Source organism: Halopseudomonas pachastrellae (assembly GCF_900114765.1).
Classification (GTDB): Bacteria; Pseudomonadota; Gammaproteobacteria; order Pseudomonadales; family Pseudomonadaceae; genus Halopseudomonas; species Halopseudomonas pachastrellae.
Genome location: NZ_FOUD01000009.1, coordinates 1 through 56,037 on the forward strand (window position 1 = coordinate 1; position 56,037 = coordinate 56,037).

The 56,037-nt window shown below is 63.3% G+C and carries 52 protein-coding genes and 1 tRNA gene (1 of these 53 only partly in view); 26 read left to right on the forward strand and 27 right to left on the reverse strand.

Annotation, left to right across the window (positions count from 1 at the left end; translation table 11 throughout):
- The coding region (locus BM116_RS08345) for a transposase (RefSeq protein WP_139222358.1) at window positions 1-264 on the reverse strand (264 nt) is incomplete at its 3' end.
- A 207-nt stretch (window positions 265-471) separates the two neighbouring features.
- Here BM116_RS08345 and BM116_RS08350 point away from each other — a divergent pair.
- On the forward strand, window positions 472-1,482 hold the full coding sequence (locus BM116_RS08350; RefSeq protein ID WP_083725851.1) for a class 1 fructose-bisphosphatase: 1,011 nt from the start codon (window positions 472-474) through the stop codon (window positions 1,480-1,482).
- 281 nt (window positions 1,483-1,763) lie between these two features.
- On the opposite strand, the gene BM116_RS08355 is transcribed toward BM116_RS08350, so the two are convergent.
- The gene (locus BM116_RS08355; protein ID WP_083725849.1) at window positions 1,764-2,537 is read right to left on the reverse strand and encodes a 2-keto-4-pentenoate hydratase; all 774 of its coding nucleotides are present in this window, start codon (window positions 2,535-2,537) and stop codon (window positions 1,764-1,766) included.
- Window positions 2,534-3,442 carry a TauD/TfdA dioxygenase family protein gene (locus BM116_RS08360; protein WP_083725847.1) on the reverse strand — a complete coding sequence of 303 codons (909 nt, stop codon included), beginning with the start codon at window positions 3,440-3,442 and terminating at the stop codon, window positions 2,534-2,536. Before BM116_RS08360 ends, BM116_RS08355 begins: the two co-directional genes overlap by 4 nt.
- A 125-nt stretch (window positions 3,443-3,567) precedes the next feature.
- Here BM116_RS08360 and BM116_RS08365 point away from each other — a divergent pair, with 125 nt between their 5' ends.
- Window positions 3,568-4,638 carry an AraC family transcriptional regulator gene (locus BM116_RS08365; RefSeq protein WP_083725845.1) on the forward strand — a complete coding sequence of 357 codons (1,071 nt, stop codon included), beginning with the start codon at window positions 3,568-3,570 and terminating at the stop codon, window positions 4,636-4,638.
- Window positions 4,639-4,746: 108 nt separating this feature from the next.
- A complete protein-coding gene (locus BM116_RS08370; protein ID WP_083725843.1) occupies window positions 4,747-5,085 on the forward strand; it encodes a YegP family protein in 339 nt (112 codons plus the stop codon).
- A gap of 3 nt (window positions 5,086-5,088) precedes the next feature.
- Here the strand turns inward: BM116_RS08370 and BM116_RS08375 are convergent, their stop codons facing one another.
- Together BM116_RS08375 and BM116_RS08380 are read right to left on the reverse strand one after the other, a co-directional pair.
- Entirely contained in the window at window positions 5,089-6,000 is a 912-nt protein-coding gene (locus BM116_RS08375) for an alpha/beta hydrolase (RefSeq protein WP_083725841.1), read from the reverse strand.
- A 13-nt stretch (window positions 6,001-6,013) separates the two neighbouring features.
- On the reverse strand, window positions 6,014-8,233 hold the full coding sequence (locus BM116_RS08380) for a TonB-dependent siderophore receptor (protein WP_083725839.1): 2,220 nt from the start codon (window positions 8,231-8,233) through the stop codon (window positions 6,014-6,016).
- Between the two features lie 193 nt (window positions 8,234-8,426).
- Here BM116_RS08380 and BM116_RS08385 point away from each other — a divergent pair, with 193 nt between their 5' ends.
- The 10 genes from BM116_RS08385 (at window position 8,427) to BM116_RS08430 (ending at window position 17,688) form a co-directional block, all read left to right on the forward strand.
- Complete coding sequence (locus tag BM116_RS08385; protein WP_083725837.1) at window positions 8,427-9,392, forward strand: helix-turn-helix transcriptional regulator; 966 nt, start codon at window positions 8,427-8,429, stop codon at window positions 9,390-9,392.
- Window positions 9,393-9,600: 208 nt separating this feature from the next.
- Window positions 9,601-11,595 carry a TonB-dependent receptor gene (locus BM116_RS08390; protein WP_083725835.1) on the forward strand — a complete coding sequence of 665 codons (1,995 nt, stop codon included), beginning with the start codon at window positions 9,601-9,603 and terminating at the stop codon, window positions 11,593-11,595.
- 24 nt (window positions 11,596-11,619) lie between these two features.
- Window positions 11,620-12,330 carry a DUF4198 domain-containing protein gene (locus BM116_RS08395; RefSeq protein ID WP_083725833.1) on the forward strand — a complete coding sequence of 237 codons (711 nt, stop codon included), beginning with the start codon at window positions 11,620-11,622 and terminating at the stop codon, window positions 12,328-12,330.
- On the forward strand, window positions 12,317-12,802 hold the full coding sequence (locus tag BM116_RS08400; protein WP_083725831.1) for an HI_1622 family ECF transport-associated protein: 486 nt from the start codon (window positions 12,317-12,319) through the stop codon (window positions 12,800-12,802). Before BM116_RS08395 ends, BM116_RS08400 begins: the two co-directional genes overlap by 14 nt.
- Complete coding sequence (cbiM, locus tag BM116_RS08405; RefSeq protein ID WP_083725829.1) at window positions 12,802-13,416, forward strand: cobalt transporter CbiM; 615 nt, start codon at window positions 12,802-12,804, stop codon at window positions 13,414-13,416. The genes BM116_RS08400 and cbiM overlap by 1 nt, the downstream gene beginning before the upstream one ends.
- Window positions 13,413-14,072, forward strand: a complete 660-nt coding sequence (locus tag BM116_RS08410) for an energy-coupling factor transporter transmembrane component T family protein (RefSeq protein ID WP_169847244.1) — start codon at window positions 13,413-13,415, stop codon at window positions 14,070-14,072. The genes cbiM and BM116_RS08410 overlap by 4 nt, the downstream gene beginning before the upstream one ends.
- Window positions 14,069-14,701, forward strand: coding sequence for an energy-coupling factor ABC transporter ATP-binding protein (locus tag BM116_RS08415; protein ID WP_083725825.1), 633 nt, complete (start codon window positions 14,069-14,071; stop codon window positions 14,699-14,701). Before BM116_RS08410 ends, BM116_RS08415 begins: the two co-directional genes overlap by 4 nt.
- Window positions 14,702-14,708: 7 nt before the next feature.
- The gene (gene nikR / locus BM116_RS08420) at window positions 14,709-15,182 is read left to right on the forward strand and encodes a nickel-responsive transcriptional regulator NikR (protein ID WP_083725823.1); all 474 of its coding nucleotides are present in this window, start codon (window positions 14,709-14,711) and stop codon (window positions 15,180-15,182) included.
- Between the two features lie 45 nt (window positions 15,183-15,227).
- Window positions 15,228-16,703, forward strand: coding sequence for an AMP nucleosidase (amn, locus tag BM116_RS08425; protein ID WP_083725821.1), 1,476 nt, complete (start codon window positions 15,228-15,230; stop codon window positions 16,701-16,703).
- 70 nt (window positions 16,704-16,773) lie between these two features.
- Window positions 16,774-17,688 (forward strand): SdiA-regulated domain-containing protein, encoded by a 915-nt coding sequence (locus BM116_RS08430; protein ID WP_083725819.1) that lies wholly within the window; start codon window positions 16,774-16,776, stop codon window positions 17,686-17,688.
- Here the strand turns inward: BM116_RS08430 and BM116_RS08435 are convergent.
- A complete protein-coding gene (locus BM116_RS08435; protein WP_083725817.1) occupies window positions 17,685-18,995 on the reverse strand; it encodes a serine hydrolase domain-containing protein in 1,311 nt (436 codons plus the stop codon). The two genes, BM116_RS08430 and BM116_RS08435, sit on opposite strands and share 4 nt — an antisense overlap.
- Window positions 18,996-19,532: 537 nt before the next feature.
- Here BM116_RS08435 and BM116_RS08445 point away from each other — a divergent pair.
- Genes BM116_RS08445 through BM116_RS08475 form a run of 7 tightly spaced genes read left to right on the forward strand, consistent with a single transcriptional unit; the run spans window position 19,533 to window position 25,962 of the window.
- Window positions 19,533-19,994 (forward strand): (2Fe-2S)-binding protein, encoded by a 462-nt coding sequence (locus BM116_RS08445; protein WP_083725813.1) that lies wholly within the window; start codon window positions 19,533-19,535, stop codon window positions 19,992-19,994.
- The gene (locus tag BM116_RS08450; protein WP_083725811.1) at window positions 19,991-22,183 is read left to right on the forward strand and encodes a xanthine dehydrogenase family protein molybdopterin-binding subunit; all 2,193 of its coding nucleotides are present in this window, start codon (window positions 19,991-19,993) and stop codon (window positions 22,181-22,183) included. Before BM116_RS08445 ends, BM116_RS08450 begins: the two co-directional genes overlap by 4 nt.
- 3 nt (window positions 22,184-22,186) lie before the next feature.
- On the forward strand, window positions 22,187-23,413 hold the full coding sequence (locus BM116_RS08455; protein WP_083725809.1) for a cytochrome c: 1,227 nt from the start codon (window positions 22,187-22,189) through the stop codon (window positions 23,411-23,413).
- Window positions 23,414-23,432: 19 nt separating this feature from the next.
- Window positions 23,433-24,581 (forward strand): XdhC family protein, encoded by a 1,149-nt coding sequence (locus BM116_RS08460; RefSeq protein WP_083725807.1) that lies wholly within the window; start codon window positions 23,433-23,435, stop codon window positions 24,579-24,581.
- Window positions 24,582-24,875, forward strand: a complete 294-nt coding sequence (locus BM116_RS08465; RefSeq protein WP_083725805.1) for a putative quinol monooxygenase — start codon at window positions 24,582-24,584, stop codon at window positions 24,873-24,875.
- Between the two features lie 20 nt (window positions 24,876-24,895).
- On the forward strand, window positions 24,896-25,459 hold the full coding sequence (locus tag BM116_RS08470; RefSeq protein WP_083725803.1) for a nucleotidyltransferase family protein: 564 nt from the start codon (window positions 24,896-24,898) through the stop codon (window positions 25,457-25,459).
- A 17-nt stretch (window positions 25,460-25,476) separates the two neighbouring features.
- On the forward strand, window positions 25,477-25,962 hold the full coding sequence (locus BM116_RS08475) for a nucleoside 2-deoxyribosyltransferase (protein ID WP_083725801.1): 486 nt from the start codon (window positions 25,477-25,479) through the stop codon (window positions 25,960-25,962).
- Window positions 25,963-25,973: 11 nt separating this feature from the next.
- Here the strand turns inward: BM116_RS08475 and BM116_RS08480 are convergent, their stop codons facing one another.
- The 8 genes from BM116_RS08480 to rpsU all read right to left on the reverse strand — a co-directional run bounded on the left by BM116_RS08480 (window position 25,974) and on the right by rpsU (window position 35,347).
- Window positions 25,974-26,735: a substrate-binding periplasmic protein gene (locus BM116_RS08480; RefSeq protein ID WP_083725799.1), complete on the reverse strand. Its 762-nt coding sequence runs from the start codon at window positions 26,733-26,735 to the stop codon at window positions 25,974-25,976.
- A gap of 87 nt (window positions 26,736-26,822) precedes the next feature.
- Window positions 26,823-26,899 (reverse strand) — tRNA-Ile (locus BM116_RS08485).
- Between the two features lie 21 nt (window positions 26,900-26,920).
- Window positions 26,921-29,947, reverse strand: a complete 3,027-nt coding sequence (locus BM116_RS08490) for an EAL domain-containing protein (protein WP_169847243.1) — start codon at window positions 29,945-29,947, stop codon at window positions 26,921-26,923.
- A gap of 173 nt (window positions 29,948-30,120) precedes the next feature.
- Entirely contained in the window at window positions 30,121-30,588 is a 468-nt protein-coding gene (locus BM116_RS18965) for a helix-turn-helix transcriptional regulator (RefSeq protein ID WP_211276259.1), read from the reverse strand.
- A 144-nt stretch (window positions 30,589-30,732) separates the two neighbouring features.
- Window positions 30,733-30,894 (reverse strand): hypothetical protein, encoded by a 162-nt coding sequence (locus tag BM116_RS18970; RefSeq protein WP_211276258.1) that lies wholly within the window; start codon window positions 30,892-30,894, stop codon window positions 30,733-30,735.
- A gap of 110 nt (window positions 30,895-31,004) precedes the next feature.
- Window positions 31,005-32,864 (reverse strand): RNA polymerase sigma factor RpoD, encoded by a 1,860-nt coding sequence (gene rpoD / locus BM116_RS08500; RefSeq protein ID WP_083725795.1) that lies wholly within the window; start codon window positions 32,862-32,864, stop codon window positions 31,005-31,007.
- An 88-nt stretch (window positions 32,865-32,952) separates the two neighbouring features.
- Complete coding sequence (gene dnaG / locus BM116_RS08505; protein ID WP_083725793.1) at window positions 32,953-34,935, reverse strand: DNA primase; 1,983 nt, start codon at window positions 34,933-34,935, stop codon at window positions 32,953-32,955.
- Between the two features lie 196 nt (window positions 34,936-35,131).
- A complete protein-coding gene (rpsU, locus tag BM116_RS08510; protein WP_083725792.1) occupies window positions 35,132-35,347 on the reverse strand; it encodes a 30S ribosomal protein S21 in 216 nt (71 codons plus the stop codon).
- A gap of 207 nt (window positions 35,348-35,554) precedes the next feature.
- Here rpsU and tsaD point away from each other — a divergent pair, with 207 nt between their 5' ends.
- Window positions 35,555-36,592, forward strand: coding sequence for a tRNA (adenosine(37)-N6)-threonylcarbamoyltransferase complex transferase subunit TsaD (gene tsaD, locus BM116_RS08515; RefSeq protein WP_083725791.1), 1,038 nt, complete (start codon window positions 35,555-35,557; stop codon window positions 36,590-36,592).
- Here the strand turns inward: tsaD and plsY are convergent.
- Window positions 36,582-37,151 carry a glycerol-3-phosphate 1-O-acyltransferase PlsY gene (gene plsY, locus BM116_RS08520; RefSeq protein WP_083725859.1) on the reverse strand — a complete coding sequence of 190 codons (570 nt, stop codon included), beginning with the start codon at window positions 37,149-37,151 and terminating at the stop codon, window positions 36,582-36,584. The two genes, tsaD and plsY, sit on opposite strands and share 11 nt — an antisense overlap.
- 68 nt (window positions 37,152-37,219) lie before the next feature.
- Between plsY and folB the strand changes: the two genes are divergently transcribed.
- Together folB and folK are read left to right on the forward strand one after the other, a co-directional pair.
- Window positions 37,220-37,582: a dihydroneopterin aldolase gene (gene folB, locus BM116_RS08525; protein WP_083725790.1), complete on the forward strand. Its 363-nt coding sequence runs from the start codon at window positions 37,220-37,222 to the stop codon at window positions 37,580-37,582.
- Between the two features lie 2 nt (window positions 37,583-37,584).
- The gene (folK, locus tag BM116_RS08530) at window positions 37,585-38,121 is read left to right on the forward strand and encodes a 2-amino-4-hydroxy-6-hydroxymethyldihydropteridine diphosphokinase (protein WP_083725789.1); all 537 of its coding nucleotides are present in this window, start codon (window positions 37,585-37,587) and stop codon (window positions 38,119-38,121) included.
- Here folK and BM116_RS08535 read toward each other — a convergent pair.
- The 11 genes from BM116_RS08535 to BM116_RS08585 all read right to left on the reverse strand — a co-directional run bounded on the left by BM116_RS08535 (window position 38,100) and on the right by BM116_RS08585 (window position 52,626).
- Window positions 38,100-39,338, reverse strand: coding sequence for a multifunctional CCA addition/repair protein (locus BM116_RS08535; protein WP_083725788.1), 1,239 nt, complete (start codon window positions 39,336-39,338; stop codon window positions 38,100-38,102). The genes folK and BM116_RS08535 overlap by 22 nt on opposite strands.
- Window positions 39,339-39,674: 336 nt before the next feature.
- Window positions 39,675-41,228 carry a SpoVR family protein gene (locus BM116_RS08540; protein ID WP_083725787.1) on the reverse strand — a complete coding sequence of 518 codons (1,554 nt, stop codon included), beginning with the start codon at window positions 41,226-41,228 and terminating at the stop codon, window positions 39,675-39,677.
- Window positions 41,225-42,496 (reverse strand): YeaH/YhbH family protein, encoded by a 1,272-nt coding sequence (locus tag BM116_RS08545; RefSeq protein ID WP_083725786.1) that lies wholly within the window; start codon window positions 42,494-42,496, stop codon window positions 41,225-41,227. The genes BM116_RS08540 and BM116_RS08545 overlap by 4 nt, the downstream gene beginning before the upstream one ends.
- 150 nt (window positions 42,497-42,646) lie before the next feature.
- Complete coding sequence (locus BM116_RS08550; protein ID WP_083725785.1) at window positions 42,647-44,569, reverse strand: PrkA family serine protein kinase; 1,923 nt, start codon at window positions 44,567-44,569, stop codon at window positions 42,647-42,649.
- 766 nt (window positions 44,570-45,335) lie between these two features.
- Window positions 45,336-45,656: a thiosulfate sulfurtransferase GlpE gene (gene glpE / locus BM116_RS08555; protein ID WP_083725784.1), complete on the reverse strand. Its 321-nt coding sequence runs from the start codon at window positions 45,654-45,656 to the stop codon at window positions 45,336-45,338.
- Between the two features lie 15 nt (window positions 45,657-45,671).
- Window positions 45,672-46,484: a symmetrical bis(5'-nucleosyl)-tetraphosphatase gene (locus tag BM116_RS08560; RefSeq protein WP_083725783.1), complete on the reverse strand. Its 813-nt coding sequence runs from the start codon at window positions 46,482-46,484 to the stop codon at window positions 45,672-45,674.
- 9 nt (window positions 46,485-46,493) lie between these two features.
- Window positions 46,494-46,868: a Co2+/Mg2+ efflux protein ApaG gene (apaG, locus tag BM116_RS08565; protein WP_083725782.1), complete on the reverse strand. Its 375-nt coding sequence runs from the start codon at window positions 46,866-46,868 to the stop codon at window positions 46,494-46,496.
- Window positions 46,865-47,674, reverse strand: a complete 810-nt coding sequence (rsmA, locus tag BM116_RS08570) for a 16S rRNA (adenine(1518)-N(6)/adenine(1519)-N(6))-dimethyltransferase RsmA (protein ID WP_083725781.1) — start codon at window positions 47,672-47,674, stop codon at window positions 46,865-46,867. The genes apaG and rsmA overlap by 4 nt, the downstream gene beginning before the upstream one ends.
- Window positions 47,671-48,663: a 4-hydroxythreonine-4-phosphate dehydrogenase PdxA gene (pdxA, locus tag BM116_RS08575; RefSeq protein ID WP_083725780.1), complete on the reverse strand. Its 993-nt coding sequence runs from the start codon at window positions 48,661-48,663 to the stop codon at window positions 47,671-47,673. The genes rsmA and pdxA overlap by 4 nt, the downstream gene beginning before the upstream one ends.
- Window positions 48,660-49,949 carry a peptidylprolyl isomerase gene (locus BM116_RS08580; RefSeq protein WP_083725779.1) on the reverse strand — a complete coding sequence of 430 codons (1,290 nt, stop codon included), beginning with the start codon at window positions 49,947-49,949 and terminating at the stop codon, window positions 48,660-48,662. Before BM116_RS08580 ends, pdxA begins: the two co-directional genes overlap by 4 nt.
- Window positions 49,939-52,626, reverse strand: coding sequence for an LPS-assembly protein LptD (locus tag BM116_RS08585; protein WP_083725777.1), 2,688 nt, complete (start codon window positions 52,624-52,626; stop codon window positions 49,939-49,941). The genes BM116_RS08580 and BM116_RS08585 overlap by 11 nt, the downstream gene beginning before the upstream one ends.
- A 165-nt stretch (window positions 52,627-52,791) precedes the next feature.
- On the opposite strand from BM116_RS08585, the gene BM116_RS08590 reads away from it, so the two are divergent.
- The 3 genes from BM116_RS08590 to BM116_RS08600 are packed head-to-tail and all read left to right on the forward strand — an operon-like array spanning window position 52,792 to window position 55,264.
- Window positions 52,792-53,811, forward strand: coding sequence for an aminoglycoside phosphotransferase family protein (locus BM116_RS08590; RefSeq protein WP_083725775.1), 1,020 nt, complete (start codon window positions 52,792-52,794; stop codon window positions 53,809-53,811).
- Complete coding sequence (gene murU, locus BM116_RS08595) at window positions 53,808-54,473, forward strand: N-acetylmuramate alpha-1-phosphate uridylyltransferase MurU (RefSeq protein WP_083725773.1); 666 nt, start codon at window positions 53,808-53,810, stop codon at window positions 54,471-54,473. Before BM116_RS08590 ends, murU begins: the two co-directional genes overlap by 4 nt.
- A 2-nt stretch (window positions 54,474-54,475) precedes the next feature.
- Window positions 54,476-55,264: a DnaJ domain-containing protein gene (locus BM116_RS08600; protein WP_083725771.1), complete on the forward strand. Its 789-nt coding sequence runs from the start codon at window positions 54,476-54,478 to the stop codon at window positions 55,262-55,264.
- Between the two features lie 22 nt (window positions 55,265-55,286).
- Here BM116_RS08600 and BM116_RS08605 read toward each other — a convergent pair whose 3' ends face one another.
- Window positions 55,287-56,037, reverse strand: partial view of a DUF3530 family protein gene (locus BM116_RS08605; protein ID WP_083725769.1) — the 3' portion only. 221 nt of this gene lie beyond the right edge of the window; 751 of the gene's 972 nt are visible here — the last part of the coding sequence; its start codon lies off the right edge, out of view — the gene reads right to left on this strand; its stop codon occupies window positions 55,287-55,289.

The window sequence follows — 56,037 nt, forward strand, 5'->3', positions numbered from 1 at the left end:
GGCAACGTTAACCTGAATCTCGCGCATTAACTGTCGTTCGCTGCGCACGCCGAACAGGTAGCCAATAAACAGCATCTTGAACAGAGTGACCGGGTCAATCGCCGGGCGACCGTTGTCAGCACAATACAGGTGCTGGGTGGCAGGACGAATGAACTCGAAATCAATGTGCTGGGCGATCTTGCACAGCAGATGGTCAGCTGGCACCAGTTCTTCGAGGGTGACCATCTCCAGCGCGTGTTGTTTGGGTGAAGGGGGGTTGAGCATCGGGTTGGCCTGCGATAAACGACAACCCATTAAACAAAAGCCCCCGCCTTTCGGCTAGGGGCTTTGTCAGCAGTCTGAGCCCCGCTTCGGCGGGGCTTTTTCGTTGTCAGGTCGCATTGTTGGCATTGCCGGGGCTATTCGGGAGGCGAAGCGCTGCCGGAGCGGGTAAACTGTGCGCGATTTTACATTTCTCTCCGGAGCTTGCTCATGTCCCGTGTATCTCTTAGCCGCTACCTGATCGAACAGACGCGCAGTCACAATACCCCCGCCGATCTGCGTTTTCTTATCGAGGTGGTGGCGCGCGCCTGTAAGGAAATCAACCATGCCGTTTCCAAGGGCGCGCTTGGCGGCGTGCTGGGCAGCATGGGCACCGAGAACGTGCAGGGCGAAGTACAGAAAAAGCTGGACGTGATCTCCAACGAGATTCTGCTTGAAGCCAACGAGTGGGGCGGCCACCTGGCCGGCATGGCTTCTGAAGAGATGGACAACGCCTACCAGATTCCGGGCCAGTACCCCAAGGGCGCCTACCTGCTGGTATTCGACCCGCTGGATGGCTCCAGCAACATCGACGTCAACGTCTCGGTGGGTACCATCTTCTCGGTGCTGCGCTGCCCCGACAAGTATGTCGAGCAGACCGGTAGCCTGGATGAGAAAGCCTTCCTGCAGCCGGGTACCGAGCAGGTGGCAGCCGGTTACGCCATCTACGGCCCGCAGACCATGTTGATTCTGACCCTGGGCGACAGTGTCATGGGCTTTACCCTTGACCGTGAAATGGGCAGCTTTGTGCTGACCCACGAGAACATGAAAGTACCGACCAGCACCGCCGAGTTCGCCATCAACATGTCCAACCAGCGTCACTGGGAAGAGCCGGTCAAACGCTACGTGTCCGAACTGCTGGCTGGCGAAGAAGGCCCGCTGGAGAAGAACTACAACATGCGCTGGATTGCCTCGATGGTCGCCGATGTACACCGCATCCTGACCCGCGGCGGTCTGTTCATGTACCCGCGTGATGCCCGTGAGCCCGAGAAGCCGGGCAAGCTGCGCCTGATGTACGAGGCCAACCCTATGTCGATGCTGATCGAGCAGGCTGGCGGTGCCGCGACCAACGGCAGCCAGCGCATTCTCGATATCCAGCCCGAATCACTGCACCAGCGTGTTGCCGTGTTCCTGGGGTCGAAGGAAGAAGTCGAGCGTGTTACCGGCTATCACCAGGGCTGAGCAGGAGCAGGCCAGCGGCTGTGGCGCTGGCCTGATGTAAGCATTTGCTTACGCGTTGTGATGGCGTTGGCCTATGGGCAGGCCCTGCGATGCTGCGTAGTATCAACCGTGCTAGGAGCATCGCAGGAAGCGACCAAAACAACAGGGAACAGGAACAGTGCCTTGGAGGCACCACGCATTAGGGATGATCAGGACTATTCTGCAAAACCTCGCCTCGGCGAGGTTTTTTCTTGCCTGCGATTTATGCGGGGATACGGCGGTGCGCATCCCGGTTTTACTGCCTAGCCGCTGAAGCGGCAGCTCAGGCTGCCCAGCGAGCCCATGTCTACTTCTGCCAGATCGCCAGCGGCAACCGGCTGGATACCGGCCAGCGCGCCGGTCATGATCACATCACCAGCGCGCAGCGATTGCCCGGCCGCGACCATCTGATTGACCAGCCAGAGCGCTGCATCGAGCGGGTTGCCCATACTGCTGCCGGTATTGCCGTTGCCGACCTGCTCGCCGTTAAGCTTCAGCACCACCGGCAGGTCATCCAGCGACAGGCTGTCTGCTGCCACGCATTGGCCCAGCACGTGAGCGCCAGAGGAGAGGTTGTCAGCGACCGCATCAGCCAGAGACTTCGGCCAGCCGTCGTAGGCTGAATCACAGACCTCCAGTGCGGGCATCACGCCTTCGAGCGCGGCGATCAGTTCCGCGCGATCAGCGACAGGATCTTCGATGTCGCGCGCCAGTCGCATGGCCACCTCAATCTCCAGCCGCGGCGCGATGAAATCAGCGTGCTTCAGGGTACTGCCGGCCTGATATTCGTTGGCCGCCAGGAGTACGCCGCGCAGCGGCTCGGCCACGCCAAGCGCCTGGCGGGCGCGGGCATCGGTCAGCCCGAGTTTGTAGCCGGCCGGGCGCTCACCCTGAAGCTGTCGTGTGATCAACGCGTGCTGTACCGCGTAGGCGGATGCCAGGTCGGTCAGCGCATATTCGCTGGCGATAGGGCCGCGGGGCGTGCCGCTGGCTCGGGCATCCAGCAGCGCCTGCGCGGCCTGTTCGATAGTGCTCATGCAGTGTCTCCTCGACTCGGCTGTTCGCCGACAACAGTGGTGCGGAACATCTCGCGGCGCTTGCCAAAGTAGTCTGAAATGGGCTGGTGCCAGACGCAGCGGTTGTCCCAGATCGCCAGTGTGCCCGGCGTCCAGCGCATACGGCAAGTAAAGGCCGGGGCCGCCGCCACGCTGAACAGGTAGTCGAGTAGTGGGCGAGATTCTTCCGGCTTCATACCAGCGATGCCGAGGGTATAGGCGGGGTTGGCGAACAGCACTTCACGGCCGGTTTCCGGGTGGCGAGTGATCAGCGGGTGGGTGCGCACATCATCATCGACGGCTTTGCCGTAGTGGATGTTCATGTTCTCGATGCCGTCGTTGTGACGGGCGTTGGGGCCGTAGCCAAACTCGGGGCTGTGGATGCCGTCGAGCTGTCGCAATAGGGCTCGCAGGGTCGGAGACAGCCACTCGCAGGCCAGATACATGTTGTTGAACAGCGTGTCACCGCCGCTTTCCGGTACATCGTGCCCGTACAACAGGGTAAAGGCGGGCGGGCGCTCCTGAAAGGACCAGTCGCTGTGCCAAGCGCCACCGAACACGAATGGATTGCCTTCGCCAGCCTCCTTGAGCACATGTACCACATGGGGATGATCGGCCATGGGCTGAACGTAGGGCTCCTTGCCGAATTCACCGAAGCGCTGGGTGACAGCTTCGAGCTGCTCGACGGTCAGGTTCTGATCGCGAATGTAAAGTACGCCGTGGTCCATCAGCGCCTGGCGCAGGGCAGCCTGGCCGGCGTCGCTGAGGTTGTTGAGGTCGATGTCGTAGATGTCGGCCCCGAGGGAGCCGGCAACCGGCACGGTGCGGAAGTAGTCGCTGGGGCGGGCCTGATTGTTTTTTGCGGTGGTGTAGAAGAACTCGGGCATGGCAGTCACCTGCAATCGTCTGTCTTGTTGTTGTTTGTGTTCTGCCAGGCAAGATTGCCTCTGCCAGCGATCTGTATCCATGATAGTGTCTGCCATGACATGACAATAACTGCCACGAGGCCTGCATGAACTGGCGTGAGGTACGCGATGCCACCAATGTGCGCTATCTGCTGCGCACGGCCCGCAACCTGGGCCTCTCGGTGGAAGCCTGTCTGCAGGGCAGTGGGCTGGATGAGGCGATGCTCGGTGCCGGGGGGCGAGTGCGGATTCAGCGCTGGCAGGAGCTGGCGGTCATCCGCAATCTGGTGGCGCTGCACCCAAAACCGGGGTTGGGTATTCGGGTCGGCGGGTGCTACCAGCTGACCAGCCTGGGGCTGCTGGGTTACACCATGCTGGCCTGTCGAAACCTGCACGAAGCCTTGCTGGTCAGCACGCAGTTTCGGGAGCTGACGCTGTCGATTTGCCCGGTTCAGGTGCTGCCGTTCGACGGCGGCGTACGCATGAGCCTGGATCACAGCGTGCTGCCGCTGGATGCGCAGGATATGGTTGCCGAGCGCGGCCTGGCGGTCTGGAAGCGTATTTTTGCTGAGTTGCTGCAGCGCCCCTTTGTGCCTGTGCGGGTTGAGCTGGCGTTGTCGCGCCCGGCGCCGGTTGAGTATTACCAGTCCTACTTCGAGTGCCCGGTGGTGATCGGTGCTGCCAGCAATGCTGTACTGATTGCCGACGCGGATCTTGCCAGCGAGCTGCCGCTTGCCAACGTGCTTACGCGCAACGCCTGCGCGGCCTTGTGTCGGCAGCTGTGCGACGGGCTGGAGGATGTGGTCTCGCCGCTGGCAAGGCAGGTGCTGCAGGTGTTGATCAGTCATTCGGGTAAGCTGCCGCTGGCGGCCGAGGTGGCGGCGACGCTGGGTATTTCCGAGCGCTCCCTGCATCGGCGGCTGGCGGCGGAAGGGCAGCCTTTTCGCCAACTGGACGAGCGGGTGCGCGGACGCTTGGCCGAGCGGCTGCTCGGTGATAGCGACCTTAGCCTGGATGCGATTGCTGTGCAGCTGGGGTACAGCGAAGCGGCCAGTTTCTCCCGTGCGTTCAAGCGTTGGACCGGGCTGGCACCCTCGCGCTGGCGAGCGGCCCAGCGCGAGGCTGGCCCAAGCCTGAATGCGCCTTCGATCACAGAACTTTCGTCTCCCTCCAGTTGATCGGCTCATTGGCGAGACAGCCGTCTGTTCCAGTCTATACTGGTCTGGTCGCCTGCATGCGCGCGGGCGCTTCAGGCAGTCCACCGACGTTGGATAAGGAGTTTTTCTATGGCTGGTTGGTATGAACTGAGCAAGAGTACGGACGGGCAGTTTCGCTTTGTCCTCAAGGCTGGCAACGCCGAAACCATTCTCACCAGTGAGCTGTACACCACGCGAGCCAGCGCCGAGAACGGTATCGCGTCAGTGCAGAAGAACTGCAGTGACGACGGGCGCTATGAGCGCAAGGAGGCGAAGGACGGGCGCCACTTCTTCAATCTCAAGGCGGCCAATCATCAGGTGATTGGCACCAGTCAGATGTATGCGGCAGCGGCCAATTGCGAGAAGGGCATCGAGTCGGTCAAGAACAACGGCACCAGCGATACCATCAAGGACAAGACGGATAGCTGAGTGTCACGGTGACGTTGGCTGCACGGCGAAGTCGAGAACGCGCAGACTGGTCACCAGGGCGCTGGCACCATGATCAGCGCCCGGAATCAGCAGCAGTTCGCTGTCCAGTTTCTTGCCGGTAAGCGGCTGCAGCTGAGTAAACAGCGCCTTGACGTTACTGACCATTCGCCGTTGGCGCAGCAGGGCAGTGCGTTGATCTCCTCCAGCATCGGCGGATGGCTCCTCTGCCAAGCCTACCGACAGCAGCAGTCGCAGTTTCCTTGGCTGGCCTTCGGTATTTCCCACAAATGACGGCACGGCTTCCAGCAGGCTGTGCTGGTCCCACCAGATCGATGGGCTGGCAGCGACATAGCCGCTGAAGCTGGCTGGTGAGTGCAGCAGCACATGCAGGGTGAATAGCCCGCCGTAGGAGTGACCGAACAGCGTCTGCCGTGACTGATCTACCGAGTACTGCGCGGCGATCAGTGGTTTGATCTCTTCCTCGATCACGCGGGCAAAGTCGTCGGCGTCACGCTGTCGGTCGGGTTCGACTTCAGTGTGGCGTGGGCTCGGGGTGTAGTCCTGCGCCCGGGCAGGCATGTCGTACAACCCCTCGACCGGATAGCCGATACCGACAACCAGCACGGGCTCGGCGCCGCTGCGTTCGGCGCGCAGGTCAGCGGCTCGCGCCTGCATCGCCAAGGCCGGGAACAGCGCGTTGCCATCAAGCACGTAGAGCACAGGCCAGCCTGCAGCTGGCGCAGGGGTGCTTGGTGCCGACACAAACAGACGATACCGGGTATCGGTGATACGCGATTGCAGATCACGCTGCACGCTCTGGCTCAGCTGCGCTGGCTGCCATTGCAGGGGGGCTGCGCTGGCAACTGGGGTGTTCAGAGCGGCGGCGGTCAGCAGTGTCATCAGCAGGCGTCTCATCGGCAGGCTCGGCTCAGAACGACGTGCTCAAGCTGGTGTAGAACGCCCGGCCCGGCTCGTTGTAGGTGTAGGCCCCGGCCACGTTGCTGTTACCCTCGCGATACAGTCGCTTGTCGAACAGGTTGCTGATGCCGGCGGTGACGCTCAGGTTGTCGCTGAAGGCGTAGCGGCCGCTAACACCCACCAGCGCATAGGGCGAGATCTCGCGGCGCGCGTCGCCGGTCAGCACATTGCCCTGGTAGTCGAGCTTGCCAGGGCTCTGCTTGCCGTACCAGGTCACGGTGGCCTGGGTCGAAAGTGGCTGAGTGACCTGCCAGTCGAGCGTCGAGTTGATGGTGTACTCGGGGATGATCGACAGCGGTTCGCCGGTCTCGCGGTTCTCTGAACGCAGCATCCAGGTGAAGTTGGTGTTCCAGCTGACCTGCTGGCTGACCGGCACGTTCAGGGTGCCTTCCAGGCCTTCGACGATGGCCTCGGGCACGTTGCTCCACTGGAACACATCCGCGTCGGCATAGCTCGGGTTGCTGCCGCCGGTTGCGCTGCTGACTACCGTGCGGCCGGACTCGATCTTGTCCTTGTAGTCGTTGCGGAACCAGGTCACGCCGGCCAGCCAGTCGCCGCGGCGAAATTCGATACCGATTTCCTTGTTGATGCTGCTCTCGGCGTCCAGGTCTTCGTTACCCATCAGATAGCATGAGCCACCGCCGCCCCAGCAGCCGTTGCCGCGGCTGTAAAGCAGGTAGTTGGGGTTGCTCTGGTACAGGTTGGGCGCCTTGTACGCGCGGGCAATGCCGGCTTTCAGGGTGAACTCGTCGTTGAGCGCCTGGGACAGGTTCAGCGAGGGGCTCCAGTTGCTGCCGGTCAGGCTGTGGTGGTCGAAACGCAGGCCCGGGGTAAGGGTGGTGCCGGGGCGCAGCTCGATGTTGCTTTCGACAAACAGCGAGGCAATCTGGGCGTCGGTCTTGGTGTCGCGGTCGGTACCGGAGAGGCCGGGCACCTCACCCGCTTCGGTGGTGGTCTGGGTGTTGGAGAAGGGGTCGTCCATGCGCTGATCAACCCACTCGGCACCCAGCGTCAGCATCTGGTCCAGCCAACCGTTGAGCGGCAGGTTGACCTCGCTGTGGGCGGTCAGGGTGTCCAGCTCGATAGTGCCGAAATCGGTGCTGGTGATGCTGCCTTCCGGACCGCCGGCCAGGCCTTCCTGTAGACGGCGGTTGCGGGTGTTTTCGTACTGCAGGTAGTTCAGCGTCGAGCCGAAGTCCCAGTCGCCATGGTGGGTGATGGCGTAGGTCTGGCGATAGATAATGTTGGTTTCGCGGCCAAGCCAGGGTGAGCGCCGAGCTTCCAGGGCGGCTGAGTCGACGTTGTTCATGCTGTCGCCTGCGTAGATGTTGCCCTGACGGCTGTAGCCGGCTTCCAGATCCAGCGTCTGGCGGTCGGTCAGCGCCCAGCTGAGCAGCCCGTTGATGTCCTTGTTGCGCACGCCCTCACGTCCCGCGGTGGCTTGATTGGGCACGGTGTGGCCGTCGTTGATGTCCGCGTCGTCCATCTCTGATTTGGCGACGTTGCCGTACACGCGGTAGGACAGGTTGTCTGTCAGCGGGCCGCTAAGGCCAAAGTTGGCGCGTTCGCTACCGCCTTCCTCGTCATGTTGGGCGAAACTCTTGTACAGCGTCAGGTTACCGTGATGCTCGGCCTGTGGGCCCTTGGTAATAATGTTGACCACGCCACCAGCCGCACCGTTGCCGTAGCGCGCCGCTGCCGGGCCGCGCAGCACTTCAATGCGTTCGATCTGCTCGGCAGGTACCCAGTTGCTGTCGCCGCGGGTGTCACGGTCGCCGCGCCAGCCGTAGCGCACCGAGTTGCGCGAGGTGACGGGTTTGCCGTCGACCAGAATCAGGGTGTTTTCCGGGCCCATGCCGCGGATGTCGATCTGGCGGTTGTTACCGCGTGCGCCGGAGCCACTGTTGCCGGTCAGGTTGACGCCAGGCTGTTTGCGCAGCAGCTCGGCGATGTCGTTCGCCGGGGGCTGGCGGGCGATGTCCTCGGCGTCAATGATAGAAACGCCGGGCGCCTGTTTCAGTTCTTCCTGGGCGGTGGCAATGACGTCCAGGGTCTCCAGCTCCAGAGCACCGCCGGTCTGCGCATGGGCAACGGGCAGGCCCGTGGCGAGTACCACGGCGGCGGCGAGCTGGCTTGGACGAAAGCGGAAAAGATAGCGTGCCTGACTCATCGGCAGATTCCTTTATGAAGACCCAGGGGAGGCGACTGTTTGGCTGGCAGAGTCACCGATTATATTAATGCGAACTATTTGCGTTTGATGTACGCGGCGGGTAGTCTGCCACAGCGCGGTGCTGGCGCGCTTTGCGCGGGCGTCAGCTTTCTTTGTCCGGCAGTCATCTTTGCGCGATGCCAGGGGGTAGCAGGTGGGTCAACGTCAGGACACGGTCGGCGCCAGCGAACTGGTGCGGCGTATTGGAGCACAGGTGCAGGTGTCGGCGCAGCAGGCAGGTAATCAGCTGTTTCGCGGGCGCCTGAGCTGGCAGCGGCTGCGCTCTGGGTTGTCGCTGCACTGCTCTGACTGTGTCGAGCTGGAGGACTTTTCAACCAGCGTCGAGGTGGACCCCAAGCTTATTCTGGTGCTGTTCCTGCAGGGCCGCAGTGATGTCAGCTATGACGACCGCGCACCGCACTTTGACCACGACGCTCGCCGCCCCGAGGGCATGGCGGTCACCCTGACCGAGCCAGCCACCTTCAGTCGCCGTGCACGTCGCGGCCAGCATATCCGTAAACTATCGATCAGCATGACGCCAGACTGGTTCGAAGGCGGCGGCTTTGACGCCCAGCGCAGCCTCAGGGCGCTGCTGGGCGGTGCCAACAGTCATCTGCGTGTTCAGCGCTGGCTACCTTCGCCGCGTGCGCTGGCGCTGGCTGAAGCCAGCATGCATCAGCAGGCCGACAACCCCTTGCTGGCGCATTTGCAGCAGGAGAGCCGCGCGCTGGAGCTGGCCCACGAGGTGATTGCCGGCCTGACCGGTGAAGGTGTCGCCGTGCCGGACAGCCTGCGTCCACACGAGCAGCGACTGATTGCCCGGGTACAGGATCTGCTGATCAGCGATACCGCCGATGGCTGGTCGCTGGAGCAGATCGCCCACGAGGTTGGCACCAGTGCCAGTACCCTGCAGCGGCAGTTCAAGGCTGCGCAGGGCATGTCCCTGTTTGCCTGGCAGCGCCAGCGCAAGTTACAGCAGGCGTTTGATGCTCTGGCTGCGCGCACCCTGTCTATCGAAGAGGCTGCTGCCCTGGCGGGGTATGGCAGTGCGGCCAACTTTGCGACGGCGTTTCGGCGCGCCTTCGGCAGCACGCCACAGCAGGTCCGGCGGTTTCTCTAATCTTTGCCCGCTTATGGGGCGCAAAGCGCTTCGGCGCTCTTTTTTGGTGCGAATCATGCGTGTCCACAGGCCTTTCGCGCGCCTGTAGCCCCCTGAAACCGATAATCTGGCACTTGGTGTGAACTTTGCTAATTTGTTCATACTGATGCTCGCTTGCCCCTGTATCTACGGCTGGGAGGTATCGCTACTGCCCGTTTAAGGATGTCTCATGCTGTTTCCCCGTCTCACGCCGCTAGCGGCTGCTCTGCTGATGCCCCTGCCGGCGCTGGCCACCTCTGAACCGGTCTCGTTGGCCAGTATTACCGTCAAGGGTCAGGCCATGGCCGATACGACTGACCAGGCCTATTCGGTTACCCATCTGCACGCTGATGACATCCGTGGCGAGCATGTTGATCAGGTGCAGAGCCTGTTGCGCAAGGTTCCGGGCATGAATGTCAGCACGCTGGGGCTGCCCGGAGTGGCCGACAATATCTCGCTGCGCGGCTTTGGCGCCGGCGGGCACGGTGGGGACATCGGCTTTGTTGTCGATGGCATTCCGCTCAACGAAGCCATGTCCCACGCCGATGGCTATGGCGACCTGAACGTGATCATTCCGCTGGAGCTGGAGCGTATCGATGTGCTGCGTGGCCCGGTATCGGCGCTGTACGGCAACTACAACCGGGCCGGCACGGTCACGCTGCAGAGCCGCCGGGGCGGTAACTACCGCGATCTGGACATCAGCGCGGCGGAGTTCGGCAAGCTGGACCTGCAGGCCGCCGGCGGCGTTGAGGCCGAGCGTCAGCGCGTTAACCTCGCAGTGCAGGCAGTCCATGATGACGGTTTTCGCGACCAGTCGCAGGCTGACCGGCAAACCCTGGCCGGGCGCTGGGCGCTGGATGTGAGCCCTGATCTGGAGGTGGCCCTGTCCACCCGGCTGCATCATGCCGAGGCGGATAACCCGTCCTACCTGCCCTACGCCGATTATCAGCGCGACCCCTATGGCGTTTATAGCGAGGTGCAGAACGACGGTAGCGAGAAAGAGTTCAGAACCCTGCGCCTGGATGCCAACTATCAGCTGAGCGATGAGCTGCGCCTGTTGAGTTTTGTCTACCACACCAGCCAGGACTTTAGCCGCTGGTTTACCCGGCCGGTCAGCGGTGTCTGGACTCAGCGTGAAGAAACCTACGACCGCGACGTGCTGGGCGGCGGCTTCAACCTCAATGGCGACAGCCTGCTGGCGGGCAGGGCGCTGACCTGGGTCAGCGGCATCGAGACTTATCGTGAACGCACCGATTATCTGAAGTACGAAGACACCCAATACCGCCAGCGGGTCGGGCTGCCGGAGCTGGATCGCCGCTTCAGCCTGAGTAACCTGGCGGCCTTCGGCGAGATGCAGTGGCAACTGCACCCGTTGTTCATGCCCAGCCTGGGTCTGCGCTGGGATCGGTTTACCGGCGACTGCGATCTGCAAGGCGCGCAAACCAGCACGGCGGACTGCGAGCGCATGTCGGCGGTCAGCCACACCAGCCCCAAACTGGGCATTCGCTCGCAGCCGCTGGATTGGCTGGAGCTGCGTGGCAGCTGGGCCGAAGGCTTTGCCATCGCGCCGGATACCGCCAAGTACGAGCTGGGTGCGGGCAGTGTGTCGCCCAACGTGTTCCGGCAGATTGAACTGGGTATGAGCCTGACATGGCGTGACCTGGGCCTTGATTTGGCGACGTACCGCATCGACTCCAGCGATGAGATTGGTCGCAACCCGGCCGGTGATTACGAGAACTTTGGCGAGACCCGCCGCCACGGCGTGGAAGTGGCTGGCTACTGGTATCTCACCGACAGCCTGGATGTATCGCTGGCCTGGGCCACGGCGCAGTCGGAGATTCGCAAGCACCGTGACGCCAGCCTGGAAGGCAACCGGGTGACCGGTGTGCCCAGCCACACCACCACCGCGCAGCTCAACTGGCGCCCGCTGACGCACTGGGAAACCAGCCTGACGCTGCGTGATATCGGTGATTACGCGGTCAACGCCAGCAATCAGCTGGTCGATGGCGGCTACCGCGTGACCGACCTCTCGCTGGCCTATCAGTTTCCGGGCACCCCGGACTATCGCGCCTACCTGGCGGTGGAGAACCTGACCGACAAGGTCTATGCCTCCACGGTCTCCACCATCGGGTATGCTACCGGCGCGCCCCGTCGCGTCAGTCTGGGCCTTCAGGCCAGTTTCTGACTTCAGCGCATAAGGAGTTTGATCATGTTTTACCCTCTGCGCCGCCTGCTTGCGGCAACCAGTCTGGCCCTGTTCAGCCCCTTGGTCAGCGCCCATACCGTCTGGCTGGAAGCGACTGACAGCGCGACCGACTATGCGGTGCGCTTTGGCGGCCATGCTGGCGTGTTGGAAGATTTTCCGCCGGCCAAACTGACCGAGATTCGCGCCATCGACGAGGCCGGTGAGCCGATCAACGTCGCTCGTCAGGATCTCGCCGCCGGTGTACGTCTAAAGACCGCTCAGCCAGCCTCCCTGTTGACCCTGACCTTCGACAACGGCATCTGGAGCCGCCTGCCCAGCGGCCGCAGCGAGAACCTGCCGATGGATCAGGTTGAGGGCGCCGAGTCGGCGGTCAATGCAGTCAAATACCACAAGTACATCGCACGCTGGGATGCTCAGGCCAGCCAGGCGCAGGGCCAGCCGTTCGAACTGGTACCGCTCAATCAGCAGGCACCCGCCGCCGGTGAGCCGCTGCGCCTGAAGGTACTGATCAACGGCCAGCCGGCGCAGGGTATTGCCCTGGCCTTTGGCGAGGAAGGTGACGATGCCGTCAGTGACGCCGAGGGTGTCGCGGTGCTGAACGCGCGCGCCGGCGTCAATCGTATCTGGTCTGGACAGCGACTTGAGGTGGCGAACAACCCCGCCTACACCCAGCTAAGCACCGAATACAGTCTGGTGTTCCATGCGCAGGATTGAGCTGCAGCTTGCTGCGCTGTTGGCGCTCTGGCTGTCGGCCTTTGCCGTGCAGGCCCACGGCCTGGATGTAATTGCCCAGCACAGTGATGGCCAGGTGTCTGGCCTGGCCCTGTACACCGACGGCACACCGGCGCAGGCGATTTACGTTGCGCTGGTCGCGGCCGAGGATGCTACGCAGGTACTGGACGAGAGCAAGACCGATGGCGAGGGCCGCTTTGTGTTTGCGGCGCGCGCCGGTGGCGGCATGCGGGTCATTGTTGAGGGCGAGGAGGGGCATCGCGCCCAGGCGCTGGTCAGCGACTTGCCGGCCAGCGGAGGCAGTAATGCGACCTTGTTGCTGCTGCGCGAGGATATCGCCCGCCTGCAGCAGCATATGTGGTGGCGTGATCTGATTGGCGCTATCGGCTACCTGGTCGGCATTGTCGGTCTGTGGGCGTTGTGGCGCAGTCGTCAGAGCGGGCGGGTGCGCTGATGCATATCGCTGAAGGTGTGCTCAGTCTGCCGGTGCTGGCCGGTTGCGCCGCCTTGTCGGCGGGCTGTGTCGCCATGGGTGTGCGCCGCCTGGACGAGACTCGGATGCCGCTGGCGGCGCTGCTGGGCGCAGCCTTTATGGTCGCCAGTACGCTGCACATGCCGGTTGGCGTGGGCAGTGTGCATCTGATCCTCAACGGCCTGGCCGGTCTGCTGCTTGGCTGGGCGGTGTTTCCGCTGTTCTTTGTTGCTCTGTTGCTGCAGGCGGCGTTGTTCTCCTTTGGCGGCTTTACCGTGCTGGGCGCCAATCTGCTGATCATGGCCGCGCCTGCGTTGCTCTGCCATCTGCTGCTGGCGCCGGCGCTGCGGGGCGAGCCCAGCCGGCGTCGGTTGCTGCTGGTGGGTGCCGGCTGCGGTGTAATCGGCGTGGGTGGAGCCACGGTGCTGGCGGCCCTGTTGCTGAACCTGAGTGGTGGCAGTCTGTTTGATCATCTGGTTGGCATGCTGGTGCTGTCCCATGCGCCGGTGTTTGTGGTCGATGCCCTGATCAGCGCGCTGGCGCTGAACCTGTTGTGGCGCATGCTGCCGGATATGACGCGGGAGCTGTGTCCGTGAGTGCGTCGCAGCGGTTACTGCTGGCCGTGGCCGGGGCGCTGGTCGGGGCCCTGTTGCAGCAGACCTGGCAACTGCTTGCGTTGCTGGTGGTGGCCGTGGCTGCGCTGCTGTGCGTGGCGGCGCTGCGCCTGGCCTCGCCTGGCTGGCTGCTGCGCCGGGTGGCGCTGTTGAATGTCTTTGTGGCGCTGGTCTGGCTGACCTTGCCCTGGCAGTGGTCTACAGGCGCGCTGAGCTGGAGCGAGGCGGGTGTGCAGGCGGCGCTGCATATCAGTTTGCGCAGCAACATCGCCGGGCTGTTCTGCATCGCCTTGCTGGCCGGTATGAATGCCTTCGAGGTGGCCGCGGCCGCCGCGCGTCTGGGCATGCCGACGCGGCTGGCCCAGCTGTTATTGCTGACGGTGCGTTATCTCAGCGTGCTGCAGCAGACCCGCCAGCAGGTGCAGCGAGCAATGCAGGCGCGGGGTTTTCGGCCGCGCTGCAACTGGCGCACGGTGGAGGTGTTGTCATTGCAGGTGGCGCTGATCCTGGTGCATGCGCTGCTGCGCGCCGAGCGGGTGGCGCAGGCGATGCAGGCGCGGGGGCTGGCGCAGCGCCTGCGTGAGCCCACCCAGCCCGTTGAAGCGCCGGGCCTGCCGGCCAGGCAGGAGTGGCGATGAGTGTACTGATAGAGGCGAGCGGGCTGCGGCTGGCGCGCGGCCCGCAGCGCCAGCTCGCGTTACCCGACTTTGCCCTGCATGAGGGCGAGCGGCTGTGCCTGGTGGGGCCAAGTGGGCGTGGCAAGACCAGCCTGCTGCACGCGTTGCTGGGGTTTGTGCCGCTGCAATCAGGCAGTCTGCAGGTGTTTGGCCGCGCGCGCAGCCGCGAGGCGGACTTTGTGCCGCTGCGCGGGCCGCTGGGGTTGTTGTTTCAGGACCCGGTCGATCAACTCTTTGGCCCGACCGTGGCCGATGATGTGGCCTTTGGACCGCGCAACATGGGACAGGACAGCGCGCAGGCCGGCCAACTGGCGCTGCGTACCCTTGCCGCGCTGCAGCTCGAGCACTTGGCCGAACGGCCGGTGCAGCAGCTATCCGGCGGTGAGCAGCGGCTGGTGGCGCTGGCCGGGGTGCTGGCGATGAGCCCGCGGGTGTTGTTGCTGGATGAACCGAGCAACGGCCTGGATGAGGCCAGCTGCGAGCGACTGTTTGCCTGTTTGCTCGACACCGGCTTGCCGATGCTGATTGCCAGCCACGATCAGACACTGGTACAACGTCTGGGAACCCGGATTCTGACGTTGCCCGCATGAGGACCCCATGGAACGCATCACCATTTCTCTGGAAAGCGAACTGGCCGAGGCGTTTGACGCGCTGATCGCCGAGCGCGGTTACCGTAGCCGCTCCGAGGCGATGCGTGACCTGCTGCGCGCCGAGCTGGAAAGCGCCCGCCAGGCACAGGAACCGAGCGAGTACTGCGTGGCCGCCCTCAGCTATGTCTACCATCACCACCAGCGTGAACTGGCCGAGCGCCTGGCTCGCCATCACCACGAACACCATGATCTGAGCGTATCCACGCTGCTGTCCTATATTGACCATGATCACTGCCTGGCCAGCTCGATCCTGCGCGGCCCCACGCAGCAGGTACGCCAATTGGCTGAGCGCATCATGGCCGAGAGCGGCGTGCGGCACGGTCAGCTCAATCAGGTGTCTCTGACAGAAGATGACCACGAGCATCAGCACGTCGGTCACGACCACAGCACCCGACACAGGCACCTGCGCCCGTTGAGCTAGTACCGCCGTGTCGTTTGCCCCTGAACACCCGAACAGAGGTTTGCCGTGAACCCAGCTTGCCCCGATGATTTTGTAAAGGTTGACTCTGCCGAGGCCGCTGTCGACCGTCTGGCTGCCCTGCACCAGCAGGCCACCAGCGCGCTGCGCAGCGCACTGAAGCAATACCTCAAGGATCGCACCAGCCCCGGTGCCGACCGTTGCGCTTTCCGCTACCCGGAGCTGCGCCTGACCTATCACTGCCAGGGTGAGGTGCCCAGCAGCGTGCGCGCCTACGCCAAGGTGCAGGTGCCCGGCACCTACGCTATCACCGTGACCCAGCCGGAGGCGTTTCGCAATTACCTGCTGGATCAGCTGCGGCCGTTGATGTCCGACTTCACCGTGACCGTGGAGGTGGGTCCGAGCCAGGCCAATATCCCTTACCCCTACGTGGTCGAACAGGGCGACGAGCTGGGCGCCTCGGGCGTGACCGCCGCCGAGCTGGCGCGGGTCTTTCCGAGCACCGACCTGTCTGCCGCCAACGACAGCACCGCTGACGGCCTGTACGACTGGGAAGACCGCGACCCGCTGCCGCTGTCGCTATTCGACGCCGCGCGCACCGATTTCTCCCTGCGTCGACTGGTGCATTACACCGGCAGCGACTGGCGTCATGTGCAGCCGTGGATTCTTTTGACCAACTACCACCGCTACGTGGATCAGTTCATTCGCCACGGCCTGGACATGCTGCAGAGCGACTCGCGCTTTCAGCGCATGGTGCTGCCGGGCAACGTGGTGGTCGAGCGGGGTATGTCCGAGGGCGAGATGCAGGCGATCATCGAGTCAGTGGTATGGCACCGCTTCCAGATGCCGGCCTATCACCTGCAGGGCGCCAATCCGGCCGAGGGCATTACTCTGGTCAACATCGGCGTAGGGCCGTCCAACGCCAAGAACATCACCGATCATCTGGCGGTGCTGCGCCCGCACTGCTGGCTGATGATTGGTCACTGTGGTGGCCTGCGGCAGTCGCAGACCATTGGCGACTATGTGCTGGCGCATGCTTACATGCGCCGCGACGGTATCCTCGACCGGGTGCTGCCGCCGAACATTCCACTACCGGCGCTGGCGGAAGTGCAACAGGCGCTGCAGCAGGCGGCGGCCGAGGTCACCGGGGAGCAAGGTGATGATCTCAAGCGTCGCCTGCGTACCGGTACCGTGCTGACCTATGACGACCGCAACTGGGAGCTGCGCTGGGCCCAGGAACGCCCGCTGATCAACCAGGCGCGCGCCATCGCGGTGGATATGGAAAGCGGCACTATCGCCGCCCAGGGCTATCGCCTGCGGGTGCCCTACGGCACGCTGCTGTGTGTCTCGGACAAGCCGCTGCACAGCGAGATCAAGCTGCCGGGCGCGGCGGGTGTGTTTTATGAGCGCGCGGTAACCCAGCACCTGCATATCGGTATTCACGCGCTGGAGCTTATGCGCAGCCAGCTCGATTCGCTGCACTCGCGCAAACTGCGCAGCTTCGACGAGCCGCCGTTCCGCTAAGCTGCCCGCACGTTCACACGGCTGTCATGCCGGTGGCGCATCATGCCCGGTCTATAGACCGGGAGTGGATATGCACACTGGACATGACAGCCTTGTATCGTCCGCACCGCGCTGGCGGTTGCGCAGGCGCGCACTCACACTGCTGACCCTGTTGGCGGCCCTGCTGGCGCTGTCGGTGCTGCTGGTTGGCTGGTTGCGGCCCGCTGCGCCGCTGCCGCCCTCAGCGCTGTCACTGCAGGATTTTCGCGTGACGCTACCGGGCGTGGCAGTCGCTGGCATTGGTGATGATCTCTCAGGCATTACCCACGACGGTGACCACGACCGCCTGCTGGCCATTACCAACTCCGGCCCTGAACAGATGCTGGTGCTCGACCGTCAGGGCAGCCTGCTGGCGCAACATGCGCTGATTGGTTTCAAGGACACCGAAGATCTGGCCTGGCTCGGCGATGGCCTGCTGGCGATTGTTGAGGGGCGCGTACAGCGCATCAGCATTCTGCCCCTGCCTGTCGCGGGTGAGCCGCTGCGCCGCGCTGACGCCCGCCAACTCACCCTGGGCATCGGCCTGTCGGACGACAACAAGGGCTTTGAAGGCATCGCCTATGATCGCGGGCGCGATCTGCTGTATCTGGTCAAAGAGCGCGACCCGCAGCGCCTGTATCGGGTTGCCGGGCTGCGCAGCACACTGCAGGGCAACCTGCAGCTGGATGTGCAGGACCTGACCGCCTGGATTGATGACGCCGGGGTGTCCAGTGACCTCTCGGCCATCACGGTCGAGCCGCGCAGCGGTCATCTGGTGCTGCTCAGTGATGAGTCGCGCTTGCTGTTCGAGCTTGGCCCGCAGGGCCAACTGCTGAGCCAGCGCTCGCTCGGGCGGGGTGTGGGCCTGCAAGAGCCCATACCTCAGCCCGAGGGCGTGATTCTGGATGATCGCGGCGAGCTGTTTGTCGTCAGCGAACCCAATCTGTTCTACCGCCTGGCGCGCTAGCGCGCGTTCAGGTAGTTAGCCAGGGCGGCGTAAGCGGGCAGCGACACCGGGTCATTGGCGCCGTTGGCGGCCACCGGATTGGACGCAAAGCGGGCGATGACCATCTCGGCCTTGGGGTCGACGTAGATGGTTTGCCCGTGGATGCCGCGTGCGGCAAACATGCCCTGCTCCTCACTAGCCACCCACCACATGTTGCGGTAGCTCCAGCCGGGGAGCGTGGCGCAGCCGGCGCCGGCAAACTTGGCCGGATCTCCGCCGGTGCGGATATCGGCCACTACCGCCTCGGGCACGATCTGCTGGCCGTTAAACCGGCCGTTGTTGCGCATCGCCTCGCCAAAGCGCGCCATGTCACGCAGGCTGGCGTTCATGCCGCCACCGGCAAACTGGGTGCCCACCTGATCCACCACAATGTAGGCATCCTGCTCTGCGCCCAGCTTGCCCCAGATACGCTGCTCCAGCAGATCGGCAAAGGATGTGCCGGATGCGCGCTGCACCACCCAGGCCAGGACATCGGAGTTGACCGTCTTGTAGGCGAAGGCGTCGCCGTGTTGCCCCTCGGCTTGCACCTTCTGCAAGAAGGCGTACAGCGAGGTCGCTCCGCTGTAATCAGCCGGGCGCGGAATCAGGTTGCCGGCGCGCGAGTACTCCCAGATTTCGGCACTGGGGTCGGAGTAGGTTTCCGAATAGCGAATGCCGGTCGTCATGTCCATCACCTGACGTACGCTGGCGTTGCCAAAGCCGCTGTCGGCCAGCTCCGGTACATAGATGGCAACGCTCGCCTGCGCATCCAGCACGCCTTCTGCCACCAGCATGGCGGCCAGGGTGCCAATAAAGGATTTGGTCACCGAGAAAGCCATGTGCGGTCGGTCTGCCTGCAAGGCGCCAAAGTAGCGCTCGTAGACCACCTTGCCGCGATGCAACACGAGAATGCCGTCGGTGTAGTTGGCGTTCAGCGACTGGGCCCAGGTCATCTTTGTGCCATCGGCCAGCTGAAACTCGAGTGCGTCGATGTCCTCGCGCGGCGCCTGCGGCAGCACGCTGACGGCAGTGCCGGCGCGGCCTACAGTCGTGGTGGGTAGCAGTTCACGAATGTGCGAAAAGGCCCAGCGTGTGTGCGGAAAGCGCAGGTAGTTGCTGAAGGTTATCTGCTTGTCGGCGGCCGGCGGAAAGCCTTGCATCCAGCCCATGACCTGCGGGTCGCTGGCCTTGGCGTCAAGGGGCGTGCTGGCTGCGTTGGCCGGTCCGCAGAGCAGGCCGGTCAGTAGCAGCGTGAGGGAGGCGCGCTGCAGGTGCGTCGTTCGTGTCATGAAACCTGTCCTTGTTCATGTTGTTATTAGGTGTAGCTCCAATGACAGTATTGAACACCCGCAGGCGGGCCGTCCAATGGCTCTGGAGCTGCTGCGACTGTTGGCCTTTTCGGGCGATCACGCAAGGCTTCCATGGTTTTGTGCTATCAGCTTGTTTGTTGTGCTGGTTATCCTTTCCTTTATCTGTCTGTTGTTTGGGCATTGGGTAGTGGTGCTATGCAGTCTCGTGCTGCCTCATCTGGCGCTTATGGCCATTCGCTGTCTCATGGGTGCTACAGAGCTGCTAGATTAAGGAGGCATTGATTGATTCCACGCGGCGTTTGCTGCTTCGTTGCGCGTTGCAATCGGGGCGTAGCCTTACCGCCAGGCCGTGAGCCCTGACTGCCGCAAGCGCGGCACAGTGTGCGGCCGGTTTGAACCCTTGAGACTGCTCGCGTTCAGACCTGTACCTGCACGCGTTGGCGTCTGCGCAGGCGCGCGAAAAGATCGCGTCTGCGACTATAAAAACCAAGAAACCCGTAGCCTGACGAGGTTCCAATGATTCAGTTATCCGTGAACGGTACCCAGCATCAGCTGGACGTGCCTGATGATATGCCGCTGCTCTGGGTGGTGCGTGACGTGCTGGGGCTGACCGGCACCAAATTCGGTTGTGGCATAGCCCAGTGCGGTGCCTGTACCGTGCACCTGGACGGCGAGGCTGTGCGCTCTTGCGTGCTGCCGGTCAGCGCCGTTGCCGGGCGCGCCGTAACCACTATCGAGGCGGTTGGGCAGTCTGCCCTCGGCGCGCAGGTCCAGCAGGCCTGGCTGGCCCATGAGGTGGTGCAGTGCGGCTACTGCCAGTCCGGTCAGATCATGTCTGCGACTGCCCTGCTGCAGCGCCAGCCCAAGCCGAGCGACGCCGAGATTGATGCCGGCATGGCGGGCAACCTCTGCCGCTGCGCCACCTACACGCGCATCCGTGCGGCCATCAAGGACGTGGATGCCGGAGGTGCCGCATGAGCCAGTCAGGCAATGGCGTATCGCGTCGCCGATTTTTGCAGGGCTCTGGCGCGGCACTGGGAGGGCTGGTACTCAGCACCTGGCTGCCGGGCTTTACGCCGCACAGCGTGGCGGCAGAGGTAACCGCCGCCGGGCGTCTGGGGGACCAGGCGCCGCGTGGTTATGGAGCCTATGTGCGGGTTGGGCATGACGGTCTGGTAACGGTCATTTCGCCCAAGATTGAAATGGGGCAGGGCGCCCACACCGGGATCGCCATGATGGTGGCCGAGGAGCTGGAGGTGCCGCTGTCGGCGGTCAGCGTTGAGGACGCACCGCCGGATTCCGAGCTGTACGTTGACTCGCTGATGCAGTTTCAGGCTACCGGTGGTTCAACCTCTACACGGCATTCCTGGCAGCCGCTGCGTGAGGCCGGAGCAACCGCGCGGCTGCTGCTGGTTCAGGCCGCGGCGGCGCGCTGGGGGGTAGACGTCGCCCAGTGTGAGGCGCGTGATGCGGTGGTGCACGGACCTGCCGGGCAGCAGTTGCCCTACGGCGAACTGGTCGATGCCGCCAGTGCATTGCCGCTGCCGGAGTCGGTGGTGCTCAAAACGCCGGATCAGTTCCGTCTGCTCGGCACGCCCGCGCCCCGGCTGGATACGCCGGCCAAGGTAAATGGCAAGGCGCAGTTCACCATCGACTTGCAGGTGCCGGGCATGCTGGTGGCCTCGACCCTGACTTGTCCTGTATACGGCGGCAAGCTCAAAGCGGTTGACGCCAGCGCAGCGCGGCAGGTGCCGGGCGTGCGCGATGTGGTCACCCTGGAAAATGCCGTGGCGGTCACCGCGACCAACTACTGGGCGTGCCAGCAAGGGCTCAAGGCCCTGGCGGTAGAGTGGGACCTGGGTGAGCACGCGGGCATCGACTCCGAGCAACTGGATAACGCCCTGCACAGCGCCAGCAGCAAGGACGGCGTAGTGGCGCACAGCAGCGGTGACATCGACGCGGCGTTGAGTGGCGCGGCCAGCACCTTTGAGGCGGTCTACGAGCAGCCCTTCCTGTCGCATTCACCGCTGGAACCCATGACCTGCGTGGCGCAGGTGCGCTCGGACGCCTGCGAGCTGTGGGTGGGCACCCAGGTGCCGGCGTTCGCCCAGCAGACGGCGGCAGCGGTGAGCGGCCTGCCGCTGGAGCGCGTGCAGGTGCATAACCAGTTGATCGGCGGCGCCTTCGGCCGGCGGCTGGACTTTGACTTCATTACCCAGGCGGTGGCGATTGCCAAGCAGGTTGATTATCCGATCAAGCTGATCTGGAGCCGCGAAGAGGACATGACCCATGACCTCTATCGCCCGCACTATGTTGATCGGCTGACTGCGGCAATCGATGCCGAGGGCAAATTGCAGGGCTGGCAGCACCGTATCGCTGGCGCCTCGGTGCTGGCGCGCTACGTCGGCAGCCTGCCGGAAAACGGCGTGGATGGCGACGCGGTGGAAGTGGCCATCGACCCGATCTACGCGCTGGACAGCCTGCAGGTCAACTACATCCGCGAGGAACCCAAGGCGATTCCGGTGTCCTGGTGGCGCGGGGTTGGTCCGCTGCGTAGCACGCTGGCGCTGGAGTGCTTTATCGATGAGCTGGCACACAACGCGGGCAAGGACCCGGTTGAATATCGGCTGGCGCTGATGGATCAGCACCCGCGCGCGCAGGCGGTCCTCAAGCTGGCTGCCGAGAAGGCCGACTGGCAGACGCCGTTGCCTGCCGGGCAGGGCCGGGGCATCGCGGTGAGCGCGGTGTTCGGCAGCTTCGTTGCGACCGTTGTCGAGCTGCAAGTGCAGGCGGACAAGGGCGTGCGCATCACGCGTCTGGTCAGCGCCATCGACTGCGGTCTGGTGACCAACCCCACCTCGGTGCTGGCGCAGATTGAGGGCGGCACCCTGTTCGGTCTGTCGGCGTCGCTGTTCAACGAGATTACCCTTGAGCGCGGGCAGGTACAGCAGAGCAACTTCCATAACTACCGGCAACTGCGCATCAATGAGGCGCCCGGCGTTGAGGTGCACATTGTGCCCAGTAGCGAAGATCCGGGCGGGGTAGGTGAGACCGGTACCGCGCTGATTGGTCCGGCACTGCTCAATGCACTGGCTGCAGCCAGTGGCGAGCGCCTGCGCCGCTTGCCGCTGAGCCGCGCTGGATACTTCCCGGTAAAAGGAGCCTGAGCCATGCATTCGAGCAAAACCCTGATTGGCGGGCTGGCTCTGGCCGCCCTGAGTCTGCACGTACAGGCCGATGACCAGGCGCTGATCGAGCGCGGCAAGTACCTGGCGGCAGCGGCTGACTGTGTCGCGTGCCACACCGTGCCCGGCGGCGAACCCTTTGCCGGCGGCGTGGAGTTCAAGCTGCCGTTCGGCTCGCTGTACTCGCCCAACATTACGCCGGACAAGCAAACCGGTATTGGCGACTGGAGTGATGCTGATTTCCTCAGTGCCCTGCACGAGGGTGTCGGCAAGGACGGCAAACGCTACTACCCGGCATTTCCCTATACCTCCTATACCTTGATGCCGGATGACGAGGTGCAGGCCATCAAGGCCTATCTGTTCAGCCTGCAGCCGGTCAGCAACACGGTGCCTGAAAACACCCTGGGATTCCCCTATAACCAGCGCTGGGGCATGTTCTTCTGGAACCTGGTATTCCATGACAACGAGCGCTTTGAGCCAGACCCGTCGCAGTCGGATGCGTGGAACCGTGGCGCCTATCTGGTAGAGGGTCCGGGCCATTGTGGTGAGTGTCATACGCCGCGCAATTTTGCCCAGGCGCTGAGCAGCAGCCAGCCGCTGGCTGGCAATCTGGTGCAGGGCTGGCAGGCCTACAACATTAGCAGTGACCCCGCCCACGGTATTGGTGCCTGGTCACCGGCCGAGCTGGTCAGCTACCTCGGCAAGGGCTATGCGCCGGGCAAGGGCGTAGCGAGTGGCCCGATGGGCGATGTGGTCAGTCACAGCTTGCGCTACTTGAGCAATGACGACCTGTCGGCCATCGCGACCTACCTGCTCACCACCGAGCCTCAGAGTGCGGGTGTGAAGCGTCCTGACCCGGTGTCGGCCAGCGCTGAGCCGGTGAGCGATGCCGGCCTGGGTGGCCAGTTGTTTGCCGGTGCCTGCGCGGGCTGTCACAGCTGGGATGGCAGCGGCACACAAACCCCGGTGGCGACGCTCTCGGGCCTCAAGACCGTGAACGACCCGGCGGGCACCAACCTGCTGAATATTCTGCTGCGCGGACACACTGCGCCAGAGTTGCGGGTGGACCAGCAGATGCCGAACTTTGCCAAGACCTATCAAGACGCCGAACTGGCTGCCGTCGGCAGCTTTGTGTTGCAGCATTTTGGCCAGACTGGCGCCAGCCTGAGTGCTGACGACGTCGCCGCGCGGCGCGGCAACACCGGCCATTGAGCAAGCTTGGAGAGCGGGTATGAGTGGGCTGGAGCAATTGCTGGAGGCGGTCGACGCGGCTCAGGCGCTGGGCGAGGAGGCCGTGCTGGCAACCGTGGTCAAGGTAGAGGGCTCAGCCTATCGCCGCCCCGGTGCACGGATGCTGATCAACGCGCTTGGGCAGACCGCCGGCACTGTCAGTGGTGGCTGTCTGGAGAGCGAGGTGGCGCGCACTGCTTGGTGGCTGACCGAGCGTGGCCCGGCATTGCGCAGCTACAGCACGGCCGAGGATGCCGAGGACGGCGACGCGGCAGTGCGCTTTGGTCTGGGCTGCAACGGTACCGTCCATCTGTTGTTCGAGCGCGTGCACTCGCCGGCCTGTCAGTTGCTGCTGGATGCCTGTCGCGACCTGTCTGCGCCCAAGATGCTGGCCACCGTGGTCAATACGGTGCAGCCGCAGTGGCTCGGGCAGCGCCTGCTGCTGGAGGAAGGCGGCGCCTTGCGCGGCAGTTTACCGGCCTCGGTGCAGGCTCAGTTGCAGCCGGTGCTGGAGCAGGCGCGCTATTCACAGCGCGCCAGTCTGCATGCCTTCGAGCTGGCTGACGGCAAGTCGCTGGACGTGCTGGTTGAGCCCCTGCGGGCGGCACGTCGTCTGGTGATCTTTGGCGGCGGTCATGATGCGCAGCCGCTGGTACGCATGGCGCGGTTGCAGGGCCTGCATGTGACCCTGATTGACAGTCGTGCCCACTTTGCCCGCGCTTCTCGCTTTACTGATGCCCATGTGGTCTTGCATAAGGACCTGACGGCGGCCGACAGCCTGATGCCGCTGCTGGAAGACGCCGCCGTGGTCATCATGACCCACAGCCTGCAGCAGGATGCCTGCTGGCTGGCGCTCGCGCTGCGCTCCTCGGCCTGTTATATCGGTCAGCTGGGGCCGCGTGAGCGTACCGAGCGACTATTGGCTAGCGCCGAACGGCCGCTGCCGGCGCAGCTGCACTATCCGGTTGGACTTGATCTGGGCGGCGACACGCCGGAGGCCGTTGCGCTGTCGGTGCTGGCCGAGATCACCGCGGTGCTGCACCAGCGCCAGGGCGGCAAACTGCAGGCGCGGCGTTCGGCCATTCATGACCCGGTAACCATCGAACGGCATGCCCGGGTTGCTTCACTTTCCCTGAGCGAGAATAGCTAGATGTCTGACACCATCACCATTGTTGCCGTACTGCGCGCCGCTGACGGCGCCGCAGAAAAGGTCGCGGGTATTCTGCACCGCGCCGTTGCCCCCTCCCGCGCTGAAGCAGGTTGCCGGGGCTATGTATTGCACCATGACCGCAGCGATCATCAGCGCTTTGTCTTCGTTGAACAGTGGGCCGACATGGCTGCGATCGAGGCGCACCGCCAGGCACCGCACTATCTGGCGATGGGCAAGGCGCTGGACGGCCTGATCGTCGAGCGTGAGGTCATGCTGCTGGATGCGGTGCCCTGACCACGCGCGTAGCGGCGCTGATGCTGGCTGCCGGCAGCAGCCGGCGTTTTGGTGGCGATAAGCGCCGGGCGCTGCTGGCCAGCGGCCAGAGCCTGTTGCAGGCCTCAGTAGAGCGCGCGCTGAGCGCGTTCGGGCGGCTCACGTTGGTGCTGCGCGAGGGTGATGATCCAGCAGCCTTGGGCGTGCCTGAAGGCGTCGATGTGCTGTTCAACCCCCACAGCGCGCAAGGCATGGCCAGTTCGCTGGTGCTGGGCGTGCAGCACATGCAGCAAGGCGGCAGCGAGGTGTTGGCCGTGTTGCTGGCGGATATGCCTCGCTTGCAGCGCAGCACGCTGCAAGCGTTGATCGCGGCCAGCGACCCCGAGCTGATTGTGCAGGCGCGCTGGCGGGGGCAAGCGGGACACCCGGTGCTGTTTGGTCGGCGTTTCTGGCCGCAACTGCTCGCGCTAGAGGGCGACGTGGGCGCGCGCTCGGTTGTACGGGCCAACGCCGAGTACGTTAAGGTGTTGGCGGTGGCTGATGCAGGCGTTTGTCTGGATGTTGACGAGCCTGACGCGCTGGCCACCCTGACCCCTTCGATTTGATCTTGCAGGAGTACCCTGTGCCCTCGGTGTATCTGGCCGGATTCGACGTATTTCACCCCGACGCGTTGGCGCGCGGCGCCTATCTCAAACAGCTGTGCGCCGAGCATGGCCTGCGCGGACTGTATCCGCTGGATGCCCAGGTGCCGGCAACAGCGGCCCAGCCCGCGCACTGGATTTGCGATGCCAATTTGCAGGCGCTGCGCAGCGCCGATGCCGTGCTGGCTAACCTGGGCTGCTTCCGTGGCGCCGAGCCCGATTCGGGCACGGTGTTCGAAGTGGGCTTTGCCTGCGCGCTGGGTAAGCCGGTGTGGGCCTATTTTCCTGAGCAGCAACCGCTGATCGAGCAGATCCCGCATGATAGTCAGGGGCGCTGCGTAGATGGCTTTCAGGTAGAAGACTTCGGCTTGCCGCGTAACCTGATGCTGGCGTGCAGCTGGGTTGGCGCCAGCAGCAGTGCAGAGCAGGCAGTGGCTGCGCTGGCCGGCTGGCTGCGCGGCGCCTGAGGTTGCTGCGTTCAGTCTGTCGCGGTTGGTGTCTGAACTACAGGCTCATAGCGCTGAATAATACGCTGTAGTTCTCCTTCGCTACGCAGCTGCTCCAGTGCATCGCGCCAGGCGTCGACGACCCGGTCTTCGCTGTCCAGGCTGAAGGCGATATACAGGGGCGCGTGCAGCAGTTGGATGGGGATGCGCCGTAGCGTGCCGGGCGCGATGCCGAGCTGAGCGCTGTAGTACGCGACACCGGTATCGGTATCACCTACGATGATGCCCGTGCGCCCGGCCAACACCATTTGATACAGCTGACGGGCACTGGTCGCGCTCTTGTCCAGATTGCCAAAGCCCATGCCTTCGAGGCTGGCCGGCACCAGGCCGGCGTGCCGGGTGGTGATGCGCGGCGCCGAATACAGTTGTTCAAGCGAATTAACGGGCTTTGTATCAGCCCTTTGATAAGGGTAGATGGCCTCGTCCAGCAGCGGACCCACCCATTTGAACAAAGACTCGCGCTCGGCTGTGCGAAACATCGAGAACATGATGGTCTGTGGTCTTTGCTGCAACTCTCGACTGGCGCGCATACTGGGTAGTATCTCCAGGGCAAAGCTGTCGCCGGTCCGCGTCATGATGGCTCTGACAATCTCGGTCGCTATGCCGACGATCTCACCGTCCCGCTGGAAATTGTAGGGCGCCCACTCTTCGGTCACCACGCGGTATGGTTGGGCCTGAGCGGCTGTGGCAAGTGTCAGCGCTAACAGGGCTGTACACAGGCGCGCGTATTTCACAAGGCTCTCCTGCTGCGATGGGACACGCTTTGTATAGCATAGACGCTGAAGGAAGCGATGGGGCAGAACTGCCGGGGGAGGGAAGCATGGTGGGCCCACCAGGACTTGAACCTGGGACCAAGCGATTATGAGTCGCCTGCTCTAACCAACTGAGCTATAGGCCCATGCCTTTATATCGCGGTGGATTATACGGGGTGAGAGCTCTGGTGACTAGGCACTGTCTTGAGGAAGGTGGTGACGAATTGGGTCGGTGGCAGTGGTGCGCTGATGAGATAGCCCTGCACGCTGTCGCAGCCTTGCTCGAGCAGCAATTGCCGCTGCTCCGGTGTCTCTACACCCTCGGCGACGACGCTCATGCCCAGGTTGTGAGCCAGCACGATAATGGTCTGGCTGATCGCCGCATCGTGATGGCTGCCCGGCAGACCGGCGACAAAGCTGCGGTCGATCTTCAGGGTGTCCAGCGGCAGTTCCTTGAGGTAGGCGAGTGAGGAGTAGCCGGTACCAAAGTCGTCGATGGCCAGCTGGATATTCATATCGCGGAACAGCTCGAGCAAATGAATGGCTTCGCGGTTCTGGTTCATCACAAAGTCTTCGGTAATCTCCAGCTCCAGCAGGCTAGCCGGGATATCGTGCTCGCTCAGGGCGCGCCGCAAGTCCGTGACCAGCTGGGTGCCGATCAACTGCACCCCCGACACGTTGATGGCGACGCGCGGCAGTGCCAGACCTGCGTGGCGCCAGTCGGCAATCTGCGCGCAGGCGAGGTCGATGATGCGGCGGCCCAAGTCAACAATCAGTCCGGTTTCCTCGGCCAGCGGAATGAACTGATCCGGGTCAACGAGTCCGCGCTGCGGGTGCTGCCAGCGCACCAGCGCTTCGACACCGTTCAGGTTGCCGGAGGCCAGGTCCTGCTTGGGCTGGTAGTGCAGGATGAACTCGTTACGCTCCAGGCCACGGCGCATGTCGTTCTCCATCTCCATGCGGTGCTGGGCGGTAACGGTAAGGTCGCTGGTGTAAAAGGCGTAGCGGTTACGGCCCTGATTCTTGGCGCGGTACATGGCGGCGTCGGCGTGCTTGATCAGGCTGTCGACATCCTCCGCGTCGCGCGGGAACAGGCTGATACCGATGCTGGCGCTGACAAAGAACTCGTGGCCGGTGCAGACAAACGGGCGACGAAACAGCGCCAACAGCTTATCTGCCACTGCGGCGGCGTCGCTGTCACTCGGCAGCTTGGGCAGCAGGACGATGAACTCGTCGCCGCCATGTCGGGCTACCGTGTCTATCTCGCGCAGTACCGAACACAGGCGTTCGCTGACCAACTGCAGCAGGCTGTCGCCGACCGAATGGCCGAGGCTGTCGTTGATCTGCTTGAAGCGGTCTAGGTCAATGAACAGCAAGGCGCCGATGCTGCTGTCTGCGTTGAGCTGGCTGGCGTGCAGGGCGTCGCGCAGGCGGGCCTCGAACAGCGTGCGGTTGGGCAGACCGGTGAGTGGGTCGTGGTGCGCCTGGTGGTCCAGCCTGGCCTGGGTCTGCTTGAGCGGTGTAATGTCGCTGAAGACCGCCACCAGGTGGTTGAGGGTGCCATCCACGTTGAGCACCTGACTGATATTGATCCAGGCTGCGTACAGCTCGCCGTTGGCGCGGCGGTTCCAGGCCTCGCCTTGCCAATGACCTTGCTCGGCCAGAGCATTGGAGGCCTCCTCAATCAGTTGCCGGTTCTCCGTGGTGCCCGACAGAATGCGCAACGGCTCGCCCAGCAGGTGGCTTTCCGGGAGGCCGGTAATGCGGGTGAAGGCCTGGTTGACGGCCACCACGCAGCCGTCAGCGTCGGTAATCAGCACACCCTCGTTGGTGTTCTCGAAAACGGTAGCGGCCTGACGCAGGGAGCTTTCCATCGCCAGGCGCTCGGTGACATCCCGGGCGATGCTGAGCATGCAGGCCTGATTGTCGATGCTGATCGCCTCGGTACTGATCTCGACCTCACGCACCTGACCTTCGGCGGTGGTGATCTGCGAGAGCATATTGCGCACACGGCCATCGCGTTCGAGCATATCAACCATGCGCCGGCGGTCGTCGGCATTGCGCCAGATTTGTAGTGCCTGCGTCGACTGTCCCAGGGCCCGCTCGCGGCTGTAGCCGGTGATCAGACAAAAACCGTCGTTGACATCCAGCAGCATGCCATCGCTGGCGCGGGTGATCAGCAGCCCGTCAGGGGAGGCGTGAAAGGCGCGGGAAAACTTCTGCTCCGACAGCCGCAGTTGCTCCTGGGTTAGCTTCAGCGCGGAAATATCACGGATAACCACTACCAGGATGGGCTGCTCGTCCAGGCTGACCGCGCGTGATGAGAGCAGGCCAACGAACTCGCTGCCGTCTAGGCGCCGCAGGCACACCTCAAGGTTGCTTTCCGGCTGGGTATTGAGGCGTGTCAGCAGGCCCGGCCCGGTATCCGGCTCGGGCCACAGGCCCAGTTCGGTAACCGTTCTGCCTTCGGCCTGGCTGGCGGTCAGACCAAACTGCTCTTCAAACGTCTGGTTGACCGCCAGCAGGCGGCCTTCGGCGGCATCGGCCAGCACGATGACGTCCGGGCAGTTGTGAAACACCGAGGCGAATTTTTTCTGCGAGGTTCGCAGGGCCTGCTCGACCTGTTTCTGTTCCTGCACATCGATCAGCAGGCCTTGCAGGGCGATAGCCTCGTACTCCTCGGTGCTGACGCTGTTGATCACCGCCCGCACCCAGGTCGAGCTGCCGTCGGCGCGTTGCAGGCGGAAGTCGAAGCTGCGGCCCTGGCCACAGTTGGCCTGCTCGCGCAGCTGTTCCTGCACCCGCGCATTGTCCTGCGGGTGCACCTGACGGACCAGAAAACCGGGCTCGAGCCAATCGCTGGCAGGCAGGCCAAGCAGGTCGACGGCGTGCGGGGAGACGTAGGTAAAGCGCAGTGATGGGAAGGACATTTCCCAGCTGACAACGTGCAGGTTCTCGACCAGGCTGCGATAGCGTTCCTGCTGGCGATCGAGTTGCAACAGGGTCGCGCGGTGACGCTGTTGGGCGCGGCGACGTAACTGGTTCAGGCCGTGGGCGGCCAATAGCAGCACGCACGACAGCAGCAGCATGCCAACCTGAGAGACCGGTACATCCTTGAGCGGCGCGGCGACAGCGGTTTGGCACCCTGCGCCAGTGATTGCCAGAGCAGCAATACTACCTGTGGCGGCTTTCATCAAGACAACACCCTGCATCCATGGCGTGACGATAGTATTGTGCCAGTTTAGTCCGATGCAAGGGGCGTTGCCCAGTCGCAATGCCGAAGAGCAGTTACTGGCGTAGGACTTGAACGCAGCGGCTATTTGCGGCGGCAAAGGTCGGCAGGAGGCGGAGAGTAGTCTCCTGCCTGTTACAGCATGTGCACTTGCACGGACTTGGTCACGTAGGAGGGCGTCAGGCCAAAGAACTGCTTGATGGTGCGGGTCAGGTGCGCCGAGTCGGCAAAGCCGACGTCGTAGGCCACCGCAGCGAGGCTCTCGCCCTGAGCAATCAGCTCGTCAGCGCGGCGCATGCGTGCCCAGAGAATGTAGCTTTTGATCGACAGGCCCAGTTTTTCAGAGAACAGGTGGGAGAGGCGGTCGGCAGACAGGCCAACCTCGTCTGCCAGCTCGGCTACGGTGCTGGTCAGCGGCAGTTCGCGCTTGATCTTCTGGGCGTTATGCAGCGCGCGGATATCCATGTTGAGGCTGACGGGCCGGTAGCCGCTGATAGCCCTGGGCACGCGGGTGGTCAGGCGGAACAGCTGGTCGCGGCTGCAGGTGCCCTGACCGACACGGCGCAGCTCATCTTCATGCAGGCTGCCGGGTTGCAGGATCACCGGCTTGACTGTCTGCTTACCGAGAAAGTGCGACAGGGCGTGGAATTCGTAGCTTTGCGGGTCGTAGTTCAGCGAGAGCAGACCGGAGTCTGGTGTTTCCAGTGAACGTGAGGTTTGCCGCGAGACCAGAGCCGCCTGGTAGCGCTAGCGCTGACGTGCGCCGTTGCCGTCACCGAGCACAAAGCCGGGTGGGTCAAGGGCGATCAGCAGGGTCACGGTATGACGTTGCGTCAGGTCCGATGCCATGCCGGCCGTGATGTAGAGGAAGCGGTCGTCCCAGACATACAGATGGTTCTGATGGCGCATATCCTGATGCTCACAAGCCGACATAGTTGTTCTTGGCTGTGGGACTGTAGCAGTAAGCACAAACAAAACGCCCGGCTCAAGGCCGGGCGTTGTAACCGCATGCTGCGTGCTTACTCGTCGAGGAAGCTGCGCAGGTGATCGCTGCGGGTGGGGTGGCGCAGCTTGCGCAGCGCCTTGGCTTCGATCTGACGAATCCGCTCACGGGTAACATCGAACTGCTTACCAACCTCTTCCAGCGTGTGGTCGGTGTTCATGTCGATGCCAAAGCGCATGCGCAGTACCTTGGCTTCACGGGCAGTGAGGCCGGACAGCACGTCGCGTGTGGCTTCCTTGAGGTTTTCCACGGTGGCCGAATCGATCGGCGATTCCATGGTGCCGTCTTCGATAAAGTCGCCCAGATGCGAATCTTCGTCGTCACCGATGGGGGTTTCCATCGAGATCGGCTCTTTAGCGATCTTCAATACCTTGCGGATCTTGTCCTCAGGCATTTCCATGCGCTCGCCAAGCTCTTCCGGGGTCGGCTCGCGGCCCATCTCCTGCAGCATCTGGCGGGAGATACGGTTCAGTTTGTTGATCGTCTCGATCATGTGCACCGGGATACGGATGGTGCGCGCCTGGTCGGCAATCGAGCGGGTGATCGCCTGACGGATCCACCAGGTTGCGTAGGTCGAGAACTTGTAACCACGGCGGTATTCGAACTTGTCCACGGCCTTCATCAGACCGATGTTGCCTTCCTGGATGAGATCGAGGAACTGCAGGCCACGGTTGGTGTACTTCTTGGCGATGGAGATAACCAGACGCAGGTTAGCCTCGACCATTTCCTTCTTGGCACGGCGGGCACGGGCCTCGCCGATGGACATGCGACGGTTGATGTCCTTGATCTCGGAGATGGTCAGACGCGAGGTCTCTTCCAGCTCGGCCAGTTTCTTCTGGGCGCGCAGGATGTCGCCCTTCAGCGCTTCAAGGCCTTCGCTGTAACGCGGCTTGTCGGCCAGCAGCTCGTCAACCCAGCCTTCGTTGATCTCGTTGCCGGGGAAGCTACGTAGGAAGTCGGCACGCGGCATGCGAGCATCACGCACGCACAGCTGCATGATGGCGCGCTCTTGCTGACGGATCTGATCCTGGGCGCCACGCACGCGGGTAACCAGTGCTTCGTACTGCTTGGGGATCAGCTTGATCGGCATGAACAGGGTGGCCAGGGCCTCCTGCTCGGCGACAACCTTCGGGTTGCTGCGCGGGTGCTTCTTCAGTGCTTTCTGCAGTTTTTGCAGCTGTTCTTCAATGGCACCAAAGCGCAGACGGGCTACTTCCGGATCCGGACCGCCATCGCCTTCGTTGTCGTCATCGCTGTCATCGTCGCTATCGTCTTCATCCTCGTCGTCATCCTCGGACTTTTTCTGGTCCTTGGCTTTGGCGGCGGGGATTTCAGCGTTGTCGGTGCCGGACATGCCATCGTCGTCAGGGTCAATGTAACCACTGAAGATGTCGGACAGGCGGCCACCTTCTTCAACCACGCGAGCGTAGTCGGCGAGGATGTCGTCAACGGTGCCGGGGAACATCGAGATGGCGGCCATCACTTCGCGAATGCCTTCCTCGATACGCTTGGCGATTTCGATCTCGCCTTCGCGGGTCAGCAGTTCGACGGTACCCATCTCACGCATGTACATGCGCACCGGGTCGGTGGTACGACCGATGTCGGTTTCAACGGCGGCGAGGGCAGCGGCGGCTTCTTCGGCAGCGGCTTCGTCGGCGTCGTTGTCAGCCAGCAACAGCGCGTCGGCGTCGGGTGCTGCTTCGAACACCGTGATGCCCATGTCGTTGATCATGCGGATAATGTCTTCCACCTGCTCCGGATCGGAGATATCCTCGGGCAGGTGATCGTTGACCTCCGCATAGGTCAGATAGCCCTGTTCGCGACCACGCGCGATGAGCTCTTTGAGACGGGATTGCTGTTGCGCTTTTCCGGACATAACAACCCTTGTGGATGCCTTGGTGTGCAAAAAAGTAAGCTGCGGATTATACCCTGATTTCAGCTGCTGACGCCACTTGAAGAGGCTGTCAGCTGTCGCCTTTCGCCATGTTTCGGCTATTCAGAAGGTCCCGTAGCTGTTGCTTCTCCTCGTTGCTGAGTGGTTCTTTGACCGATTTGTCGAGGAGCTGTTCGATGCGTCGCTCGGATTGACGAGCGGATAACTTGTTAATGGTGTCGAAAAACTGTTGTTCAAGGTTGGCGCTGGGAATATTCAGCAGCCATTCCTGTTCAGCCAGGCGGTTCAGCTGCTCGCCGAGGGCGGTGCCATGCCAGCGCGCCAGTAGCTCAATTGTAGTCAGCCCCGGCTGTTTCTGCGCCGCCTCGATCAGTGCGACCAATAGCCGCGCCTCGTCTTCGTTCTCGTCTGCCAGCTGATTGGCCTGCTGCACATGTGCCGCAAGATGCGGGTGATGTAGCAGTGTGCGTACTGCCTGCAGCAGCGGGCTGTCCACGGCGCGTCGTGGGCCCTTGTGGCCTTCCGGCCTGGTATCGCGCGGGCGATCTTTGCGCCACTTCTGACGGCCTTCACCCCAGTCCTTGTTCTTGCCTTTGCCCTGCTGTGGCGGTGGCGCGGCGTCCATGCCTTCGGGCAGGTAGTAGTCCTGCTCCGGTGCCTCGCGTTCGCTCCAGTCGTCCCAGGCGCCTGCGGGCAGGTCGTCGTAGCTGGGGCCGTCCTGCATGCCGCTTGGTGGTTGTTCAGGCAGGCTGGCGGGCACCACCTCGTCCAGGTCGACGCCGGTTTGCTGCTGCAGTGACTGGCGCAACAATCTGCGTAGCAGGCTGCCCGGCACCTGCTCGATCAGTGGCAGTGCCAGGGCCGCCATGTGGGCTTTGCCTTCCAGGCTGTCGGCACCGGCCTCTTCGGCCAGATGCCTGAACAGGTAGTCGGTCAGCGGCTGAGCATCGCGGCTCATGCGGCGACGGAAGGCGTCGGTGCCTTCCTCGCGGATCATGCTGTCCGGGTCCTGTCCGTCTGGCAGGAACAGAAAGCGCACGTGGCGGCCATCTTCCAGTATCGGCAAGGCGGCGTTCAGGGCGCGCCAGGCTGCCTGGCGGCCGGCACGGTCGCCGTCGAAGCAGAACACCACGCTGTGAACCAGGCGAAACAGCCGCTTGAGGTGGTCCTCGCTGGTCGCTGTGCCGAGGGTGGCGACGGCGTTGGTAACGCCGTGCTGGGCCAGGGCAATAACGTCCATATAGCCTTCGACCACCAGAATGTCTTCTAGCTGGCGATTCTGCTGCTTGGCTTCAAACAGGCCATACAGTTCCTGGCCCTTGTGAAATACCGTGGTCTCGGGTGAGTTCAGGTATTTGGGCTTTTCGTCGCCGAGTACGCGACCGCCAAAGCCGATGACCCGGCCGCGGCTGTCGCGGATCGGGAACATGATGCGGTCACGAAAGCGGTCGTAGCGTCCTCCGCTGTCGGCGTTCTCCACCACCAGGCCGGCCTCGACCAGTGCCTTTTCCTCGCTGGTGTCACGGGCCAGGTGTGACATCAGGTTGTTCCAGCCAGGTGGTGCCAGGCCGAGGTCATACAGCTTGGCGATTTGACCGGACAGGCCGCGCCCTTTCAGGTAGCCCACCGCGCGCTGGCGCTGCGGATGCTGGCGCAACTGCTGGCGGTAGTAGGCCGCAGCCTGCTCAAGCAGGGCGTAGAGCGGGTTGTCCTTGCGTGGCGTGCGCGAGCTCTGCCGCTTGTCGCTGCGCTCCTCGTACTGCACCTCTACGCCGGCCTGGCGCGCAAGTTCTTCCACCGCCTGGGGGAATTCCAGGCGATCGAAGTCCATCACGAAGCCGAGCGCGTTACCGCCGGCACCGCAGCCAAAGCAGTAGTAGAACTGCTTGTCCGGGCTGACGCTGAACGAGGGCGACTTTTCGTTATGGAACGGGCACAGAGCGGAGTAGTTTTTGCCGGTCTTCTTCAGTTTCAGGCGCGAGCCAACCGTCTCGACAATGTCGGTACGGGCGAGCAAGTCGTCAATGAAGCCCTGAGGGATAAGTCCGGCCATCTACCTGTCTGTCCTGTGCGGCAGAACGCCTTGGCAGGCGTGCGACGCTCAAGTGGACCATAAACGCAAAAATCCAGCCAGTTCCTTGCGGAAGGCCGGACAGATGCGTGTTCCAGTCGAATATCAGTCTGCTCGATATGCCGTGCTGGCTATCGCTGGGCCTGCGATCAGGCCCGGCAGAACCGAGGCGAGGAACTCAGTACAGACGCTCGCGGCGACGTTGCTCGCGCTGGATCTTCTTGGCGTGACGCTTAACAGCGGCAGCAGCCTTGCGCTTGCGCTCGGTAGTGGGTTTTTCATAAAACTCACGACGGCGTACTTCAGCCAGAACACCGGCTTTTTCGCAGGAGCGCTTGAAACGACGCAGAGCCACGTCGAAGGGTTCGTTCTCTTTAACTTTGACGGCAGGCATGTCGTACCTTTCTCAAACGTTGGTAATCATTGCCCCAGACGGTAGGCCTGTGGCGATTGCATTTCAAGGGACGCGGATGTTACCGCCTTCATTTGATAAATGCAAAGGCTATGATGCCCATAAAGGCAAAAAACTGGCCTGCGGACGCCGGGCTGATTATGATGCGCGGCTTATGACATAGATGTGAAGCGAGGCACAGATTCAGTCATGCGCGTTTTGGGTATTGAAACCTCCTGCGATGAAACCGGTATCGCGCTGTATGACAGCGAGCGCGGGCTGCTGGCTGATGCGCTGTTCAGCCAGATCGACCTGCACCGCGTCTATGGCGGCGTTGTGCCCGAGCTGGCCTCGCGTGATCACGTCAAGCGTCTGGTGCCGCTGATGCGCGAGGTGTTTGCCAAGGCCGGGCTGCAGCCGGGCGAGGTGGATGCGGTGGCCTATACCGCAGGCCCCGGTCTGGTGGGCGCGCTGCTGGTGGGTGGCGCCTGTGCCCGTGCGTTGGCCTTTGCCTGGGGCGTGCCGGCGCTGGGTGTGCATCATATGGAAGGGCACTTGCTGGCGCCGATGCTGGAAGAGACGCCTCCGGCCTTTCCCTTTGTCGCCTTGCTGGTGTCCGGTGGTCATACCCAGTTGGTGCGCGTAGACGGTATCGGCGAGTACGAACTGCTGGGCGAGTCGCTGGACGACGCTGCTGGCGAGGCCTTCGACAAGACTGCCAAGTTGATGGGACTGCCGTACCCGGGTGGCCCGGAGATCGCTAGGCTGGCCGAGCAGGGCCGTCCTGGCACGTTTGTGTTCCCGCGTCCGATGACCGACCGCCCCGGCTTGACCTTCAGTTTCAGCGGGCTGAAAACCGCTGTACTGACTGCCTGGCAGGCCTGTGCCGAGCAGGGCGAGCCGGATGCGCAAACACTGGCCGATATCGCGCTGGGGTTTGAAACCGCTGTGGTGGAAACCCTCACCATCAAATGCCGCCGCGCGCTCAAGCAGACCGGGCTGAAACGACTGGTGATTGCCGGGGGCGTGAGCGCCAACCGTCGCCTGCGGCAGCAGCTCGAGGCGATGACCGCCGAGCTGAATGGCAATGTGTTCTACGCGCGTCCGGCGTACTGTACCGACAATGGCGCGATGATCGCTTATGCCGGCTGCCAGCGGCTGCTTGCCGGTCAGCAGGACGAAGGGGGGATCGAAACCCGGGCGCGTTGGCCCATGGAGCAGTTGCCGCCGATTGCGCTCAAGGCCTGAAGCGGTTTTCTACGCCGGCCAGCAGGCGGCCGATATTGAGGCGATGGCGCAGCAGGATCAGCAGCACCATCAGAGTCACCGGAATGAGCAGGCTGGGTGCCAGCCACGCCAGTGCCGGCGGCAGCGACAGCGCCGCCAGCAGTGACGCCAGCGAGGCGATGCGCTGCCAGTAGAAGGTGGTCAGCCAGAGCATGGCCGCGATCAGCGCGGCCGGCCAGCAGAGCACCAGCATGACGCCGGCGGCGGTGGCGACGCCCTTGCCACCTTGCAGGCGATGGAAGATGGGCAGGATATGGCCGCCAACAGCGGCCAGGCCGACCCAGCCCTGTTGCAGGCTGGACAACTCGGCGTAACGGGCCAGGGCGACTGCGAGCGCGCCCTTGCCAAGGTCGCCGGCCAGGGTGGCCAGGGCCAGGGAGCGGTTGCCAAGGCGCAGCATGTTGCTGGCGCCGGGGTTACCCGAGCCGAGCTTGCGCGGGTCGGGCAGGTGGCGCACACGGCTGATCAGCACGGCAAAGGAGACCGAGCCGAGCAGGTAGGCGATGACCAGCCAGAACAGAAAGTGGGTATGCATGCAGCTGCCCCGGGCAAAATGACGTTTGATTGTAGTCGACACGGGAGCGCGCTGTGGATCAGGTTTTTATCAAAGGGTTGGCGGTGGACACGGTGATCGGTGTCTACGACTGGGAGCGCACCATCACCCAGCGGCTGGTCTTCGATCTTGAGATGGGCTGGGACATTCGCCCGGCGGCTGCTGAGGATGAATTGGCCCATACGCTCAACTACGCTGCCATTAGCGAACGGCTGCAGGGCTTTGTCGGGCAGAGCCGCTATCTGCTGGTGGAGACCCTGGCTGAAGAGCTGGCAGCGCTGCTGATGAGCGAATTCGGTATTCCCTGGCTGCGCCTGCAGATAACCAAGCCGGGCGCCGTGCCGGCGGCTGCGGGCGGGGTTGGCGTGATCATCGAGCGGGGAGTCAAAACAGCGTGACCATGGTTTATCTGGGCATCGGCACCAATACCGGGCGTGAGTATCACCTGCTGCGCGGGCTGGATGCGCTGAGCGAGCTGTGCGGTGAGCTGCAGCTGTCGCCGTTGTTCGAGAGCGATGCTGTCGGTGTGCTGGGCAAGCGTTTTTACAACATGGTGGTCGGGCTTGAAACGCATCTGAATCTGGCGGACCTGAATGCGGCGCTCAAGGCGATTGAAGCCGCGTGCGGTCGCCGTGAATCACCGCTGCCGGGGCGTATCACGCTGGATATCGACGTGTTGTGCTATGGCGATCTGAGCGGCGTGCATGACGGCATCGTGCTGCCGCGCCCGGAGGTCACCCGTAACGCCTTTGTGCTCTGGCCGCTGGCCCTGCTGGCGCCGCAGCAGCATTTGCCGGGCGCTGAGCAGACCTTTGCTCAGCTGTGGGCGGGCTGGCAGGGCAGCCAGTCACTGTGGCCGGTAGCGTTTAGCTGGCGTGATCGCGAGCTGACGCCCGCGCATCTGCTGGTTGACCATCAGCCGCGCGAGGCTTTGTAGTCGCTTAGTGCTTCCAGCCGTGCCTGCTCCAGCGCACGGCCCATGTCTGCGCCCTGCAGCCCCTTCTCCAGCAACGGTTGAATGTCCACGCCGCGAGCGGCCTCTGCCGCGCCACGCAGGTAGTCCGCCTGCGGGTAGGGGCGCGTCTCAAACCCGGTGCGACCTTGCGCATCGGCAATACACACCGCCAGAAACTGCTCGAAGCGCTCGTAGCGACGGTAAATATCCAGCGCCTTGAACAGTTTGAGCAGCGTTTGCGGGCGCAGCTCGAGCGCGCGGTGGCAGTGGGTGTGGTACTCGCAGGCCAGAAACGCCAGTTCTTGACAGTCGCGCGGTGCCTTGCAGCGCTTGTTGACGGCTTTCACCGCCTTCAGCCCGCTGGTCTCGTGGCCGTGGTGCTTTGGCCAGTGCGCTGGTGGCGTCAGCCCTTTGCCCAGATCGTGCAGCAGGCAGGCCCAGCGGGCTGGCAGTGGCAACTGATCGCGGGCGGCGATTTGCAGCACCTGCAGCACGTGCACGCCGGTATCGATCTCCGGGTGATGGGCTTCGGGTTGCGGCACGCCGAACAGCGCGTCGACCTCCGGCAGCAGCTCGGCCAGCGCGCCGCAATCGCGTAGCACCTGGATGAATACCTCCGGGTTTGGCTCCATCAGGGCGCGGCTGATTTCCATCCAGCTGCGTTCTGCCGTCAGCGTCTTCAACTCGCCCGACTCGCTCAGCTGGCGCATCAGCGCCATGGTGTCATCGGCCACCCGAAAGCCCAGACGGGCGTAACGCGCGGCAAAGCGGGCGACGCGCAAGACGCGCAGCGGGTCCTCGGCAAAAGCGGGGGAGACGTGGCGCAACAGCTTGTTGTCGAGGTCTTGCTGACCGCCGTAGGGGTCGATGATCTGGCCGTCCTCGGCCTGCGCCATGGCGTTGACCGTCAGGTCGCGGCGGATCAGGTCTTCTTCCAGGGTCACGTCCGGACTCGTGTGAAACACAAAGCCGCCGTAGCCAACGCCGCTCTTGCGTTCGGTGCGTGCCAAGGCGTATTCCTCGCTCGAGGTCGGGTGTAGAAACACCGGAAAATCCTGCCCCACCGGCCGAAACCCATCGCGCTGCAGCTGCTCCGGCGTCGCGCCAACCACCACCCAGTCGCGGTCTGTCACAGGCAGACCCAGCAATCGATCACGGACGGCGCCGCCGACCAGGTAGGTGGAGTAGGGCTGGGACATGGGTGCTCGCGGTTAGAGGGTGGTGGGGGTAGAGCTTGCAGCTTGCAGCAGATGGCTGCAAGAGGCTTGAAGCTGGAGGCCTGAAGCTTGAAGCCGTCCGAGGTTTGGCGGACATTGGCTTTTTGTTCGCATTTCGCGCATATTTTGCCCGTCAGCTTCTTTGATTCGCAGCTGACCTCGTTGGCGGCTGGAGGCATGTCGCGTCCCTACAGCAGGTCGCGTCCAGGCTGCAAGTCAGATGTTTGGCTTTCCCGCAAACTCCGCTTGACAGGATATTGCCCGGCCCCACCCTGATTAAGCCTCCAGCCTCCAGCCTCCAGCTGGCGCGCAGCGCCGTCAGATAGGCGGTATATTCAGATCAAACTTGGGTATCCGTTCTTCTTCGGGCTCGGGGCGGGGTGGGATGTGGGCTTCGCTGACCACGCGGTTGCCGTCGAGGCTTTGCAGGTGCACGTCAAAGCCCCACAGACGATGCAGGTGGCGGAGCATCTCTTCGGTTGAGTCACCGAGCGGTTTGCCCTGGTGGCGCTGGTGGCGCAGGGTGATGGAGCGGTCGCCGCGCCGGTCCACCGACCAGACCTGGATGTTCGGCTCGCGGTTGCCAAGGTTGTACTGCGCTGCCAGCAACTCGCGTACGGCGCGATAGCCGCTGTCATCGTGAATGGCGGCGACCTCCAGGTGGTCGTCGGCTTCGTCGTCGACGATGGCAAACAACTTGAAGTCGCGAATCACCTTGGGCGACAGGTATTGCAGGATGAAACTTTCGTCCTTGAAGGTGCGCATCGCGAACTTGAGGGTTTCCAGCCAGTCGCTGCCGGCAATGTCTGGGAACCAGCGGCGATCTTCCTCGGTCGGGTTTTCGCAGATGCGGCGAATGTCCTGCATCATGGCAAAGCCCAGTGCGTAGGGGTTGATGCCGCTGTACCAGTTGCTGTCGAACGGCGGCTGGTAGACCACGCTGGTGTGCGACTGCAGAAACTCCATCATGAAGCCGTCGGTCACCTTGCCCTCGTCGTACAGATGATTGAGCAGGGTGTAGTGCCAGAAGGTGGCCCAGCCCTCGTTCATCACCTGGGTCTGGCGCTGGGGATAAAAATACTGGGCGATCTTGCGCACGATACGCACCACTTCGCGTTGCCATGGTTCGAGCAGCGGCGCGTTCTTCTCGATGAAATACAGCAGGTTCTCTTGCGGCTCGCTGGGGTAGCGCGCGGCGTCTTCGGCTTCTGCATGGTGGTGCGGGTTGACCGGGATGGTGCGCCACAGCTCGTTCACCTGCCGCTGCAGGTGCTCCTCGCGCTCGCGCTGGCGCTGACGTTCCTCGGCGGCGGAGATGGGGTAGGGGCGCTTGTAGCGGTCTACGCCGTAGTTCATGAGGGCGTGGCAGGAGTCGAGCAGGTCTTCGACGGCGTCGATGCCGTAGCGCTCCTCGCACTCGCTGATGTACTGCTTGGCGAACACCAGGTAGTCGATGATGGCGCTGGCGTCGGTCCAGCTGCGGAACAGGTAGTTGCCCTTGAAAAAGGAGTTGTGCCCGTAGCTGGCGTGGGCGATCACCAGTGCCTGCATGCACATGGTGTTTTCTTCCATCAGGTAGGCGATGCAGGGGTCGGAATTGATGACAATCTCGTAGGCCAGCCCCATGTGACCGCGACGGTAGCCCTTTTCGGTGGCGAGAAAGTGTTTGCCGTAGGACCAGTGGTGATAACCCAGCGGCATGCCGACCGAGGCGTAGGCGTCCATCATCTGCTCGGCGGTGATGACTTCAATCTGATTGGGGTAGGTGTCCAGCCCGTAGATGTCATGGGCGATACGGCCGATCTCCTGGTCGTACTCGCGGATCAGCTCGAAGGTCCACTCCGAGCCGGTGGAAATGGGCGTGCGGCTCATGTCGCCATCCTCTTCTGGAACAGCTTGCGGAACACCGGGTAGATGTCACCGGCGTCGACGATCTGCTGCTGGGCGAAGCTGTCGGCAAAGTGCTCGGCAACCGCCTCGTACTCGTGCCAGAGCGTCTGATGCTCGCGCGGGGTGATCTCGACATAGCAGTAGTACTGCATCGCCGGCATGATCTGGCGCACCAGCAGGTCGCGGCAGATGGGCGAGTCGTCGTTCCAGTTGTCGCCGTCGGAGGCCTGCGCGCAGTACAGGTTCCACTCGCCAGGCGCGTAGCGCTCCTCGATGATCTGTTGCATCAGGCGCAGGGCGCTGGAGACGATGGTGCCGCCGGTTTCGCGTGAGTAGAAAAACTCCTCCTCATCTACCTCCTTGGCGCTGGTGTGGTGGCGGATGAAAACCACGTCGATGCGTTCGTAGTTACGCCGCAGGAACAGGTACAGCAGGATATAAAAGCGCTTGGCCAGGTCCTTGGTCGCCTGGGTCATGGAGCCGGACACATCCATCAAACAGAACATCACCGCCTTGGACGACGGCGTGGGCTGTTTGACGATCAGGTTGTAGCGCAGATCAAAGGTATCGAGGAAGGGGATGCGCTCGATGCGGTTGCGCAGTGCGGAAATTTCTTCCTGCAGGCGCTGGATGCCGCCGAGATCATCCGGGTGGTCGAGTCTGAGCTGTTCCAGCTCGGCACGGGCCTCGCGCAGACGCTTGCGGCTGCCGCCGCCCAGCGCGATGCGGCGGGCCTGAGCGGCGCGCATGGAGCGGACGATATTGATGCGCGACGGGTTGCCCTGCTGGCTGATGCCGGCGCGCACCGGCTTGAAGGTGTCGCTGCCGGTGAGCTGGCGCTTGACCAGATTGGGCAGGGCCAGATCCTCGAACATGAAGTCCAGAAACTCGTCCTGGGTGATCTGAAAGACGAACTCGTCCATGCCTTCGCCGCTGTTGCCGGCCTGACTGCCGCCCTGGCCTCCGCCACCGCCCTCCGGGCGGGCGATGCGGTCGCCGCTGGCAAACTCGCGGTTGCCCGGGTGCACCTGGGTCTGGCGGCCGCCCTTGCCGTGATGAAAGATGGGTTCGTCGATATCGCGATTGGGGATGCTGATGCTTTCGCCGTGCTCGATATCGGTGATCGAGCGCCGCCCGACGGCGTCTTCGACCGCCTTTTTGATATGTGATTTGTAGCGCCGCAGAAACCGCTGACGGTTCACGGTGCTCTTGTTTTTGCCGTTCAGACGGCGGTCAATCACGTAGCTCATTCAGGGCCCTCCGGGCCAGCCGCAAGCCATAAGCTACAAGCTTGAAGCTGGCCGTGCTGCTATCGGGCGCCGCGCAGAGTCTCAGGCAGCGCCGCGCTGCTTGCCGCTTGAGGCTTTGCGGCTTGTAGCTGCCCAGTCAAGGCGCAGCCATCACTGGGCTTTACGCACCCGCAGGTACCATTCCGACAGCAGGCGCACTTGTTTCTCGGTGTAGCCGCGTTCGACCATGCGGTGCACGAAGTCGTTGTGTTTTTTCTGATCCTCGGTCGAGGCTTTGGCGTTGAAGCTGATGACCGGCAACAGGTCTTCGGTGTTGGAGAACATCTTTTTCTCGATCACTACGCGCAGCTTTTCGTAGGACAGCCAGCTCGGATTCTTGCCGTTGTTGTTGGCTCGGGCGCGCAGTACAAAGTTGACGATCTCGTTGCGGAAGTCCTTCGGGTTGCTGATGCCGGCCGGTTTTTCGATTTTCTCCAGCTCCTCGTTGAGCGAGGCGCGGTTGAGGATTTCGCCGGTCTCCGGGTCGCGGTACTCCTGATCCTGAATCCAGAAGTCGGCGTACAGCACGTAACGGTCGAAGATGTTCTGGCCGTACTCGCTGTAGGACTCGAGGTAGGCGGTCTGAATCTCCTTGCCGATGAATTCGACGTAGCGCGTGGCCAGGTACTCCTTGAGAAAGCGCAGGTAGCGCTCGCTGACCTCGTTGGGGAACTGTTCCTGCTCGATCTGCTGCTCCAGCACGTAAAGCAGGTGCACCGGGTTGGCAGCCACTTCGGTGGTGTCGAAGTTGAAAACCTTGGAGAGGATCTTGAAGGCGAAGCGGGTAGATAGGCCGTTCATGCCCTCGTCCACGCCTGCGGTGTCACGGTACTCCTGAATGGACTTGGCCTTGGGGTCGGTGTCTTTCAGGTTTTCGCCATCGTAGATGCGCATCTTCGAGTAGATGTTGGAGTTCTCCGGCTCCTTCAGGCGCGAGAGCACGGTGAACTGGGCCAGCATCTTCAGGGTGTCGGGCGCGCAGTGGGCGGCGGCCAGCGAGCTGTTGGCCAGCAGCTTTTCGTAGATCTGAATCTCGTCGGTGACACGCAGGCAGTAGGGCACCTTGACGATGTAGATACGGTCGATGAACGCCTCGTTGTTCTTGTTATTGCGGAAGCTGTGCCACTCAGACTCGTTGGAGTGGGCCAGAATCACACCGCTGAACGGGATCGCGCCCATGCCTTCGGTACTGTTGTAGTTGCCCTCCTGGGTCGCGGTCAGCAGTGGATGCAGCACCTTGATCGGCGCCTTGAACATCTCGACAAACTCCAGCAGGCCCTGGTTGGCACGGCACAGGCCGCCCGAATAGCTGTAGGCGTCCGGGTCGTTCTGCGGAAATTCTTCCAGCTTGCGGATATCCACCTTGCCCACCAGCGAGGAGATATCCTGGTTGTTTTCATCGCCCGGCTCGGTCTTGGCAACGGCGATCTGCTGCAGGACCGAGGGGTAAAGCTTGACCACGCGGAACTGGGCAATATCGCCATTGAACTCGTGCAGGCGCTTGACCGCCCACGGCGACATGATGCTGTTGAGGTAGCGCCGCGGGATGCCGAAGTCCTCTTCCAGAATGGCGCCGTCCTCGGCGGCATTGAACAACCCGAGTGGTGACTCGAATACCGGCGAGCCCTTGATGGCGTAGAACGGGACCTGCTGCATCAGCTCCTTGAGCTTTTCTGCCAGCGAGGATTTACCGCCGCCGACCGGGCCCAGCAGGTAGAGGATTTGCTTACGTTCTTCCAGGCCCTGGGCGGCGTGCTTGAAGAACGAGACGATATGCTCGATGGCGTCTTCCATGCCGTGAAAATCGGCAAACGCCGGGTAACGTTTGATGATCTTGTTGGAGAAGATGCGCGACAGGCGCGAGTCCAGGGAGGTGTCGATCAGCTCGGGTTCGCCGATGGCCATCAACAGGCGTTCGGCGGCGGTGGCGTAGGTGGTCGGGTCGGTTTTGCACAGTTCCAGGTATTCCTGAAGGCTGTACTCTTCCTGCCGGGTGGCTTCAAAGCGGTTCTGAAAATGACTGAAAATGCTCATGACTCGACCTCGCAGCAGCTGAGGCCGCACCCGCCTGTGGCGCAAGTCAGGTGGGTACAGACCCTCGGGATGAGGTCTGGCGCTTCCGGGCAGCAGCCCGCACGACGCGCTTTACCGGGCGACGGCATGTCCTGATGCGTGAATCCCCCAAAACGCAACTGCGAGCATGGTCAGGAGTCTGTCGGAGGCGCCGGGCGGCCAATCGGTGACTGGTCGGACGGTGGATCCGGCAGGCTCCCGTGTTTATCGGAAGCCGGCAGACCGACGTTCTCTTTCTTGATTCGCCTGAACTCAGGATAGATGCAAATGCGCGGTGCAACAGAAGTTTTCTCAGGATTTTTTGTTGCAAGAGTGTGAAGGCGCGGCTGGCGGGGCTTTCGGGCGCATCGGTGCAAGAGGCTCTGCTTGGATTCTTACCAACGCTCTGGCTAGCTGCAGGTGAAGCATACGGATTCGTGCCATCGATGCGTCAGCTTTTCGCCTTTTACGGCGAGCCAAGGGGGCTGCTTGCCCAGCCCCCCTTAGCGATCCCCCGGGGCACCCGGCTACGCGGCCCTTCGGGTTCGCTGCGTTGCTCGGCCTGACGGGGAGCGGCAGAACTGGTCGCTACGCTCCTCAGACATGCTGCCGCTCTTTTTCCCGCCAGCCCTGCGCTACTCGCCCGCGAAAACGGGGTTGACCAGCCGTGCATGCTGCACCATTGGGTTTACTACCGAATCGGTTTTCCCTGCGTCGGAATACCAAGAAGCCAGCGACGTTGGCGGTGTTATTCGGCGCTGATGCGCTCCGGATAAGTCTGCCGCCAAAGGTCAAAACCGCCATCCAGGCTGTAGGTCTCGGCAAAGCCGATGCTGGCCAGGTAGGCGGCTGCGCCCTGGCTGGAGTTGCCGTGGTAGCAGCAAACGATCAGGGGCGCCTGCTGGTTGGCGTTGGCGACGAAGTCGGCGAGGTTGTCGTTGTCCAGGCGAATAGCGCCTGGAATGTGGCCAAAGTCGAAGCTCTGCGGGTCGCGGATATCAACCAGTTGGGCGTCGTTGTCCAGCAACTGGCTGGCGGTGTGCGGGTCGATGCGTTTGAAATCGCTCATGGTGTCCTCGCCGGGTCAGTGATCGCAGTCGCAGTGATGCAGCTCGTGGGTGTCCAGGTTCATCAGCGTCATGCGACTGCCCCAGACGCAGCCGGTGTCGAGCGCGTGTACGCCCTGGGTGCCGGTACGGCCCTCGATGGCCGCCCAATGGCCAAAGATAATCTGGATGTTCGGGTCTTTGCGTGGATAGCGAAACCAGGGCGCAAAGCCCTTGGGCGTGGTATCCAGGCCCTCCTTGGATTTGAACTCCAGGGTGCCGTCGGGTTTGCAGAAACGCATGCGGGTCAGGTAGTTGGTGATCGCGCGCAGGCGGTCGATGCCCTTGAGCCCGGGCTTCCAGCGCGCCGGCTCGTTGCCGTACATCTCGTCCAGATAGTCCGGCAGGCGTTTGTCGCTGCGCAGCACCCGTTCCACCTCGCCAGCCAGCTCCAGGGTCTGCTGCACGGTCCAGATGGGCGGGATGCCGGCGTGGCTCATGACAAAGCCCAGCTCGGCATCGAAGTGGGCGAGTGGACGGCGGCGCAGCCAGTCCAGCAGGCTGTCGCGGTCGTCGGCCTTGAGCAGCGGCTTGAGGGTGTCGGATTTGCGCACGCGGCTGCCGTTGCGACTGGCTGCCAGCAGGTGCAGATCATGGTTGCCGAGCACCGCTATGCAGGCGTTATCAAGCTGTTTGAGATAGCGCAGGGTGGCCAACGAGTCGGGGCCGCGATTGACCATGTCGCCGACCGACCAGAGCACGTCTTTTGACGGGTTGAAGTCGACCTCGGCAAGCAGGCATTGAAGGGGCTTGAGGCAACCCTGAATGTCGCCAACGGCGTAGGTAGTCATAAAGCAGCGTCAATTCAGTGCGTGTGGCTGGGTCAGACGAAAGCGGGCGATGTCGGCGCTGAAGCTGTGTCCGTCGCTGGCGCGCATATCGTAACTGCCTTCCATGGTGCCCACCGGGGTCTCCAGCAGGCAGCCGCTGGTGTAGGTATGGCTGGCGCCGGGGGCAATCAGTGGTTGTTCGCCAACCACCCCGGGGCCGTCGACGCGCTGTTGCTTGTTGTTGCCATCGGTGATCAGCCAGTGCCGATACAGCAGCTGCGCATCGACGCAGCCCTGGTTGGCGATGGTGATGGTGTAGGCAAAGGCAAAGCGCTTTTTCTGCGGGTCTGACTGCTCTGGCAGGTAGCGGGTTTGCACGCTCACGGCGATGGCGTAATCGTTCATGCGCTGGCGCTGCGTTTGCGGGCCAGGCGATTGGCCAGACGGACAAAACCCGCCAGGTCGACCTGCTCGGGGCGGGTGCCGGGGTCGATACCTTCGGCTTCGATCTCTTCGGCGCTGAGCAGCGCTTTCAAGGTGTTGCGCAGGGTCTTGCGGCGCTGGTTGAAGGCGTCGCGCACCAGAATTTCCAGCACTTCGACGTCATCGGCCGGGTGCGGCAGGGTAGCGTGCGGCACCAGCCTGACGATGGCTGAGTCGACCTTGGGCGCCGGGTTGAACGCGCCGGGGCCAACGTCGAACAGGTGTTCTACGCGGCAGTGGTACTGCACCATGATGCCGAGGCGCCCGTAGTGGTTCATGCCGGCGGTGGCGGCCAGACGCAGCACCACTTCCTTCTGCAGCATGAAGTGCATGTCTTCGATGCAGTCGGATTGCTCCAGCAGGTGGAACATCAGCGGCGTAGAAATGTTGTACGGCAGGTTGCCGACCACGCGCAGCTTCTCGTCGCCGGCAACCAGTTGCCGAAAGTCGAACTTCAGCGCGTCGCCCTTGTGCAGGCGAAAACGGTCAAGAAAGCCGAACTGCCCCATCAGAATCGGGTGCAGGTCCTTGTCCAGCTCGACGACGTCCAGCTGCGCACCGCTGGCCAGCAGGCCGGAGGTGATAGCGCCCTGACCCGGGCCGATCTCGACCAGGTGATCGTTCTCGCGCGGGCGGATGGAGCGGATGATGCGGTCTATCACGCCGGCGTCGTGCAGGAAGTTCTGGCCAAAGCGCTTGCGCGCCTTGTGTTGTGGAAACTGACTCATACTGCCCTCCGGGCGGCGATCATCTGGATGGCGGTATCGAGGGCAACTTGCAGGCTGCCCGGGTTGGCCTGGCCGGTCCCAGCCAGGTCCAGGGCGGTGCCGTGATCAACCGAGGTGCGGATGATGGGCATGCCCAGGGTAATGTTGACGGCGTTGCCGAAGCCTTTGTGCTTGAGCACCGGCAGTCCCTGATCGTGATACATGGCCAGTACGGCATCGGCCTGATCAAGGTGCTTGGGGGTGAACAGGGTGTCGGCGGGCAGCGGGCCGATCAGGTGCATGCCTTCGGCGCGCAGACGTTCTAGTGCCGGGATGATGATATCCAGCTCTTCGCGCCCCAGGTGCCCGTCTTCACCGGCGTGCGGATTCAGGCCGCAGACCAGGATACGCGGCGTGGCGATGCCGAACTTGCTCAGCAGGTCGTTGTGCAGAATGCGCATAACGCGCTCGATCAGCGGCCCGGTAATGGCGTCGGCGACCTGCCGCAGGGGCAGGTGTGTGGTCGTCAGGGCAACGCGCAGGCCGGGGCAGGCGAGCATCATCACCACCTGCTCGGTGGCCGTCTGTTCGGCAAAGAACTCGGTATGCCCGGAAAAGGGCACGCCGGCATCGTTGATGATGCCCTTGTGCACCGGTGCGGTGACAATGGCGTCAAAGGTGCCGTTGAGCGCGCCGGCACCGGCCAGGCGCAAGGTGTCCAGCACGTAGGCGGCATTGGCGCGGTTCAGCTCGCCCGGGCGGCATTCGGCTGCCAGGGACACGGGCAGCACGCTGAGCTGGCCGGCGGCCTGGGCTGCCGGCAGCGCGTCCGGGTCAAAGGGCTGCAGCTCCACACGCAGCCCCAGCTGGGCGGCGCGCTGTTCCAGCAGCTGCGGATCGGCGATGACCACCCGCTCGCAGCTGGCTGGCTGCTGGGCCAGCATCAGGCACAGGTCGGGGCCGATACCCGCCGGTTCACCAGCGGTGATGGCCAGGCGTGCCGGACTCACCCGTTCTTGATCTCCACGTAGGCTTCGTCGCGGATCTGCAGCAACCAGGTCTGTAGCTCTTCTTCGTACTTGCGGCTGCGGATCAGGTTGGCAGCTTGCTGCTCACGCATCTCATCGGTCATGTCGACGTCGCGGGTCCCCAGCACTTCCAGAATGTGCCAGCCAAACTGGCTCTGGAACGGCTGGGTCAGGGTGTTGAGCGGCGTGCTGGTGATCATTTCGCCAAATTCCGGGGTCATGGCGTCCGGCGTCACCCAGTCCAGGTCACCGCCGTTCAGTGCACTGCCCGGGTCCTCGGAGTAGGATTTGGCCAGGGTCGCGAAGGACTCGCCGTTCTGGATGCGCTCGTAGATACGCTGGGCCAGTTGGGCAGCTTCGCCGTCGGTGCGGATCTCGCTGGGCTTGATCAGGATGTGACGAACGTGGAATTCCTCGATCATCTGACCTTCACCGCCACGGCGGTCCAGCAGCTTGAGAATGTGGATGCCGGCCGGCGAGCGCATCGGCTGAGTGATGCCGCCGATCTCCAGCGCGTTAACCGCCGAGGCAAACGGGCCCGGCAGCTGGGCAGCCTTGCGCCAGCCCAGCTCGCCACCTTCCAGCGCGGTGTCACCGGCAGAGCGGCTGGCGGCCAGGGTATTGAAGTCCGCGCCCTGCTGCAGCTGGTTGTAGATGTCGGTGGCGGCGCGACCGACTTTCTCGACCTCGGCCTGGCTGGCATTTTCGGCCAGCGGCAAGACGATCATGGCCAGGCGGAAATCAGCAGAGGTCTGGTACTTGCCGACCTCGGAGTTGAGGAAGTTGCGCACTTCCTGATCGCTGACCTGGATGTTGTCGCGGACCCGGCGCTGGCGCACGCGGTTGATGATCATCTCCCGGCGAATCTGCTCGCGGGCTTGCTGGAAGCTGATGCCGTCGCGCTCCAGCGCGGCGCGGAACTGCTCCAGTGTGGCACCGTTGCGCGCAGCAATCTGCTGCATGGTCTGGTTCAGCGACTCGTCGTCGATCTGCATGCCGGCGCGCTCGCCCATCTGCAACTGAATGCTCTCCAGAATCAGACGGTCGAGCACCTGGCTGCGCAGTTCGCTGTCGGCCGGTGCCTCGGCGCCGTTCTGCGCCAGTTGCTGGCGTACCGAGGCCATGCGGTCATTGACCTGGCTGGCCATGACCACGTCGTTGTCGACGATGGCGGCAACGTGGTCCAGCGGCTCGACGGCCGCCTGACTGCTGGCGCTGAACAGGAGGCCCGCGCACAGGCTGAGGGCTGTAACAAACTTAGAATGCATTATCTTCACGCTCTCTGTAACCGGGGATGCCTTCGTCGAGGAGGCTGTGTACTTCGTTGCCGCTGACGCTGCCAAGGCCCTTGAGGACGACCTGCAGGAAGATGCCGCGGTTGGATTCATCGCGGGCGACCGATTCAAACTCGTTGTAGTCGACCCAGTAGCGGTTGATCACACGCAGCTTCCAGCAGCAGCTGTCGTATTCCAGACCACCGAAGGCTTCGAGGGTTCGATCTTCGGCAAAGTCGTGCTGCCAGCGGCCGATCAGGCTCCACTGCGGGTTGAGCGGCCACATGAAGGACAGGTCGGACTGGTCGATACGGCTGTCCGGGTCGTGCTGGAAGGTACCGGTCAGCGCGTTGTAGGTGTTGATGTTGTTGCGGTAGCGATAGCCCATGTTCAGCACCTTGCGCGGCTCGGGCTGGTAGTGGGCGAAGACGCTGCCGGCGTCGCTGTTGCTGTCATCCGGATCCCAGATGATGTCGCCGTTGACGCGCCAGGCATCGCTGACCCGGTACATCACCTCGGCGGCATAGGCGGAGGACGACGAGGTATCTGCGCTGCGCGCGACACCGTTGGCGTCGAGCATCTGAACTTCGCGGTCGCGGAAGTACAATACCTGGCCGAAGCTGGCGCGGGCGCGCTCGGTGCCGTCGGATTCCAGCGCGCGGCTGGTCAGACCCAGCGACAGCTGGTTGGCATCGGCTACGCGGTCGCGGCCGCTGAAACGGTTGTCGCGGAACAGCGAGCTGTAGCTGAAGGTGTTCTGGTTGGTATCGAACAGCGGCTGATCATCCTGGTCTTCATGCGGCGCGTACAGGTAGAACGCGCGCGGCTCCAGGGTTTGACGCAGGCCTTTGCCGAACCAGCTGGTCTGACGGTCGAAGTACAGGCCGGCGTCGAGGCTCGCAATAGGCACGGTGCTGGAAGGCGTGGTATTCGCGTTGGCATAGTCGAAAAAGACGCCCGGGTTGGTGATCGGGTCGTAGGCGGGCGACTGCTTTTCATCGAAGTCAAGATCGTAATAGTTCGTTTGGGTTCTGACCTTTGGGGTGACGAACGCCCAGCTGTTACGCCAAGGTAAGCTTAAACTCGGGCTGGCAACCACTCGGTGGCCAGTCGCACGTTGTAATCCGACTAGGTTTTCATCCGGCGTCAGAATCGGGTTGCCCAGGCTGTCGAGCTGAATACCGTCCTGGCCGGTGATGAAACCGTTGTCCAGGTCGCGATCAAAGAAGGCGTATTCCAGGTCATAACCGAAGCGCAGGCCCGTGTCGCCCAGCCAGTTGGCACCATCCAGACGCAGCTGCGGCAGTCGCTCGTAGGGCGTCAGCGAGGTAATGGTGGCCAGCTCGTAAGCGTGCACGCCGGCGCGGAAGCGCCAGCCGTCACCACGATAGGTGATGCCGGCCCGCTGGTTGACGTAGGTGCCGGAGCGGGCGTCCAGAGCGGTGTTCAGGTCCTGGAAGTAGAAGGGGTCACTGATATCGACATAGTCGACGTCGGTGCTCCAGCGGCTCTGCAGGCCACCCTGGTGCTGCCAGCCGTAGAGCCAGCGGTTTTCCTTGTACTCGCTGTCATCCAGGAAGGAGGCGGTCAGCGTGCCCTCGTTGTCGGGCTTCATGTAGCGGAACTCGCCTTCCATCTGCAGGCCACGCTCGGACAGGTAGCGCGGGTACAGGGTAGCGTCGTAGTTCGGCGCGATGTTGATGTAGTACGGCGTTTCGATCTCGGTGCCGTTGTCGGTCGAGTGGCTGAAGCTCGGCGGCAGCAGACCGGTCTGACGACGGTCATCAATCGGGAAGTAAATGTACGGCGTGTAGAACACCGGTACATCCTTCACCCGCAGGGTAACGTCACGCGCCTCGCCCCAGCCTTTCTCGCGGTCCAGCTCAATATCGTCGCCGTGCAGTGCCCAGGTGTTCTGGCCAGGCTCACAGGTGGTATAGCTGCCTTCGCTGATCACGATGATGGCGTCATCACGGCGCATCAGCTTGCTGGCGGTGCCGCGGGCACGGGCGTTATGTACCACGTACTCGACGCCGTCGATGCGGGTCTCGCCGTTGTCGATGCGCATGCTGGCAGAGTCGCCCAGCACCAGGACGCCCTGGTCGCGCAGGCGTACGTTGCCTTCGAGCATGGCCTGGGCGTTGGCCTGGTCAAAGCTGGCCTGGTCGGCGCGCGCCTGCAGGCGGCCCTGGCGCAGCAATACGTCACCTTCCAGTACGCCGGTCTGGTTGCCCTGCTCAAAGCGGCTGCTGTCGGCCGATGCATAGACCGGCAGTTGGTCAAATGGGGTCGAGTCGTCGCGGCCGGTGCGTTCCGGCTCAATGTAGGCACCGCCGCAGTACGGCGCAATCGCGGCCTGCTGCTCTGCGCTCAATTGCTCACGCGGGACCCAGTCCAGGCGGCTGAAGTCCATGCTGGTGTCGGCGGAACGCGATGCGGTGCTGGCTGAGGCGACCACGGTCTCGCTGATCGGTGCAGGGGTTGGGGCCGGGCGTGGTGGCCTGGGCGGCAGCTCGCCACGGGTTTGCAGTGGTTCACAGGCCCAGCTGTTGCCGGCCGGCCGGCACTGTACCTGTTGATTGGCAACAGCGCTCAGCGGTTGGGCCAGCAGCAAGGAGCTGGCCAGCAACATGGGAAAAGAAGTGCGAAAGGGTGGAGTACGGTAGGCCATTATGTCGTTGTCCGGGCTTCCAGTCGGTGCGTGCTCGCGATGCCTTGTGCGAGGAGAATGCAATCTGCATGCTGTGTCAGTGCTGCAAGATAACGGATAATAAAGCATTGAGCGATGCCTGAGTATGAATTGGCACGGCAACCGACAGGCGAGAATGGGATATTGATGGACTCACGACAGCAGCAGATGCAGCAGTGGCTGACCCAGGCGCTGCCAGAGGCGGCAGCAGCCCTGCAATGGACTGACCTGCCCCAGGGCGAGTTGGCGCCGGCCAGTGCCGACGCCAGTTTTCGCCGCTACTTTCGTTGGCAGGCGGGCGAGCGCAGCCTGATCATTATGGATGCACCGCCGGTGCACGAAAACAGTGAACCCTTTGTACGCATAACCGGCTTGCTGCAAGGAGCGGGTGTGCGCGTGCCGCGCATTTTTGCCCAGGACCTGGAACAGGGTTTTCTGTTGCTCGAAGACATGGGCGCTCAGACCTACCTGCAGTATCTGCAGCAGGGGGTAACTGATGCAGAGCGCGAGCGCCTGTTCGCTGGCGCCATCAGCAGCCTGATCCGCTGGCAGCTGGCCAGTCGGCCCGGTGTGCTGCCCGAGTACGATGAGGCGGTGTTGCGCCGCGAGCTGGCGCTGTTCCCCGACTGGTATGTTGCGCGGGTGCTGGAGCGCGAGTTTAGCCCCGACGAGCAGCGCCTGTGGGATGCCGTGCAGCAACTGCTGCTGGACAGCAACCTGGGCGAGGCGCAGGTCTATGTGCATCGTGACTACATGCCGCGCAACCTGATGGTCGCCGACGGGGAGCCTGGGGTGCTCGACTTTCAGGATGCGCTGTACGGCCCGATCAGCTACGACGTGACCTCGCTCTTTGCCGATGCCTTTTACAGCTGGTCGGCTGCCGAGCGTGGTCAATGGCTGACGCGCTACTGGCAGCAGGCGGTTGCGGCGCAGCTGCCGGTGCCTGCGCAACGGTCAGCCTTTCTGGATCAGGCGCGCCTGATGGGCGTGCAGCGTCATCTCAAGGTGCTGGGTATTTTTGCCCGCATCTGTCATCGCGACGGCAAGCCGCACTATCTGGCTGACGCACCGCGCTTTGTGCGTTACCTGCGCGAGGCCTGCGCCGATGATGTGCGGCTGCAGCCGCTGGCTGAGCTACTTGATAGCTTGGGGATACCTGCGGCATGAAGGCGATGATTCTGGCGGCGGGCAAGGGCGAGCGCATGCGTCCGCTGACCCTGCACACCCCCAAACCGCTGCTCAAGGTGGGCGACAAGCCACTACTGCAGTGGCATATCGAGGCGCTGGCGGCAGCGGGGCTGCGCGAGCTGGTGATCAACCACGCCTGGTTGGGTGAGCAGATCGAAAGCACCTTTGGCGATGGCGCGGCGCTGGGCGTCCAGATTGCCTGGTCGGCCGAGGGCGAGCCGCTGGAAACCGGGGGCGGCATCCAGCGGGCGCTACCGTTGCTGGGCGATGGCCCCTTTGTGCTGGTCAACGGCGATGTCTGGACCCGGTTTGATTTTGCCCACCTCAGCCTGCCGCCCGGCAAGCTGGCGCACCTGGTGTTGATCGACAACCCCGCGCACAATCCCAACGGGGACTTTCTGCTCACGGCCGGCGACGTCGGTAATCCCGGCAACGGCGAGAAGGGGCTGACCTATAGCGGCATCGCGGTGCTGCATCCGGCGCTGTTGGTCGAACAGCTTGCCGGCGCCTTTGCACTGGCACCGCTGCTGCGACAGGCGGCGGATCAGGGGCGGGTCAGTGGTGAGCACTTTCGCGGCCCGTGGATTGATGTTGGCACCCCCGAGCGGTTGGCAGAAGCCGACCGGCAGGCGAGGGCCTGAGCATGCTCTGGCCGGTGACGGTGGTGGGCGCGCTGGTCGGCGGGCTGGGCGGTGCGTTGCCCGGTGCGTTGCTGGGTGCTGTGGTCGGGCATGCGCTGGATCGTCACTGGCGCCTGCGCCGTTGGAGCGACCTGCCGGCGCGTCTGGCCGAGCTGCGCACCGGCGACAGCAGCTTCGAGCGGGTGCTGTTTCTCTGTCTTGGTCGGCTGGCCAAGGCCAGCGGCCGGGTCAGTCAGCAGCACCTGCAGCTGGCGCGTGATCTGATGCAGCAGTACCGCCTGGATGAGGCCGCGCGCCTGGCGGCCATGCGTGACTTCAACGAGGGCAAGACGGCAGGGGAGCTTGGCCCGCTGGTGCGTGCCCTGCGCAAGCGTGAGCCGGCCCGCGCTGCCGAGTTGCTCGACAGCTGCTGGCGCATGGCGGTAGTGCCGGGGCAGTTGAATGATGAGGTGCGCTCGTTACTGGCGAGCTGGGCGGCTGAGGCCGGTCTTGGCCAGGCCGAGCAGCAGCGCATGCATCAGCGTCACCGGCGCACCCAGCCGCCACCGCGCGGTCGCTCCGCCGTACCCCGTCAGGACGCGCTGAATCGCGCTGCAGCGCTGCTCAAGGTCAACCTGAGTGACACACCCGAGATGATCAAGCGCGCCTATCGTCGGCAGCTGAGTCTGCACCACCCCGACAAGCTGGCAGCCCGTGGTGCCGGTCGTGCCGAGCAGGGCAATGCGGGCGAGCGTATCCGTCAGATTCAAGAAGCGTATGAGCTCCTGCGTCGGCATAAGGGGTTTCGTTAGCGACGTTCTCTCTGTCGACCCGTCAGGGGGTCTCGCTCGCCTCGGCCTCTGTTTGGGTCTGGGCTGGTCGATAGTTGGCTTCCAGCCAGCCTTGCAAGCGCTTGCCGATCATCTCCTGGGCGACGGCCGAGCGCTGTATCGGCGCCAGGTCCAGTTGGCGGTAGCCGTTGTGGCCTGCGCGCCGCGCGATCCGCAGGTGGGCCGCGGCCTGGACCTGACCTAGCGGGCTGCCGCGGTCGAGCATTTCCAGTAAGGGTTTGTCCCAGCCTTCCAGCAGGCTGCCCAGGCTTGGGCGCTCGGCGGCAGCTGGCTGGCGCACCTCGTACAGCACCATTGCCTGCGGTGGTTGATCCTTGGGGGCGCTTTCGCTGGCCAGCAGCGCCCAGTAGCCGGCGTCGCGGCGGGCGACCAGGGTGATCTGTTCGGCGCCTTCGGCCTTGAGCACCTGCAGTGCGGCGTTGATCAGCCCGCCGGCAGCCGCGCCGTAGTCCAGGCCGATAGGCGGCTCTGCTGGTGAATCTGCGGGTTCGCTGCCGGCCAGCAGGGCAGGATCGGCGCCTGGTTCGGGCTCGCTGGGTGGTTGGTTATCCGGGTCGGCGATGGGCGGACTGATAATCGTCGGGCCATCCGGCGCATCGGGCAGGGTGATGGCCAGCGTGTGCCAGCCGGCGTCGCTCAACTGGCGCCGCGCCGGGCCAATCAGTTCGGGCCAGTCAGCGTGCTCACCGGCCCCCGCAATCAGCAGCACGCCGCCCAGCGGTTCAGGCCTAGCG

Excerpts from the sequence above, each read along its gene's own strand:
- BM116_RS08350 (WP_083725851.1), top strand. The coding sequence starts at position 472 with ATGTCCCGTGTATCTCTTAGCCGCTACCTGATCGAACAGACGCGCAGT.
- BM116_RS08355 (WP_083725849.1), bottom strand. The coding sequence starts at position 2,537 with ATGAGCACTATCGAACAGGCCGCGCAGGCGCTGCTGGATGCCCGAGCC.
- BM116_RS08360 (WP_083725847.1), bottom strand. The coding sequence starts at position 3,442 with ATGCCCGAGTTCTTCTACACCACCGCAAAAAACAATCAGGCCCGCCCC.
- BM116_RS08365 (WP_083725845.1), top strand. The coding sequence starts at position 3,568 with ATGAACTGGCGTGAGGTACGCGATGCCACCAATGTGCGCTATCTGCTG.
- BM116_RS08370 (WP_083725843.1), top strand. The coding sequence starts at position 4,747 with ATGGCTGGTTGGTATGAACTGAGCAAGAGTACGGACGGGCAGTTTCGC.
- BM116_RS08375 (WP_083725841.1), bottom strand. The coding sequence starts at position 6,000 with ATGAGACGCCTGCTGATGACACTGCTGACCGCCGCCGCTCTGAACACC.
- BM116_RS08380 (WP_083725839.1), bottom strand. The coding sequence starts at position 8,233 with ATGAGTCAGGCACGCTATCTTTTCCGCTTTCGTCCAAGCCAGCTCGCC.
- BM116_RS08390 (WP_083725835.1), top strand. The coding sequence starts at position 9,601 with ATGCTGTTTCCCCGTCTCACGCCGCTAGCGGCTGCTCTGCTGATGCCC.
- BM116_RS08395 (WP_083725833.1), top strand. The coding sequence starts at position 11,620 with ATGTTTTACCCTCTGCGCCGCCTGCTTGCGGCAACCAGTCTGGCCCTG.
- BM116_RS08400 (WP_083725831.1), top strand. The coding sequence starts at position 12,317 with ATGCGCAGGATTGAGCTGCAGCTTGCTGCGCTGTTGGCGCTCTGGCTG.
- cbiM (WP_083725829.1), top strand. The coding sequence starts at position 12,802 with ATGCATATCGCTGAAGGTGTGCTCAGTCTGCCGGTGCTGGCCGGTTGC.
- BM116_RS08415 (WP_083725825.1), top strand. The coding sequence starts at position 14,069 with ATGAGTGTACTGATAGAGGCGAGCGGGCTGCGGCTGGCGCGCGGCCCG.
- nikR (WP_083725823.1), top strand. The coding sequence starts at position 14,709 with ATGGAACGCATCACCATTTCTCTGGAAAGCGAACTGGCCGAGGCGTTT.
- BM116_RS08430 (WP_083725819.1), top strand. The coding sequence starts at position 16,774 with ATGCACACTGGACATGACAGCCTTGTATCGTCCGCACCGCGCTGGCGG.
- BM116_RS08435 (WP_083725817.1), bottom strand. The coding sequence starts at position 18,995 with ATGACACGAACGACGCACCTGCAGCGCGCCTCCCTCACGCTGCTACTG.
- BM116_RS08445 (WP_083725813.1), top strand. The coding sequence starts at position 19,533 with ATGATTCAGTTATCCGTGAACGGTACCCAGCATCAGCTGGACGTGCCT.
- BM116_RS08450 (WP_083725811.1), top strand. The coding sequence starts at position 19,991 with ATGAGCCAGTCAGGCAATGGCGTATCGCGTCGCCGATTTTTGCAGGGC.
- BM116_RS08455 (WP_083725809.1), top strand. The coding sequence starts at position 22,187 with ATGCATTCGAGCAAAACCCTGATTGGCGGGCTGGCTCTGGCCGCCCTG.
- BM116_RS08460 (WP_083725807.1), top strand. The coding sequence starts at position 23,433 with ATGAGTGGGCTGGAGCAATTGCTGGAGGCGGTCGACGCGGCTCAGGCG.
- BM116_RS08465 (WP_083725805.1), top strand. The coding sequence starts at position 24,582 with ATGTCTGACACCATCACCATTGTTGCCGTACTGCGCGCCGCTGACGGC.
- BM116_RS08470 (WP_083725803.1), top strand. The coding sequence starts at position 24,896 with ATGCTGGCTGCCGGCAGCAGCCGGCGTTTTGGTGGCGATAAGCGCCGG.
- BM116_RS08490 (WP_169847243.1), bottom strand. The coding sequence starts at position 29,947 with ATGAAAGCCGCCACAGGTAGTATTGCTGCTCTGGCAATCACTGGCGCA.
- BM116_RS18970 (WP_211276258.1), bottom strand. The coding sequence starts at position 30,894 with ATGCGCCATCAGAACCATCTGTATGTCTGGGACGACCGCTTCCTCTAC.
- rpoD (WP_083725795.1), bottom strand. The coding sequence starts at position 32,864 with ATGTCCGGAAAAGCGCAACAGCAATCCCGTCTCAAAGAGCTCATCGCG.
- dnaG (WP_083725793.1), bottom strand. The coding sequence starts at position 34,935 with ATGGCCGGACTTATCCCTCAGGGCTTCATTGACGACTTGCTCGCCCGT.
- rpsU (WP_083725792.1), bottom strand. The coding sequence starts at position 35,347 with ATGCCTGCCGTCAAAGTTAAAGAGAACGAACCCTTCGACGTGGCTCTG.
- tsaD (WP_083725791.1), top strand. The coding sequence starts at position 35,555 with ATGCGCGTTTTGGGTATTGAAACCTCCTGCGATGAAACCGGTATCGCG.
- folK (WP_083725789.1), top strand. The coding sequence starts at position 37,585 with ATGGTTTATCTGGGCATCGGCACCAATACCGGGCGTGAGTATCACCTG.
- BM116_RS08535 (WP_083725788.1), bottom strand. The coding sequence starts at position 39,338 with ATGTCCCAGCCCTACTCCACCTACCTGGTCGGCGGCGCCGTCCGTGAT.
- BM116_RS08540 (WP_083725787.1), bottom strand. The coding sequence starts at position 41,228 with ATGAGCCGCACGCCCATTTCCACCGGCTCGGAGTGGACCTTCGAGCTG.
- BM116_RS08545 (WP_083725786.1), bottom strand. The coding sequence starts at position 42,496 with ATGAGCTACGTGATTGACCGCCGTCTGAACGGCAAAAACAAGAGCACC.
- BM116_RS08550 (WP_083725785.1), bottom strand. The coding sequence starts at position 44,569 with ATGAGCATTTTCAGTCATTTTCAGAACCGCTTTGAAGCCACCCGGCAG.
- glpE (WP_083725784.1), bottom strand. The coding sequence starts at position 45,656 with ATGAGCGATTTCAAACGCATCGACCCGCACACCGCCAGCCAGTTGCTG.
- BM116_RS08560 (WP_083725783.1), bottom strand. The coding sequence starts at position 46,484 with ATGACTACCTACGCCGTTGGCGACATTCAGGGTTGCCTCAAGCCCCTT.
- apaG (WP_083725782.1), bottom strand. The coding sequence starts at position 46,868 with ATGAACGATTACGCCATCGCCGTGAGCGTGCAAACCCGCTACCTGCCA.
- rsmA (WP_083725781.1), bottom strand. The coding sequence starts at position 47,674 with ATGAGTCAGTTTCCACAACACAAGGCGCGCAAGCGCTTTGGCCAGAAC.
- BM116_RS08580 (WP_083725779.1), bottom strand. The coding sequence starts at position 49,949 with ATGCATTCTAAGTTTGTTACAGCCCTCAGCCTGTGCGCGGGCCTCCTG.
- BM116_RS08585 (WP_083725777.1), bottom strand. The coding sequence starts at position 52,626 with ATGGCCTACCGTACTCCACCCTTTCGCACTTCTTTTCCCATGTTGCTG.
- BM116_RS08590 (WP_083725775.1), top strand. The coding sequence starts at position 52,792 with ATGGACTCACGACAGCAGCAGATGCAGCAGTGGCTGACCCAGGCGCTG.
- murU (WP_083725773.1), top strand. The coding sequence starts at position 53,808 with ATGAAGGCGATGATTCTGGCGGCGGGCAAGGGCGAGCGCATGCGTCCG.
- BM116_RS08600 (WP_083725771.1), top strand. The coding sequence starts at position 54,476 with ATGCTCTGGCCGGTGACGGTGGTGGGCGCGCTGGTCGGCGGGCTGGGC.